This window comes from Nocardia sp. NPDC059195, from assembly GCF_042754695.1.
Classification (GTDB): Bacteria; Actinomycetota; Actinomycetes; order Mycobacteriales; family Mycobacteriaceae; genus Nocardia.
This window is the reverse complement of record NZ_JBHZBG010000012.1, coordinates 57,672-114,323: the sequence shown is the minus strand read 5'-3', so window position 1 is coordinate 114,323 and position 56,652 is coordinate 57,672. Positions and strand designations below refer to the sequence as shown.

The window sequence follows — 56,652 nt, the reverse complement described above, 5'->3', positions numbered from 1 at the left end:
CTGGTCGAGATTCGCGATCAGCCCGCCGATCTCACCACCACGAAGCACCGGGAACTGCGCGAGCTGAGCGCTGACATCGTCGACCTGCCTGACGAGCTCGAGCGCCTGCTGCGCATTCGCCTCGATGACCGTGGCGGCGGGACCGGCGGCGCTGATGAAATCAGCGATCACGGTGCGGTTCGCGGCCAAATCGCTGACCAGCCGATTGGTTTCGGCCAGCGCGAGCCGGATGTCATCGGACCGGGCGGCCAGGGCCGTGACCAGCTGGGTGGACTGATCCAGTAGCCCGCCGAGGTTGTCGCCGCGATCGCCGACCGCGCGCCCGAGACCGTTGACAACGGTGGTCAGATTGCGGATGGCACCGCCGTTGACCAGCAGCGAGGCCGTAGTCAGCAATTCCTCGACGGTCGCCGCCGCCGACGTCTCCGGCAACGCGATGGTGTCTCCGTCGCGCAGGGCGGCGGTCGAGGCGGTGGCGTCGACCGGCGCGTCGAGCGCTACGTAGACGTCGCCGAGCGGGGTCGCGGTGCGCAGCTGTGCCCGAGTGCCGACCGGAAGCTCGACATCGGCCCGGATACGCAGCGACACCTTGGCTTTGTAGTCCGCGACCGACATCTCGGTCACCTCACCGACGTCGGCACCCGCCAGCCGAACCTTCGCCTTCGCAGGCAGATTCAGCGCGTTCGCGAACGTCGCGTCGATCGTGTATCCGGACTCGCCCGATCCGGGTGCCGACAGCGGCAGGTCGTCGAGCCCCACTCCACATCCGGCGGTGGTCGTGAGCACGGCGACCGCCAGCGCCGCGGTCGTCAGCACGGAATTCTTGGCTCTCATCGAGGCAACCTACTCATCGCTTCCAACATGTCGGTGATACCGAAATTCGGCCCGAAATCCTGCAGCGTCCCTGTGCTGCAGCCCAGTTGGCGGAGGCCGAGGATATTGCACACCTCTTTGACCATCTGCCCGTCGAAGGCGACCCGGTCCAAAAGCGCGTGAATGCGCGCACCGCCTGCCTCCTGGTCGACCGCGTTGTAGCCGTTCGCCAGCAACATCGGCGACAGGTCGAGGAATTCGGCCAGCTGGTCGCGATAGTCGGCGAGGGCCTTGGTGACGGTTGCCGTGTCGGCGACCGCGCTGCGCAACGGCTCCCGGTTGGCCATCAGCAGGGCGTCGGCCTCCCGCATCACCGTGGTGATCTGCGCGCCGGTGGCCCCCGATCCGATCTCGAGCTGGGTCAACATGTCACCCAATTGCCCTGCAGCAGCACCGAATTCGCGGATGACCTGGTCACCGTCGGCGGCCGCGGCGACCAGCACCGACAGCTCCTGCATGATCTGGGTGACGGCGTCGCGCGTCCCCGCTCCCGCGTCGTCACCCAGGCGCAGGGCCCGCGACAACTCATCCATCGTCGCGCGCAATTCCTGCCCGTTGCCACTGGTGGCCGACGAGGCGACGGCGAGCATCCGCGCGATCGGTCCCTCACCGGGTTGTTCGCCGCCGAGCTCACCGGACATGTCATCGGCCATCGAGATCAACCGATCCACACCGACCGGCGTCCTGGTGCGTTCCAATCCGAGTGTCGTGCCGTCGCGCAAGGCGTCCCCGCCCCGGTACACGGGGGTGAACTCGACGTGCCGGTCGGTGAGCACCGACGTCGATACCGTCACCGCCGTGGCATCCGCCGGGATCTTCGCCTCGCCGTCCACCCGCATAGTCACCTCGACAAAGGCTCCCCGCGGCACGATCCCGGTGACTTTCCCGACCGGCATGCCGAGGATCGCGACCGTGTTGTCGACATACAGTCCGGCGGCACTGTCGAAATGGGCCACCACGGTGATGTCGTCCGGGCCGCGTTCCAGCGAACCGCTCGCACACCCGACGAACCCGAGGACCGCGAGCACCGTGGCGACCCGCACCAGCTTCAGCACTGTTCTCATCGACAATCTCCGAAATACTGTGGCAACTGGGCCAACTCGGCGTGTCCGCTCAGAGCGCACATCCACGAGTCGACCAGCACACCGCCGGGCGCGTTGAAGTCCACCGAGTTCCCGTTGCCCGAGGCATTGGTCAGGTTGCGGACCGCGACCGGCAAGATCTCCAAGGTGTTGCGCAGCAGGTCGTCGTGGCGGGCGAGGCTGCCGAGTAGACCGTTCAGCCCGGTGAGCAGCTGGTCGATATTCGCCCGGTCATCGACGATGATGCCGCGGACCTGCTCGACCAATCGGGTAGTCGCCGACATCAGCAACTCGATCGCCTGTCGCCGGGAAGCTATGTCGGTCAACAGGTCTCGCCCCACCCCGACGATCACCTCGACATCGGACCGCTGGCTGGTGACCACGGCGGTCAGGTCACGCACCCCGGTCAGCAATGAGCCCAGTTCGTCGCGGCGGCTACCCAGAATGCCCGACAGCGTCCTGATATTGGTCAGCACACCGGGCAGGACCGCGGGCACGCCGTCGAGTTGCGCGGCCAGGGTATCCAGGGAGCGGCTGATCTGCGCGGCGTCGACCTGCTCGAAGGTGGTGGTGGCGTTCTCCAGCGACTGCTGCAAGTCGTAAGGCACGGCGGTGTGCGACAGCATGATCCGTCGATCTCGGAGCTCACCCGCACCGGCCGGGCGCAGTTCCACATAGCGGGCGCCGAGCAGTGTGGTCAGTTTGATCGCCGCCGTGGTCTCGACACCGAGCGGTACGTCGTCGGCGATACGCATCGTCACCACGACGCGGTCATCCACCAACTGCTGGCCGGTCACCGCACCGACCTGGACGCCGGCGACCGTGACGCTGTCACCGACGCGGAGCCCCGCGGCCTGGGCGAATTCGGCGTCGTAGCTGCGCTCGCCGACGCCGAGAGTGTTCCAGCCCAGCGCGGTGATCAGTAGCGCGACCAGCACGGCCAGCGCGACGATCCCCAGCATGCGCGGGTTCTGTTCTTCGATCGGCCGGGAGAGCGAGGAGCTCAGCCGCCGGATCCGGGTCGATAGTGTCATGAATTGCCTCACCTACAGATCGGCGATTGCTGAACGGTTCCGGCCGGGGTGGCCATGCTGACGATCGCCGGGATCAATTCCGAGAGCGCGGGGATCGCCGTGAAGCCGAGATTGCAGAGGTAGACATTGAGGTTCGCGCCTTCCTGGCTGACCCGGGCGATCCCCTTCAACAGCGCGGGCAGGTTGAAGCCCAGATAGGCGAACTGGTCCTTGTTCTGCTCGAAATGCCGGGTGAATCCCGGCTCTCGGCTCAGCAGCCGATCGAGTGCGGGCCGGTCCTGCGCGACCACGGTCGCCATCCGGTTCGCGACCGCCGACACGTCGGTCAGTGTTGTCATGATTTCGTCGCGGTGACGGGCCAGCCCGTCGACGATGGTCCGGGTTCGGCTCAGTAACGTGCCGAGTTCGGTCCGTCGGCCCGCCAGGTTCTGCACGACCTGGTTGAGATTGGTGATGACCGCACCGAGCACCTGGTCCGGACCGGCCAGAGACTGTGCCAGCGTGGACATCTGCTCGATCAATCTCGTCAACGAGCCCGCATCCCCCTGCAGAGCTTGAACGAGCGCGGCGGTGACATTGTCGACCTGCTGCGGATCGAGGCCACTGAACAGCGGTTCGAATCCGTTCAGCAGCGCCGAGAGATCGAAGGAAGGCTCGGTGCGCTCCACCGGGATCTCCCCATTACCAGGGAGTTCGGTGTCGGAACTGATTTCGTCACGGGACAGACCGAGATAGCGCTGTCCGATGACATTCTGATAGGTGATGGCGGCCATGGTGTCGCCGTAGAGGCGCTGGGCATCTTGCACGCGAAAGCGCACCCGGGCGCGCGTGCCGTCGAGTTCTACCGCGTCGACACGTCCGACGCGCACCCCGGCCATCCGCACGTCGTCGCCGACCCGCAAACCGGTGGCGTCGGTGAAGATCGCCGAATACGGCTTCGTCGAGCCGTCGATGCCGCGATTCAAGGTCACGAAGGTCATCGAGATGAGGGCGAACGCGACGACGAGAAAGGCGCTGAGCCCGGCCACCGAGCGATGATGCTGGGTCATCGTGGTGCACCTCCTGTTCCAGGGACTCCGGTGGTGAGTAGTTGGGCCAGAACCTGTTCGGCGCTGTTGGCGCCGCCGCCGAGTACCCGGCCGATGAGGTCTTGCATCTCCGGGGTCAGGACGGGTTTCGGAACGGAGCGCGGGTCCAGCGAGGCGGGCAGCGGCTCAGCCGAGGTCGTGAGCGGCGCCGTCGCGCAGCTCGGCCCGGCGAGGTCGCCGTATCGGGGGCAGTCCGCGCGCGTGTACGGAGTGTCGGGTGTCAGCCTGATCTGGAATTTGCCGGTCCCGTTCTGGGTCTCCTCGTTCCAGAATTCGGCGAACCACACGTCCGACAGATTCTTGATGCTGCCCACGATGGGGCCGAAACTCGAACTGCCCGCGGCGAACACGTCCAGGACCGGCGTCAGCTGATCGGTGATCGTCACCATCTCGTCGACGTGACGGTCCAATCCACCGTCGACGGTCGACAATGTCGCGGTGCCTGCCGTCAGCAGGTCGTGCAGCTCGGCTTCCTGCTCCACAACAGCTCGCATCGGGACTACCGCGGCATGCAGGACATCGAGCAGATCCGGTGCCGCCGAGGCCAAGCCCCGCACCGATTCGGTCAGCGCGGTGATCGTCGACGGCTCACCCGGCGGCGCGATCTGGGCAGCGAGTTCCCTGGTGATGTGGTCGAGCTGAGCACCGGCTCGAACGAGGTCGGCGCCGCGCCGGTCGGTGGCCTTGGCGACCGCGGCGAGCACTCCCACCGTGTCACTCGTGCTGATCCTCGCCGTCGCCGCCACGATCGTTCGCAGCTTGGTCAGGGCGGTTTGCAATTGCACCGTCGACAAACTGGTGTCCTGCTGGATCTGGGCACCTGCCCGCAGCGGTCGCCCCGGACCGTTGTCGACCAACTGCACCGACGACACCGCGAAGATGTTGCTGGGGACCACCCGAGCGGTCACCGAGGCCGGAATGCTCACCAGCAGACGCGGTTCGAGCTCGAGTCTGGCCCGATTGCGGCCGCCGTCGATCGATGGCGTCACTTCGGCGACGGTCCCCACCAGCACACCACGGAACTTCACGTCCGAGTTGGGCGGCAGGCCGTCACCCACCTGCTCGAGCAGGGCGGTGATCTCGGCCTTCTCTTCGAAGGACCCGGTCGATTTCAGGTAGACGACCGTGAGACCACCGACGATCAGCGCGAACGCGACCAGCCCTCGCAAGAGCAGTGACCATTTCGACGGTCCGCGTCCGTCTGTGTCGAACAATATCGACATCTCACCCTCCCAGCCGCGCGCTGGCCCCGATGCCCCAAATGGCAATGGTCAGCATGAGATTGACGACGATCATCACCGAGATCGCCGCACGCATGGCGCGGCCTGCCGCGATGCCGACGCCCTGTGGTCCGCCCGCGGCGTAGTAGCCGTAGTAACACTGGATCGTGGTGGTGATCAGTACGAAGACGATCGCTTTGCCCAGTGAGTAGATGATGTCGGGGCCGTTCAAGACGAGCTGGAAGTAGTGGCGATAGGTCCCGATCGACAGCCCGCCCGACATGCCGACCACCATTTCGACAGCCACGTAGTTGGCCGCCAGGCAGAGTAGATAGAGCGGAACGATCGCGACCACCGACGCCAGCAACTTGGTGCTGACCAGATAGGGAATGGACCGGATCGCCATCGACTCCATCGCGTCGATCTCCTCCGAGATCCCCATCGAGCCCAGTTGTGCGGTGAACCGGCAGCCCGCCTGCGCCGCGAAGGCCAGTGATGCCATGATCGGCGCCAGCTCGCGCGTCGAGGCCGTCGAGGCGACCAGTCCGATGGCGGGCTCCATACCGAGCAGATGCAAGGCGTTATAGCCTTCCAATCCGATAATCGCACCACCGGCCGCGCCCAGGATGATAATGACGCCCGCCGTGCCACCGCCGACGACAATAGATCCGTTTCCCCACGCGATGTCGGACAGGGTCCGCATGAACTCGACTCGATAATTGCGGAGCATCACGGGAATCGATGTGGCGGCGCGCACGAAGAAGGTGAGCATATGCCCGAGTCGCATGAATACAACGCCGAGCTTTTTCGAATACGTCGTCACCAGCCTGGTGCCGAACGGATGATAGCTGGATGCCATTACAAGCCCTGCCTGGGAAACAGCATCATGAACAGCTGGGTGAACAATACATTGACGATCATGAGCAACAGGATCGACGAGACAACGGTTGAATTCACCGAGTTCGCGACACCTGCGGATCCACCCTTGGTCGTCAACCCCTTATGGCAGGCGACCACCGCCACGATCGCGCCGTAGACCACCGCCTTCACCATGGTCAAGACCAGATCCCCGACCGTGGCGAACGAGGCGAACGTCGCCACGAAACTCCCGGGCGCACCGTCCTGAGCGAAGACATTGAAGGCATAGCCCGCCACGAAACCGACGAAGCACACCACCCCGGTCAGCGAGACACCGATGACGATCGCTGCCAGAAACCGGGGAACCACCATCCGCCGGATCACCGAGACGCCCATGATCTCCATGGCGTCCAATTCCTCCCGGATCTTCCGTGATCCCAGGTCGGCGCAGATAGCCGACCCGACCGCGGCGGCCATCAGCAGCGCCGCCACCATCGGGGCGCCTTGCCGGATGACCGCCAGGCCACTGGCGGCCCCCGCCAACGAGGTGGCACCGACCTGCCCGGCCAGCAGCCCGAACTGAATGGAGAGCGTGACCCCGATCGGCAGCGCGACAAAGATTGTCGGCAGCACTGCCGCCGAAGCCATGAAAGCCCCCTGCGCGAGGGTTTCCCGCACGGCCAACTTCCCGGTAAAGAGATCGACAATCAGATATTGCACCGTACGAACACCGAGGACGAACTGGCCACCGACCGTATCGATGGCAACACCGGGATGCCGGCCGAGATAACCGCGAAACCATGCGGCGACTTCTCTGCTCGCCGGCATCGCAGACCGCTCCGAGCCCACCGCTCGCCTTTCGCGGCGCTTGTCAGCTGCCGGATCGTTAACCATCGGTTCGCGCGTCTCCATTCAGGTAACACCGCCTATTTTCCATCCCGAGTGTGCGTGACATCACAGGGTCTAGTCAACAGAATTCTGAAACTATTTTGCGGGCCAATTCAGACCATCGATATAATTGCATGACAATATGCCCGCCCAGAAAATGGGCGAGCTTTTATTACCGCGTCGGCGCGTATTTCCGACCGGCAAATAATGTGCAGGGAATTCAGGTTTTATGGACTGCCCGATAAGTCGGACACCCCTCCGATCGCGGCGCCGCAGGGATATCCGTGTCGTGACCACCGGTGCGCGGACGGGGTCCATCCGCGATATGAACTCAGGCGAACCATCCCACTTCTCCCGACTGCCACGCTACGACCAACATTTGCCCACCGGCTCTCACAGTTGAGGCTCGACATCACCTGCCGCGCCGGCCCCGGACCGACGGGCGGCGTAGGTCGTTCGCAGCCGCCCGATGCGACGTGAGCAAGCATACTGTATTGCTTACAGTTAGTCACGCAAGAGAGTGCGGCAAGCGGTGACCTCGAGCGCCGTCGCAAGGGAGTTCGACACCGCCGTGTGGAGCGGCTCGGTCAGCACGACGGCGACGCCGTGTTTGCGCACCGGAACCCGGCCGAGCGAAGGGCGACAACCGGTCAGCGTCGGCACGTGTTCGGCCGCTGCCCTCCGAGAGGTACGTGCCGCGGCGCCGCAACGATCAATCCGTGACCGCGTTTTCGGCCGTAGCAGGCTGCGCCGCTACAGCTTTCGTGGGCGTTGCCGGCCACCACACCTTGTCGCCGAGCAGTGCGAACAGCGCGGGGACAACCAACGTCCGCACCACGAACGTATCGAGCAGGATGCCGATCCCGACCACGATGCCCAGCTGGGTCAGGGTGATCAACGGCAGCACGCCGAGAACACAGAACACCGCGGCGAGGACGACACCGGCGCTGGTGATGACGGCGCCGGTCGAGGCGACGGCACGCACCATCCCCTGGGTGGTGCCGTGCGTACCCGCCTCCTCGCGCGCCCTGGTGACCAGGAAGATCGTGTAATCCACACCCAGTGCGACCAGGAACAGGAAGCCGAACAACGGCACGTTCGTGTCCAGTGCGGGGAAGCCGAAAACCGTGCCGCTGATCCAGCTGCCCGCACCGAGCGCGGCGAGCGCGCTGAGTACCGTGACGCCGACGAGCAATACGGCGGCAGGCACCGCGCGCAGTAATGCCAGCAGCACCAGCAGCACGACGGCGAGGATCAGCGGAATGACCAGCGCCTGGTCTCGGCGAGCAGCGTCTCGGATGTCGAGCGCTTCGGCGTCGGAACCGCCTACGAGGGCCTCGGCGCCGGGGACCGCGCCGACCGCCGACCTGATCGCCGCGATGGTGGTGAACGCTTCCGGCGAGCCCGGCGCCGCGTCCAGAACGACCGACCACCGTGTCGAACCGTCCTCGGATGTGCCGGTGATGGTCGCGCGCGAAATGCCCTGCACGCCATCGAATGCCGACTGCGTCTGACCTGCGGTCGCGCTCCGCGCGATCACCACGGCCGGATCCGAAGAGCCGGACGGGAAGTGTTCGGCCATCGTCTCCAGCCCGTCGACCGACTCCGCCTCGACCCGGAACTGCGCGGTTTGCGAGAGCCCGATGTCGGTGGCCGCGAGCCCGGTCGCGAAGACGATCAGAACCGCCGAAGCCGCACCGGCGACGATGGCGGGACGTCGCACCACCCGCTTCGCGACGACCGCCCAGATGCCCTGCTCGGCCGCGTCGCGACCGTCCGCGCGGGGCACGAACGGCCAGAAGACCCGCCGCCCGCACAGTGCCAGCGCGGGCGGCAACGCGGCGAGCACGAAGACCAGCGCCACCAGGAGTCCGGCTGCGGCGAACGCGCCGAGGCTGCGGGTGTTGGGCAGCAGGGCGAGCAACAGTGTCAGCAGGGCGAGGACGACGGTGACATTGCTGGCGACGATGGCGGGCGCGGCATGACGCACCGCGGCACGCAACGCCACTCGATGGTCGGTGTGGCGATGCAGTTCGTCGCGGTAGCGCGACACCAGCAGCAGCGCGTAATTCGTGCCCGCCCCGAAGACCAGAACGCTGGTGATGCCCGAAGTCGAACCGTCGAAAGCGAGTCCGGTGAGCTCGGCCAACAGCGTGCCGACGCTGGTGGCGACACGGTCGGCGAGGCCGACCACGGTCAACGGCACCAGCCACAACACCGGCGAGCGATAGGTGACGATGAGCAAGGCCATCACCACGAGCGCGGTGACGATCAGCAACAGCGCGTTCGCGCCGGAGAAGGAGTCGGCGATGTCGGCGCCGAAAGCCGGGCCGCCGGTGATCTGTATGCGCAGCGGATCGGGTAGATCGGTGGTGACCGCGGTGCGCAGTTCGCCGATCCGGTCGGTGAGCGCAAAGCCGTTGAGCTGCGCGGACACCGGAATCTGGGCGAGCGCGGCGCGCCCGTCGGGAGCGAGGATCACCCGGGTGCCGCCGGTCGACGGCACGCCGGCGCGGGTGAGCGCCGCGTCCACCGCCGTGAGATCGCCGGGTGTCAGCGTGTCGTCGTCGATGCGCGTCGCCACCATGATCGCGGCGGCCGTCTCGGCATCGGGAAACCGTGCGGCGAGCTCGGCAGCCGAGGCGGACTCCGCCGAATGCGGCAACGACACCGGCGCCTGACCCGCGCTGTCGTTGCTGCCCGCCAGCGCCATGACGGCCATGGCGGCCGCGACGACAACCAGCAGCACCGCCCACGATCGCCGACCGGTGACCAGCCCGGCGAAGCGGTCCCATCCGCTGTTCACTCGCATCACGCGGAAAACTATTTCAGAAACTTAAGCATTCGGCAATGACGGCGGCTTCGGCAGCTAAGCTCTCCGTCGGGCAAAGAGAGGAGATCGCGCGTGGGTGACGACACCGCCGACACCGAACCAGCCGTCGGCCGGTCGGAGTTGGAGACCGATATAGCTCGGGATCTGCGTGCGTTGACCGCGATCTCCGAACAGATCGGTCATGTCTTCGCGCAATCGAACGACCTGCGCCCGAACGATTTCCGGGCCCTGATGCATGTCGCGACAGCCGACGCCGAGGGCTCGCCGATGAGTTCGGGCCAGTTGAGCAAGTTGATGGGCGTCTCCGCACCGGCCATCACCTACCTGGTCGAGCGCATGATCGAATCCGGGCACCTCGAACGCGTGCCAGACCCTACGGATCGACGGCGGGTCAATCTGAGCTATACCGACCAGGGCATGTCGGTCGCCTCCGGATTCTTCGGACCGCTCAGTTCGCGCACCCGCGCCGCACTGGCCGCCCTGCCCGATGCCGACCTGACAGCCGCCCACCGCGTGCTCGTCGGCGTCACGGCCGCCCTGCGCGAGTTCTACGCCGAGCTACCTGCGTCGGGGCACTCCGTAGGCGTGTCAGGGACCGGCGCCATGATGTCGAGACAGGGTACTGAGCCGGACTCACCCACGGCGGCCATCACCGATGGATGATCTGGCGTCGGCGCGGACACGCTTCGACAACGCCGAGGACACGACACTGGTTCTCCAGGCGATTGGGGGAAATGATCGAACATAACCGGCACTCCCCGGCCATCGGCACAACGTGGAGGTTCGAGCGATGTGGAACGCGATTGTTCAGATCTGTGGATTCTTGATCATCGGCGCGGTGGTCGGCGTGCTCGCCAGAGTGCTGAAGCCGGGCAAGGAGAACATGAGCATGGGCATGACACTCGTGCTAGGCATGGCCGCGGCTCTGATCGCGGGCGTGATCGCCAGCCTGATCGGCGTCGGCTCCATCACCGAACTCAACTTCTGGGGCTTCGTACTCGCGGTCATCGCCGCGGTGGTGCTGCTGTTCGCGGCCGAATCGATGGGCGCCCGTAAACACCCGCCTGTCGCCTGAGCCGAACACTTCAGTGGTCGTTCGTCGACGTTCCGTTCAACCTATCCAACAGGCATAATGCTTGTTCGCAACAAGTCACCCGTGACCACTCCCAGCAGCAGATCGTGATCTTGCTTCCCCACCGGCCTCGTCGACCGACTGACCCCACGTCGGAGGGTCCACGACGGTAGGTGGTGTATCGGTCGGCGGCCATGTCGTCCATGCGGCAGCAGTCGCTTGTTCTGCGACGGATCTTCCCCAGTTCCACATCGTTTCGCTCCTCCCCAGAGCTCATCCGCAGGTCGCACCAGGCTATCCGGCAGCGTTGATAGTGCGCGAACGATTTTTCGGTGCACTGGGGAGAGCACGCCATGCGCGCAGCCCGCTGACCGATAGCGGCCGAATCAGTAGATAGCGCCCCAGTATTCGTTCACCGTCCAGGTCACCGCACGGAATTCGGGGTGTTTCGGATCGTCGGTGACGGTGATCGTCGCGCGCGCCAGGTCGATCTTCATGCCATCGGCCACGAACTGCCATCGGTCTGCGTCGGTCTGGCCGTCGTGGTGGTGGGCGGCGCGGACGTGCGCAGCGAAGCCGCGGCGGTGTTCTCGCCGGAACACGCCACCATCGAACAGATCAACGCGGCCCCCGCCAGCGCCGGGAAGCCCTGCCGTGCTGAAATCATCTACGGAGACTAACAATTCAGACAGAATGCCATTCTGACGCGCTGCCCGCGCGGCAGCGAACACGTGGATTTCCAGATCGACGCCCGGCCCGAGCAACCGGGGCTACCGTGGAGTGCGGTGTCTACGAGAGGACCGTCGCCATGTATCCGCCCGGCCCCCGACTACCCGCGATCGCGCAGACGATTCGGTATCTGCAAGCGCGGGAGCGGTTCATGACCGCCACCGCTCGCCGTTACGGCGACACCTTCACCCTGCGCATGGTGCCGCCGTACGCCCGGCATCTGGTCGTGTTCACCCGCCCCGAACACGTCCGCGAGATCTTCGCCGCCTCCCCCACCGACCTGCATGCCGGCGAGAGCAACGGCATCCTGCGCCCGCTGCTCGGCGATCATTCGGTGCTCATCACCGACGAGGCCGAGCACGCTCGTGCCCGCCGCCTGCTGATGCCCGCCTTCACCGCGCCCGCTCTGACCGGTTATCGCAAGATGATCGAGCAGATCGCCGCCACCCACGTGGAGACCTGGCGGGCTGGGTCGACGGTCCGCAGCCTGGACGCGATGACCGGAATCACCCTCGATGTCATCGGCGAGGTGGTCCTCGGTGTCGCCGATCCGCGCCGCCGCGACCTACTCGGTCCACCCATGCGCCGCGTTACCGACATCGCCCCGCTCACCCTGCTCGGTTCCCGCTACCCGGCCCTACAAAACCGCGGACCCTGGAAGCGGTTCCACCACGACCGGGCCCGTCTGGACGCCCACCTCTACGCCGAGATCGAGCAGCGCCGCACTGGCAGCGACGCCCCGAGCGCTGATGTGCTGTCGCGACTGATGTCAGCGGGCAGCGGCGACGACACCCCGCTCACCGCTGACGAACTCCGCGATCAGTTGGTCACCCTGCTCGCCGCCGGGCACGAGACGACCTCGGCCGCACTGTCGTGGGCGCTACGCGAACTGGCCGCCGACCCCGCCGAGCAGGACCTCGCCCGCCGAGCCGCGCTCGACGGCGACACCGTTTACCTCGAAGCGGTGATGAAGGAAGCACTGCGCTACCACTGGGTCATCGGAGGGGTCGTGCGAAAGCTCACCCGCGACATGATGATCGGTGGCCACGACCTGCCCGCTGAAACCGTCGTCGCGACCTCGATCCTGCTCGCACACAAGCGGCCCGAGGCCTTCCCGGACGCGGTGTTCCGGCCCGGCCGCTTCCTCGACGGCAGCGTGGCGCCGAATACCTGGCTGCCGTTCGGCGGTGGGGTGCGCCGGTGCATCGGAGCGGGATTCGCGCTGATGGAGGGTGCGACGGTGCTCCAAGAGATCCTGCGCCGCCACGTCCTGTCACTGCCCGCGGCCGCGACGACGCGGGGCCGGGTCCGCAATATCACGCATGTGCCGTCCGACGGGGCACCGATTCTGGTCAGCTGACACGCGCACCACCCACAACGAAACGCAAACTGGCTGTGACGACCAGAGGCGCCCCGAGTTCCGGGAGGCCTGCTCGAGCAGCGAGCTTCGGGACAGGCTCGACGCGGCGAGTTCGGCGCACGCCGTCGTCAGGTCCCGTTCGGGTCGTGCACCCGGCCGAGTAACGGCAATTCCCAGGGATCCGCCGGACCGAAGACGCTCGCTTCTACGTCGAACCAGTCGACTACGTGCGGGGGTGTGCCGACCGGTCCGGTGCGGCCGTCGGGTAGCCGGGGCAGTTTGTCCAGCCTCAGGTCGGACGGGGAGTCGACGAGATAGACCGCGCCCCAGATTGCCCGCCGCTCATCGGAGAACCAGGTCTTGAGCCGGACGCCGGGCAGCGCGGCGTAGTCCGCAGCTGCTTTGGTTCGCACCCATTCACGAAGCTCTGCGAAGGTCACCTCGCGGTCCTTCAGCTGACGGAGCTTCCACGCGACTATCGCCACATGCATCGGAACTCCTCGCGTGACTTACGGAAACGGATGGGGGTGCGGGTTGAGGTCGTCATACGTCGATCGGTGACGCGTGTAGCCGAGCTTGTAGGGAACGTCGAGAAGTCGGTCGAGTCCGTCGATGCGGCGATGCGAGTACCCGAACGTCATCGGGATCGCGCCGGGCACCAGGACTTTCACGCAGGCGAGCCCGGCCGCGCGGTGTTCCAGCGTGGTCTGGTCCACGACGATGACTTCCAGTCCGGCCCGCGTGAAACGGTCGAGCACGCACCGCAGATCATCGACGAGATCATCGTGTCGAAAGGCAGGGTCGATCAGCGACGGCACCGCCCGCGTTTCGGTAGCTCCGGTCAGGAAGGCGAATCGCTCCAACGCTGCTGGATGGGCGTAGAGCAACGAATGGTCGTCCATCGTGATGACCATCGTCGGGTCGTCGACCATCCGCGCGGCCCGCTGCTCGTCCGCCGGGGGGCGGGCGAGATGTTGTTCCACGGTCGGACCGAGTTCCCGCAGTGCGTTGAGAACGGCGCGTTGCGGATCCAGGCTCGATCCGGCGGCGCACGTCGCCGCGGGCCACACTCCGGCCGGGTTGAGCGCGAGCGCCCACACACTCGGGATTCCGGTCTCCATGGTCGTATCGAAGGCGGCTACCCGGAATCCGGTCTGTGCCTCGATCGCCGCGGCGGTCAGGCGCACCTCGGTGTCGCGCGCGCTGTCGAGATCGAACCGCGCGACCGGGAGGCGGGCATACCAGGTGAGCAGAAACGCGTCGCGCTCGGCGACCTCGAGTACACCGTGCAGGATCGCCTCCGCCAGGCCGGAGCCGAGCGCACAGCCGTTGGAGATCTCGTAACAGAAGCCGCGGCCGGTGGGCGTTCGCTGGTCCAGACGGTAGTAGACAAGGGTCTCGGGAACCAGAACCGGCGATTCGCGGGTGAGCGAATAGCCCCACACCCAATGGCAGACCTCGCGTTCGGTGAAGCGCCGGAAGAGGAATCCCGCGGTGGCATAACTCGATTCGGGGTGCAGGCCGACGGTGCGCGGATCGAGGGCAGCTTGACCACGCAAATCGGCGAGGCTGGCCCGCACGGTCGTCCGTTTGCCGCCGGGCCGGGCACCGCCGAGCCGCTCGAGCGCTTCCAGGATCGCCACGAGCTCGCTGGCGCGATAGCTGCGGCTGCGTCCGCCGCCGATCTCGACGAGGTTGCCGTCCGGAACCCGGAACGGCGCCGACACCACGATCATTCCGCCCAGGGTGCCACGGTCGATGTGGGGGATGAACCCCGTTTCGGGGTCGATGAAGGTGTCCTCCAACATATCGAGGTCGTCTTCGATCGATCGGATGCGGGCAACATCGGGGGCGAGCTTGCGCTGCGGTGTGAACGCGATCCGGGCCGCCTCGGCGCTGTCGTCCGGCAACTGCCCGCAGGCGGGACACCGTGGGTCGGGCAGATACCGGTGCCTGGAGACGGTGAGGTCGGCGAGGTCGACGAGCAGGATCGCGCCGTCGGTGCGTGGCGGCTCGCCGCGGCCGAGCCTGCGCACTTCGTCGGTCGTGATCGCGCCGACAGTCGCCGCGGCGAGCGCGGTGAGCCAGGCCGAGGGGCGGGCGGCGAGCAGGTCGCGGTTGTTCTCGACTATCTGATCGAACTGCCGCGGTGCCTGCCGTGCGTGCCCTCGGCGCCACCGCACACACTGGGCGCAGCCGGGTATACCGGGCCGTTCGTACGGTCCGATGACAACGCGGCCGAGTTCGGTGTGCACATCGATGCGTGGGCGGACCGGTGGTTCGGCCGGAACCGGCCATGCGTCCGACACCGTGATCTCCAGCTGTGTCGACCGGTCGTCGACGAGCTCCACGGGCACGCGCACCGCGTCGGCCAATCGGCCCGTGCCGGTGACAGCGATCCCAGTGTCGGTCGTGGACGAGGAGGTCATCGGGTCACTCTCACCTGGACGACGGGTAGCACGTCGTGCACCTGCGAATCGTGGTCGAGCATCGCGGCGACCACGGTGTACCCACCGATCATCAAGGCGTCCACCAGATTTCGGCGCTGTAGTGGATCACGATCGGCCATCGGCTCGGCGTCGCCGCGTACTCCCCCAGGCAATTCGGCGACGGTGGCGGGCGCGTACTCGGATTGGCCGGCATGCCGACTCTGCCACGCGGCCAGAGCCGCCAGCATGCCGTCGCGCAGCGCGGCGTCATTGTCCGTGCCGCACCCGTAGGCGACCGTCGCACCGTCGAGCAGGACCGCGTAGGTGGGTACGCCGAGCGAGCCGGTCACGTCGAAGACCTCTACCTGGCAGCCGATGGCGACGAGCATAGTGCGGCAATAGCCGACGACGTCGTCGCGGCTGTCGGCCGGATCGATGCGCGGAAAAGGGTGTGTCGCCGTCCTCGATTCCGTGACTGTTCGCCGTCGGCAGTGGTCGATCAATCCCGCGTCGATCGCGTCGGTCAGGTCCAGTGCGGCGCCGAGACCGGTCGGCGCGCGATACCGGTCCGTGCCGTCCGCGGAGGCGAACGCGAGGGTTGCTCGCAGCAGTGTCGGGCGCTCGGTAACCAGATCGAACGCGCGGACCATCGAACCTCGGACAAGCCTGCGTGAGTCGACCACCAGGCTGCTGTAGCACCGGATCGCTTCCGTAGCGGCTGCGTACCTGGCCTGGGCCGCGTCGATACTGACACCGCAGACTCGTTGCCGTCGCCCGGGCAGCGTGACGGTCGTCTGCGCGACGCGCAGTGGGGACTGCACCAAATCGGCCTCCTCGACCTTGTCGAACACGCCGATGTACCCGTCGGTCAGCACTGCCGCGGCGCGCGAAAACTGTTCGGCGGACCGGGGTTCCGCACCGATCAAGGCCCGGAAGCGCCGGTCGAATTCGCCCTCCGATTCGACCCGCGCGGGCGCGCTGAGCGGGGCGGGCACGCAACGGTGGGTGCTGAAAGCCAGGTCGGGCGCGTCGAAGCGAGTGAGCTGAACGGGGTGCCGATCGGTCCGGTCGTAGTGCAGCAGCAGCTGCGTGACATGGTTGGCCAAGACCGTTTCGGCTGGTTCGGCCGGGTCGACGGCCGGTTGCGATCGCGCCCATATTCTCGGACGCGCCGAGCTGAACGGCAGCGCGGGCGGTGCGATCCACGCGACCGAACCGTCCAGCACAATCTGCAGCAACGGCAGACCCCGGACAGTGCAACCACTTTCGACCAGCTGGAGGGAATCGACGTCGGACGACGCCGCCACCTGCACCACCTGGCCGGTGTTCGGGATCGCCTCGGGTGCGCGCACGACATCGCACATCCCGGCCCGGCCACAGGCAGTGGCGATCGCATCGGCGAGGCGCCGGCGGCCGACGACGGTGGTGCGGCGGCGCCGCCAGGTGTCGACAATGGTTGCGGCGTCGGGCCGGAAGTAGCCGATCAGACTCACCTCGGGTGTGTCGGCAAGTGGGTGCGCGTCGAGCGCCCCGACCAGACCTCGATCGATCAGCTTGCGGAGCAACCGCTCGATGAATTCCCGCGCGTCCTCGGGGGCCGAGGCGAGAAACTCGTTCATCGAATGCTGCCCGTCGAGGTAGGGGGCGAGACGCTCGAGCCATCGGTCCGCACCCGACATCGTCAGGGTGGAGAACCCGCGATGCGTCAACGCGGTGATACCGGTGTCGTCGGCGACCCAATAGGCATCCTCGCGCAGACGCAGAATGGGATCGTTCATGACGATCGGTCGACCGGGGCGGTGGGCGCGTTCGGTCTCGGATACCGGTTGGCCAGTTCGCGGCCGCGCGGTGAGCTGGAGCCGACCACGAAGTCACCCACACTGCATTCCTCCAGGTCATCGGTGCCGGTCGCTTCGGTGAAGGCCACGGAATCCCCCGCCCCGAGGGCGACCGCGCCGAGCCCCATGGCTGTCGCGACGAGATACAGGGTCTGCGTGCAGGTGCCGACGTGTTTCAGGATGAGCGAGTACGGGATCTGCTCGTACCGCCACATCAGCCTGCCGACGCGGGCTGCGATCACGATGAGTACCTGTGGTTCTTGCTCGTCGACCTGGGTGCGTGACGCGGCGAAGAGCAGGCGTTTCACCGCAGGACTGTCGACATCGGCGACCTTGCGCAGGACATGGTCGACCGTGTCGTAGTGGTACATGGCCGATTCCAGCCCGTCCACTCGACGCACCACCGGATAGAACTCGAGCTCGTACATACTCCCGCCGGACGGGTACGGTCGCGATTGGATTTCCCGGCCCTCGGCCTCGATCACCCGCCTGGTGCGCACGCAGCGGTACAGCAGCTCGGCGAGCTGATCGACGGTCATCGGCTTCGCGTCGTCGAAATACCGGCACGAGTAGCGGTCTTCGATGGCGACGGTGAGCGGAATGTCGGTCTCGCGCAGGCAGTCGAGATCGGGCACGAACAGGGCGATGGGTTCGCTGGGATACGGATCGTGCCGGGCCGGCAGCGGCGCGAAAATGCCTTTCGCCCAGTCGGTTCCGGCGTAGCCCTCCCAGGTCCAGCCGCGATCGGTCAGCCGCGTCCGGTGGTGAAACCACAGCTCGTGGGCGCTCCATTGGCGCTCGGCGAGCCGCTCGTTCTCGACCTCCGGACCGGGGATCAGGCATCCGGACCATTGCAGGTCGGCGAGTACGCGCTCGACCACGACCGGGGGATATTCCGTCGAGGACGGCGTCAGCAGCCCGCTCACCATGGCGAGTATCGGATGGGCGTGCACGCGGATGTCGCACCACGACCGCGGATTCTCCAGCACCAGATCACCGTGGTGACGGCGCATTATCGTGAACTTCGACAGCACCGGCGTGTTCGATATCGAGGTCGGTCGCTCCGGCGGCGCGCCGAATGGCGCAATCGTGTACAGCGGCCGCCCTTCCCAATACAGCGTCGTCGACAGCCAGCCGTTTCGGCCCAGTGTTCGCACCAACTCACGCACGTCGTCGTCGGCGCTCAGATCGACCAGGCGGCGCGGCTCTTCGGCGAGCAGGCGCAGCACGTCGCGCTGTGCGGGAGTGAGCGCGCCGAGGTATTCAGTGCGCGGCCACGCCATCAGCACCACGCGTCCGTCGCGGGCGGTCAGGCTGGCGACAGCCGGGCGGACCGTGCAGAATTCCTCGATGGCGGTCGACGGGCTCATCGAGATCCCCCGTTCAGTTGAAGATTTCGCGCGAGGAGTCCCGCGGCCAGATCCGCACCTTCGACGCCATATTTGTCTTCCATCGTTTTCGCCGCCAGATGGCACAGGAAGTACCTGTCGAGCAGGGTGATGCCGACTCTGGACGCGTGCGCGTAGGTGAGGGTGAGAACCACTCGGTAGGTGAGGAACTCCGGGGTGCGGCTGAACGCCGACCATTCGTCATTACCGACCAGAGCGCGATGAAACGGGCTGAGCTCGCGCTCTGACAATCGAAACCGCATGTCCGGCGCCGTCGCCTCGTCGAACCGCGCGCCCGGGAAAGTGAGGAGACCTTGGTCGACGAGCGTCCGTGCGCGCTCGCGGACGGGCCGCATGAGATCTACCCACTCGCGGGCCGAACCCGGTCGGTCGGCATCGATGGCCGCCGCCACCGCGGTTGCCCTGGAGCCGAATTCGTCCTTCTGGCCGGCGTAGCGTTCGTCCCAGCCGCGCAGCCGGCTCACCGGGTCGGGGCCGCGGTGGCGGAAGTAGTCCGCGTGCGAGCGGTAGGACAGCCAACCGTGTTCGATCTCTCCGGCCAGCGCGTGCGCGGTCGCGATCCAGATGTCGAACAGCAGGCCGAGCCTGGTCTGGCCGAGACCGACGCGCTCGACTGTGTCGAACACCAGGCTGTTGGTATCGCAATAGAATTTCTCGCTGAACGCCGCCGCGGATTCGCCCGTGAATCCGATGACCGGGCGCTCATAGAGTGCGTCGTGGATCGTGTTGTCGGCATACCAGGGCACGAGTTGTCCGGTGTCGCCATCGATTTCGGCATAGCGGCGATGCAACGGCAGAAGCTGCTGTGGCGCGAGTTGTTTGCGCGAGGGATACCGTGCCAGGTGCGCGCCGACGACCTCCCGCACACGCGGCGCGATGACGGTGGTGAAGGTGTCGGCGTCGGTGCGGAAATTCAGGCGCAGGTGCGGGCCGCGTCGCCAGTGCCGAACGAAATAGGCCGGGACGCCGATCTCGTCGAACAGCGGTGCGACGACGTCATGGAGGAGGGCGTCCGGGTTGGCCGCATAGTAGGCGACATGCATTGAGCGCCACACAGATTCCGTCATGTCACGACTCCGCCCCGGACATCGGCCCTGGCATCGGCGAGAGCGTGCGCGGCCAGGTAGCGAACGAAGGTCTCTTCGTGCATCGCCAGCCCGAGGCGGTTGCAGAACAGGTGCGCGCACAGGTCCAGCGTGGGCAGCAGCGTCGTTTGCTCGAATTCCGTCGACCCGGGCCGGTCGGCGTACGGCAGGGTGTCGGGTGCCGTTCGACTTATCCGCTCGTAGTCACCGCGCAGACGGGTGATCGAACTCCACCACGGCTCCAGCATCGGCTCGGAGACCGATGAACGGGCCTGCGCCTCGAGCCGACCCGCCAGATCGATGAACTGGGGGCGCTGCTCGGCGTAACGATCGGCGAAATGGGCCTCGGCGTGGGGGACTATCGCCGCGAGCGGACCCAGCCGATCCGGTGCGCGGTCGGTCGCCGCAGGGGCCGACAGCCAGGCCAGGACGACCGCGATGAAGCATGTCGTCAGCCGCTGTGGTTTCGTCGTGCCTGCCCGGATCACATCGACGGCGAGCCCGCTCGAATCACAGAAGTGCCGCTCGACGGCCTCGATGGCGCTGCCACGGCCGTACCGGTGGAACTCGCGCTCGTACGGGATCCATGCCACCGAGTTGTTCGGAGACAAGTGGTCGAAGTGGGACGCCATCCCCTCTTGGCGGGCGAGAAATTCCGCGGTCCGCCGATAGAACGCGTCGGTCCACGAACTGTCCGAGGGGTGTGCGCGCAGATACGATTCGGCGCGCTGCGTCACGGTCGTGCGCAGCAGGTCACCCGCTGCGTTCGATGCGGGCAGCAGGCGCAGCCGGATGTGCGGTCCACCCTCCCAATAGCGCAGGAAGAACCATCCTTCGATGGCGTGCTCGGCGGTCAGATCGTCCACCAGCGGAGCCACGAATTCGGTGAGTAGTCGATCGTGATCGCCGTGGAAGAACACGTGGACGCTGTCCCACGGCGACGATGCGACGGCCGGTGCCGACTGCTCGGGGTCCCTCACGACGCGGACATCCCCGTATTGAGTTCGATGATGTACTCGGCCACCCGCGCATCCGAGTCGGCCGTGCCGACGTCGACGGGATCGGGCAACGCCTCCTCGAACACGATCTCGGCGCCGTCGGGCAGCCGCCGGACGAAATCCGACGTCGCGAAGACGTTGCGCAGGTCGAGAAAGATCGGCTTGCGATTCTTCATCCAGATGTCCAACGCGTTCGGCCCGACCCGGACGAAAGTTCGCTCCGGGATGTCGTTGCCGGCCACCCAGTCGCGCAACCGCAGCAGAAACCCGGCCTCCGTCTCGCCCTTTCCAGGTCGAGGGATCCGGTCCCCATCCACGACCCAGCACGCCCGAAAGACGACCACCGACCCCACCACGACCCGGGAAAACTTGCGCGCGTCACCGACCCGGAGCGGGTGGCCCCGCAACGATTCGGCCGTCGACAGCGCCGACATCCGGATCATGTGGTTACCGCCGAAGACGAAGGTCAGGGTCGCCGCCGAGGGCGGCAGCATGGGTGCCGCCATCATGCCGTTGTGCACTGGCAGGACGCGCCGGTCCAACGCGGTCGAACGTAACTCGACGCGATCGTCGGCTGCGTCGTACACCACGACGAGGTCCGACAGTGGCAACCGGCCCGCGGGGCCGGGCCGCGAACCGGGACAGTGGATCACCACCGGCGCGATCATGGTTCGCCGGTTGAACGCCACCCCGAAAGTGCCGCCGAGTTCGGCGAGAACTTCCTCGTTCTCGTCCATCGTCTCGGTGACCATCTCGGCAGGGGCTCCGCCCGCTCGGGCGATCAAATGATGAATCCGTGAGCGATTGCGTCCGAATCCGGAATGCAGTTCATTGAGGACCAACTCCATCCGATCGCCGTCCTGCCGCGGCTGGACGTAACAGGCGGACGAGCGGGCAGGGCGCACGAGCGTGCTCAACTCGTCGACGAGCCCGGCGATACTCTCGGCTGCTATGCGGACGATTCCGTCGTCGCCCACCGGTGCCCCCAGTACCGCGCAGAAGCGCGCCCTGATCTCTTGCAAGCGCATGAGCCGAGGCTGACGCCATGCGGCCGACTGGCCTGCCCACTCCTGCGGGCTCCCCCGCAACGCCGCCGCGATGCGGGCGAACGCGTCGGAATCCCCGGTCGGACCCATGGCCTGGCTCACCGAGCGATGGAAGTCGAGGAACGGCACCCGGGCGTTCGGCCCGTAGTGCGCGAGAAAGGTCTCGGTGGCCGCGGCCTCCATCATGACTGTCGGGTCCAGCAGCCGAACCAGCTGGCGAATCAGCGCGAGATCGGCCAGTGGCCGCTGCCATTCGGCACCCGACGAAACGACTACCGGCTCGAGCAGAACGCCCGTTTCGTGGAAGGGGAAGTGCGCGCCCCGCGGGTCAACGGCCGGGAGGTCGAGCCGTCGCTCGAGCCGTTCGATGGTGGCCTGCAACTCGGCGTGGCGTGAGCGCTGCTGTGCGATGTCCGGCCGCGCCGCCGGTTCGTCGATCAATGCCGCCAGCTGGGCCAGATCGTCGGTGAGGCCGGGATCGACGGGCTGCCCGATCAGCCAATCGAGCAGTGCCGCCGCCGGATTGGCGGCGGTGTCGGACGCGGGGGAAACAACTGTCAGCAGGCCTGTGCCGATCAGCTTGTCGAGGTATCGGGCCACGGTTTCCCGGTCGTGACCGGTGACGCCGACCATTTCAGTGGTCAGATCTCCGATGGTCATCGCCGTTGCCGAGAGCAATCGCAGGCATGCCCGCACGGCCGGACCGGCCCGCATCGAACGGATCGACTCCGCGAAATCCTTGCGGTCGCAGCAGAGAAAGACCACCTTCGAATCCTCGATGCGTGCGCTGGGATCAGCGGTGACCACGGCGTGTTCGCGAAGCTGCGGCTGGGCCGTCAGTGCGTCGACGAATTGGTCGATGATCCGCTCGTCGAGATCGGTCACGATGCCGACTCGGGACGAATAGTGTGCTCGCGCATCGTCACACCACGCCGCCAGGCCGACCACACCGAGCGAGCTGAACAGGCTCGTCTTCGCCGCGGCGCGATCGACGTATTTGACCAGCCGGGAAATCTTCGCCCGGCGCGGGTGCCGGTCCGGCTCGGCCAGCCAGCGTTCCAGCTCCTCCGACAACGACGGGCTACTCACCGCGACACCCGAGCGGAAATCGAACTCCGCGCACACTTTTCGCAGCGCTTCGGTCTTCTGCTGGAACTCGCGGTCGAGTGTCTCGGACAATTCCCCGAATGCGCGATCGCGGTCGTTCCTGCCTTCGAGCCAGTCCACGACGGCGGCGGCCGAGCCGATCGGCACGAGTGCGCGGATTCGGTCGTTCCACTCGCGAGGACCCGGTATCCGACCATTGTGAATCGCTCGGCGCAGGCCGATCAGGGCGGGCTTGTCCGCATGCCCTTCGCCCAGCGCGCCGACGATTTCGTGCAAATCATCCGTGAGCCGTAGTGCGGTGCGACTCAGCTCATGGTCGAGGCGTCGAACCTCGTCCAGAGCGAGGTATGTGTCGTCGAAATGCAATTCGGCGAGCGCGGCCGCAGGCAGGCCGCCGAGACGCACGACAGGCGGCGATCCGACCCGTCGAAGCAGGAGTTCCGATTCCGCATCCGATGCGCAGCTCACGAATCCACCTCCTGCCTCGGCCCAAGGGTGCACGGGAGCGCGGGCCTCGCCGGTCCGCCTCGCTTTCCCGGGGTCAGCGCGTCGGAGCAATCGCACGCGGCAACCCAATGTACAGAGCATTGATTCCTCCCGATTGGAATCAATGCTCTACATTCGATTGACTGATTTCTCCTACGCCGAGCAGCAACAGCTGCCGAAGAAGAAACTACAGGAGCAGGGGGCGCAGCTGACTGGCGTTCCCTCGCTCATACCGAGACCTGCGGTCAACGACTCGACTTCGAGATCGTCGACATCGAGCTCCCGGATTTCCATCGGCAGGCCGTCAATGTTCAAACTCATTGTTCTCACCTCCTCAGCGCCTCGCAGGTATACCGCCACATAAACCCGCGTGTGCCACATCCCAATGAGTCGCCGAGCAATTCTGTTGGCAAACATGATCAGCGACATTTATTCGATGCGAACGCACGCGATTCCGAACAAGCAGAGCTTCCTCATCCCGCCGTGGACGGAACCCAACTTCTCAGCACCAGCCAAATTCTACTCGGCGCATCCGAACACTGGCAATACTGCAGCTATTACCCCTTCGTGGGGCTGACCTGCAGGTCTTTACGCTAATGCTCGTCCCGCCGCCGGATCAGCTCCACTAGGTTGCAACGCATTTGCCGCAGGAGTGTGGTTGAGGCGAAACAAGGAGCCGACTATCCTGATCGATCACGCAGAACTGCCAGAGACCGAGTCGAGAGACGAATTCGGCATGCTGCGATGAAAGGGCCACCCCATGTCCCGGCTACAACAACCCGAGAGAATCACTCCTGACGGTGCGACGAAGACATGCGACGTCTGCATCGTGGGAGCGGGCGCGGCTGGACTGAACGCGTTGAGCGTTGCCAGCCAGTACCTCGCCGGCGACCAGAAGGCTGTCTTGGTCGACAGCAGGGAACAGGTCGGGGGAATGTGGACACAGACCTATCCCTACGTGCGATTGCACCAGCCTCACCCCATGTTCACCGTAGGCAACATCCCATGGACTACCGGTCGGGATCGTTCCTACCTGGCGGCCAAATCCGAGGTGCTCGACCACTTCAGGCACTGTCTCGACACGATCGAACAGCGCGTGCAGGTCGATGAACTCCTCGGCTGGACCATGATCTCGCACGAAGAAACCGGTGGCCTCGTGCGGATCATCTGCGAGTCCGCCGACGGAAAATCAGTGGCCGTCGAGGCAAAACGACTGATCAAGGCCTACGGGCTCCGAATCGCCCCGAACGACGCGCTCGATATCTCCAGCACGCGCGTCCGATCGGTGTCGCCTGATTTCTGCGATCTGCGCGGCCACGAGATGCGAACCAGCGATGCTCCGGTGTGGGTCATCGGTGGGGGCAAAACCGCCATGGACACCGCCCACGAACTCATCACGTCCTACCCCGGCCGCGAGGTCGATCTTGTCGCCGGATCCGGGACTTTCTTCCACAGCCGCGAGCGGTTCTTCCCCACCGGTCCCCGCAGGTGGTGGGCGGGCGAGCTGCCCAGCGAACTCCTCCGGGAAGTCACCCGCCGATTCGACGGGACCAACGAGACCGACGTGTGGGACTGGCATCGCGCGACGTATGGCACCTGGGTGACCCCGGAAACCAGTAGCTTCCTGTTCGGCTTACTGTCGGAAACGGAGAATTCGGCGATTGCCGCAGGATTGCACGAAATCGTCATGGACTACCTCGTCGATGCTGTCGACGACCACGATGAGACACGCTTGGTGTTCCGCAGCGGTGCTGAGAAAACCATTCCGCGCGGTAGTTGGATAGTGAACTGCACCGGTTACGTGATGCGGCAAGAACACCCCTATGAGCCGTATGTGTCCAGCAGCGGAGCGATCTTATCGATTCAGCCGCGCTCTGCCACGTTGTACCTGACCTCGCTGATCGGCTATTTCCTGACCCACCTACTGTTTCTGGACCGAATCGTCGACACCCCGCTCTATGAACTCGACGTGCCGGACCTATTGCGCAAGTCCAAGGCCGCGCTCCCCTACACGATGTTCACCCTCACTCAATACAACGTCGGCCTCATCTACGACAGCGTTCCGAGCGCAGCGTTTCGCGATTGCGGACTCGACCTCGATCGCTGGTATCCGTTGCCACACCGCATGGTGGCGGCAACGCGGTTCGCGCTCACCCATCGGCGCGAGCGTGCGCACCTGCGTCACACCCTCGATACGGTGCACGAGCGGTTCGATGTTCGGTGTGGCCGCCTGCCACACAGCGTTCGGCCCAGTACGGCTCGCCTCTGACCAGCGGCCGGCCCGTCGCCCGCGTCCGCTGCCGGCCGAAAACCGCGCTGCCGTCAGCCGCAGCCCTCGAGCGTCGCCCGGCCCAGTTCGGCGACCACATCGGCGATCTCGCCTCGTGCGCGCAGTGCCCGCACCTGTCGCCGCGCGCCGTTCCCGCGTGCGTACAGCGCGGCGATCGCGGTGTTGACGAAGGTGTGGTCACCACACTCGCGGAGGGCAGGCTCGACGTGCTCGACAAGGCGCCCCAGCAGCTCGTGTTGCGGCACGACGAGGCCGTCGACCAGGTCGAGACCGTTGCCGTCCAGGCCCGAGTGCGCGGCGTTCCAGTACGCGGCGCGCAGCAACTCCCCCGACACCGCGGGCGCGGCTTCCTGCCGTGCGATAGACCGCAGACCGGTCCCGACGATTCCGCGGATCAGGGCAGCCAGCAGCGCCGATTCCTCGGCGGTGGCGGGAATGTCGCCGACCCGGATCTCGACCGTCGGGAACGACTCCGACGGACGGACATCCCAATACACCATCTTGTTGTCGAGGATGCTGCCGCTGGCCCGCATCATGGCCACGATCGAATCGTAGTCGCCGAGCGAGCCGAAATACGGTGGCGGTCCCGCACTGGGCCAGCGACGCCAGAGAATGCTGCGCCAGCTCGCGTACCCGGTCTCACTGCCGCGGTAGATCGCCGAGTTCGCGGTCATGGCCAGCAGGACCGGCAGCCAGGGCCGCACATGGTTGCTCACCAACACCGCGGTCTCGCGATCGGGGATGCCGACATGCACGTGGCAGCCGCACAGCCCCTGCTCGTGGGCGAGCATCCCGAAGGTGTGCGCGATCCGCTGGTAGCGCGGGGTATCGGTGACCGGATAGCCCTCTGGCACCGTCGGCGGGACGGCCACCGCGAGTAGGCGCGCATCGTGGTCGGCCGCGCATGCCGCGACCCGGCGGCGGGAAGTGAGCAGCTCGGTCAACAGCTCGCCGATATCGCGGTGCACACTGCTGCTGGTCTCCACCTGGCAGCTCGTGAGCTCCAAGTGCAGATCGATGCCGATCTGGCGCGCCGCCGCGGCGACCTGGGTGTTCTTCGGCGCCGGTGCGCCGGTACCTGGATCGGTCAACAGGAATTCCTCTTCGACGCCGACCGTGAGTACGTCGTCGTGACTGCCCACCGCCTGCCTCCTTCACGCGAGCGTGCCGGGGTAATACCCCGGCACGCACCCCGCAATCGACTCGACCACCCGTTGATTACCTGAACCGAGTGCGGGCATTCGGCTGGCAGGTCGACATCGTCAGGTTGTTCCCTCTCGAAAGGATCTCCGATGACCGCTCCCTTACGCGCCATCGCGCTGGTCTGCACGCTCAAGCAGTCACCCGCCGCGTCGAGCAGTGCGCTCATCGCCGATCAGGTGCTGGCCGAGCTGGCCACCCACGACGTCGAGGGCGAGTCGGTGCGGATCGCCGATTTCGACGTCCGCCCCGGTATCAGCACCGACGAGGGCGACGGCGACCAATGGCCCCAGATCCGGCGCCGCGTCCTCGACGCCGACATCGTCCTGCTCGCGACCCCCACCTGGATGGGACATCTGTCCTCGATCGCGCAGCGGGTCCTCGAGCGGCTCGACGCCGAACTGTCCAGCACCGACGACGCGGGCAGACCCGCGATGTTCGGCAAGGTGGGCATCGCCGCGATCGTCGGCAACGAGGACGGTGCGCACAAGATCGCCGCCGACACCTTCCAGGCGCTCGACGACATCGGATTCACCATCCCCGCGCACGGTTGCACCTATTGGAACGGTGAGGCGATGGGCAGCGTCGACTACAACGACCTGCCCGCGACCCCGGACGCCGTGCGCGAAACCACCACAACCATGGCCCGCAATGCCGCCCACCTCGCCGGACTGCTGCGCGCGCAGAACTATCCGACGAGCTGAGCAGTCACTTCGGCACTGGGTTCGCCGGTCAGCCGCGTTTCTGGGCGAGGTGCAGCAGGCTGGGGTCGTGGGCGTTGACGAGCAGGAGGCCGGAATCCGCCTCCTGCCACAGTTCGGAGAGTCGCTGGTGGTTGGCCTGAACCCGTTTCCAATCGTGGGCGATGAAGCGTTCCATTGCGGTGAGAGCAGTGGGTACTTCGCCGGTTCCGTCGAGCTGGCCGGGATGGTAGAAGGCGTCACCGACGTGCAGGACCCAGTGGTCGTCGGCATCGACCGCGACCGCGGCGTGGCCGCGCGAGTGGCCGGGCAGGCTGATCAGGACGATGCCGGGGGAAATGTCGGTGAGCTCCTCGGCCCCGGGGAAACCGCGCCAGGTCTCGCTTCGGGCCGGGGTGTGTTCGACGATGCTCGGGCCGTGCACGCGATGCGACGACAGGTACCGTCCGCGCTCGACAACTCCCCTGGGGTGGACGGCGGCCGCGTTCTCAGCGGCGGTGAGATGCACCGTGGCCCACGGGAAATCCGACAGCCCTCCGGTGTGATCGGCGTCGAAATGGGTGAGCACGACGTGGCGCACATCGTGCGGGTCGAAGCCGAGTCGCGTCATCTGGGTGATGGCCGTTTCCGTCGCGTCGAAAGCCGGCCGGACATAGAACCGGGCCGGGCCGAATCGCGCGGCCGGGTCGGCGACATCGCTGCGGCCGAACCCGGTGTCGACCAGGACGAGGCCGTTGGGGGTTTCGACGAGCAGGACGTGGCAGACCAGTCCGGCAGGGGTTGCCCAGGGCCGCATGGTGCCGCAGTTGAGATGGTGGATCTTCATCCGAGCGCCTCGAGCATCGCGGCCTGTGCGGCGGGGTCCCCGCCGATGAGGGCGGCATCGATCTCCTGGATCGGGTTGCTGCCGTCCCAGTTCGCGGCGGCCAGTTTGATCAGGTCGAAGATGAACTTCTTGGAGCCGCCGAGGTCGGAGATCTCGATGACCGTGCCCGGATGGTGCTCGGTCTGCAGATAGGCGAACCGTCCGTCCGCACCACCGATCTGGCCTTCTTGGCCGACGGTGAAGCCGGCGGCGAGTGCGCGGTCGTAGAGCTGTTGGTAGTTTTCCGACCAGTAGGCGACATGCTGGACGCCCTCGTGCCCGGCATCGAGGAAGTCGCGATACATCGACGGGGCGTCGTTGACCGGGGTGATGAGCTCGATCTGGATGTCTCCGCTGTTGGCGACTGCCACATCCATCGCCATGTCGGCGGGCTCACCGCGATAGCGGAAGTCCGTCGGCTCAACCCCCTTCAAGTAGAACCACGGACCTATTCCGCAGGCGACGAAATGCTGCATCGAGGCTTCGATATCGCGGACGACATAACCGATCTGGGCGATGCTGCCCCACATGTTCGCGGTGCCGCTCGGCGCGGGTGGGGTGCCGGTGTGGACGTCGGCAAAGGACAGGACGACTTTTCCGGTGGCCGCGTTCGCCCGGAGTCGGTCCGCCGCGGTCGTCGCCTCAGCGGCAGCATGGACACTGTCGAGATGCGGGGTGATCCGACCATCCTGGACCGCCGGGAGCACTTCCGGGATGAGTGCCTGAACCACGTCGCCGAGCTCCGTCCTGGTGCGGATGCTGAAGGTGGTGCCGATGAGTTTCTGCCGCCGGAAGGCGATGGTGTCCAGATTCAGCTCGGTCGCCGCGCCGGCGAGACGGCCGATGCTCACGATCCGTCCGCCGATGGCGGTTGCCATCGGCAGCTGGGCGAACAGGTCGCCACCGACATGGTCGAGGGTGATGTCGGCGCCTCGGCCGTCCGTCGCCGCGAGAACGGATTCGACGAGGTTGCCGGTCGCGGTATCGACGGTGACGTCCGCCCCGGCGGCCACCAAAGCGCCGCGCTTGTCCTCGGTGGTGGTCGTGGCGATCACCGTTCCCGCGCCGAGAGCCTTGGCGAGCTGGATTCCGACGAGTCCGATCGAGCTGGTGCCGCCCACGATCAGAACGGAGTCGCCCGGCCTGAATCCGGCCTGGGTGACCAGGGCGTCGTGCTCGGTGATGAGCCCGACCGGCAAGGTCGCGGCCTCCTCGAAGCTGAGGTGCGCAGGGATCGGGACCAGCATCCGCGGATGACACAGGGCGTAGTCGGCGAACGCGCCTGCGGTGATGCCCATGACCCGGGTCCCCACCGGAAGACCGGGGGCGAGCAGGCTGGACCGTTCGACGATGCCGGCAACCTCCATGCCCGCGGTGAAGGTGCCTTCGGTCTGACCGGCAGCGGTGTAGGTGCCATCGAGAGCGTACAGATCCGCCCGATTGAGCCCGGCGGCCATCACCTGAACTCGGACCGCCCCCAATCGGTCCGGACGTTCGATCTCCTCGACAGTCCACTCGGGGCCGTTGCCGCTGATCAGCGCACGCATAGTCATGGTTGTGTTCTCCTCGGGTCGGTCAGTTGTCGAGATCGGGGGCGACGGTGTCGGTCAGCCGCGGATCCGGCTCGGCGCCTGCCATGGCGAGCGCCCCCGCCACCACGCGGGCGAGGGTGAGCAGGTCGGCCGGGTTCTTCTTGTCCAAACCGGCGACGAGTTGTTTGAGAATGGTCAGCTGGTCGAAGTAGATGCGTTCGACGACGAGGCGCTCCTCGGCATCGAAGAGGAAGTACGCGGTCATCCGGGTGCGGTGCCGGGAGCCGGTCGGTGGGATCTTGCCCAGCGGGCCCAGATGTGTTCCCAGCAACCAGAATTCGACGATCACCGCGTCGTGGGCGTGCCGGAAGGCGATGATCTCGTGGTCCTGGTCGGGGAAGGCGACGCGGGTGTCCTGGTAGTACTCACGCACGTCCGCGTCGCCGTCGTGGACGGTCATCTGGGCGATGAGTTCGTAGTGCGGATGCGGAAACGTCGACAGAGTCGCGTCCCAGTCCTGGCGGACCTCATCGTGGAAGTGATCGAGCACGAGCTTCTCGCGTGCGCGCAGAACGTCTTCGGGCGGCAGGGTGAAGCGGGACAAGGCGGAACTCCTTCAGCCGTGGGTGAGTTGGCGGTGCGCGAACGTCGGTGCCGTGCCCGGATTGGTCCAGGAGGCCGTGAGTTCGCTGGAGGGGAAGAACTGCAGGAACCGCGAATCCCGCTGACTGCGGTCGACGAGGGTCTTCTCCAGGACGATCGAGTTGTATTGATCGGCAGTGGTTTCGATGGTGTTGGCATTGAGCACGACCTCGTGCTGCCAGGACCTCGCCCACGACGCCAGCCCGGGAAGCCCGGAATGTTCGGGGGTGAGCGCCTCGGCGGCGATGACGTTCTCGCTGCTCGCCCAGACACCGGTCGAGGTGTTCAGCAGCAGACTCTGATTGCCGAACACATGACCGGGTGTCTTGACCACGGCGACGCCGGGCCCGAGCAGCACCGAACCGTCGATGGGCAGGAACGCTTCCGGTGGGACATCGCGGTAGGTGGCGGGTTGGTACCAGGGCCGCTGCAGCGGATGGAGTTCGGCCATGCCGGCGAGCTCGTCGCGCTGCACGATCACCTTCGCGTTCGGAAAACTCGGCTTCGGGTGCGCGCCCAGGTCGTCCTGGTACGCGGTGGTTCCGACCCAGCGCCGCAGGTCCTGGGTGTGCAGGTGATCGAACATCAGGTAGTCGACGTCGTCGCGCGCGATGCCGAGACGGGCCAGATGGTCTGCGACCGTGCCGTGTGCACGGACCATCTGCCGTTGGACGAGCTTCGGTGTGCGCCGGGTGAGGCTGTCGAAATACGGGGTGTAGCGGCCGAGTTCGTGATCGGACGGCTCGAAGAGCAGCACTCGCGGCGTGCCGTCGGATTCGGTCCACCGGATCACCAACATCCGGTTGGTGATCGAGAGGAACGGTGCCAGTGCCCGCGATGCCCGGAACAACCCGAACCTGGTCGGGTACGGGAGCGTGATCAGGTCGCAGGTCCGCACGCTGTCCGGCATGCCGGTCGAGGGGAATTCGCGCCGGAATGCCGAGCCCTGCTCCCTGAGCAGGCGTAGCCGTGTGCCCGGCCCGCCGTCCGCATCGGTCGGGAGGGTCAACGTATCGATCGGGGTGCCGATGCCCGGCAGATCCACCACGTCGGCCGAACTCCACGGAAATCGCATCGTCAGCTCCTTTATCCACAGTGTGGGTTTATTGCGGATCAGGCTATACCCACGGTGTGGATTTTCGCAATGGGTTCGGGCATGATGAGTCCATGACCGCGCCACGCCGAGGACGTCCGCCCAAGAACGAGCAGCAGCTCTCCCGCGCGGCGATCGTCGAGGCGACGCTGAAGGTGATCGACGCCGAGGGCGTCGCGGCGGTGAGCATGCGCGCAGTCGGGCGGGTGCTCGGAGTCGACGCCAAGAGCCTTTACCATCACGTCGACGGCAAAGACGGGCTACTCGATTCCGTCGCCGAGCATCTGCTGGGATCCATCGCCTTACCGGATGCGACCGGCGACGTGCGAGCCGATCTCTGGGCGATCGCCATGGCGTTTCGCGAACGCGCATTGGATCACCCGCAAGCAGCCTCGCTCGTCCTCACTCGCCAGCTCGCGTCGTTCGAGGGCCTGGCCCCCGTCGAGGCGGTTCTGAGTGTTCTCCACAACGCGGGGTGCACTCCCCGCGAATCCGTCCACCTACTCCGAACGTTCGTCGCCACCCTCATCGGAACCCTGCTCCGAGAGGTCGATGCCGGGCCCACCTACGGCACCACCGATACCACCGCTATCGCCCGACGCCAGGCAACCCTCGAGGTCAGCGAGCTCCCCGCGGTAGCGGCCGCCGCCCAGCACCTCGCCCGATTCGACGGCACCGAAGAGTACGAATTCGCCATGAACCTCGCACTGGACGCACTCCTGTCACGACTGGCCACTCAGCACTGACGACGAGGAGGTCGGAGTGGCCGGATTATCCGGCGATCGCGTTGGGTTGCCATGGCGAGGATAATTGTCAGCGGGGATGACAGGTTCGCCAGAATCACCCACCTGGAGCCAGCGATGATCCACAGCCACCGGATGTTCTCCCACTTGGTTCGCACGATCGGTGAGGAGTCGTTCTACGACGACCAGCTACGGCACGCGGCCTGGGTCGCGCAATGCGTGGGCCGCGGCCCCACCGCTCCCCTGCACCCCGGCGACCTCACCGCACTCGCCGATCGGATCGAGCGCAAATCCTTGCCCGCCGGATCGCTGCTGTTCTCGGCGGGCGCGCCACCGGACGGCGTGTGGATCGTGCGGCACGGGCAGGTCGAACTATCCGTTGGTTCGGGCAGCCGACGCGCGGTCGTCGGCGTGCTCGGCCCGGGCGATGTCGATGGTGACATCGCACTGCTGCTGGAAATGCCGCCGACCTACACCGCGCGCACACTCACCGAGTCGGAATGCCTGTTCCTGGCCGACACCGACTTCGAAGCCCTGCTCGCCGGCCATCCCGTGATCGCGCGTCGCTGGCTTTCCAGTGTGGCGCACCGCGTTTCGCTGAGTCAGGCACGGCTGATCAACGTTCTCGGCCGCCCACTGCCCAACCAGGTGTCCCAGTTGCTGCTCGACGAAGCGGTCGACGGGTCGGTCCGACTGGCCGAACACACCCTCGCCGCCATGCTCGGTGTCCAGCACCAATCGCTGAACAAGATCCTCAAAGAATTCGAACGACACAGCCTGATCAACATCGGCGACGGGGCGATCGACATCGTAAATGCCGATGGGCTGCGCCACCTCTGCCTTCCTGCCGAACCGCGCTGACTGCGCTGCTCAGCGGCCCGGCGAGTAGAATTGCCACCAGATGGCCGCCGTCGGTCAGGTGATCGGACGTGGTCACAGGAGCGGCAGATGAGCGCACGAGACGACTCCGCTTCGGGACGAGTTCCCCGAAGACTCCGACTGATGCTGACGGCCGCCACGGTGTTCTTCGTGTTATTGCTGATCGTGCCGCGCCTGATCGGCGCATACGTCAATTGGTTGTGGTTCGGCGAGGTCGGCTATCGCGGTGTCTGGTTCACCGTGCTCCTCACCAAGCTGGCGATGTTCGCCGTGATCGCGGTGTGCCTCGGTGGCGCGATGTTCCTCGCCATGTGGTTGGCATACCGCTCACGTTCGGTCTTCTTCCCCACCGCACGCACCGACGACCCGCTCAGCGAGTACCGCCGCGTGGTCGGCCGGTGGCCGCTGCGCTTCGGGTTGGGGATCGCCGCCGGATTCGGGCTGATCTGTGGTCTGATCGGGCACTCGAGGTGGGAGACGGTGCAGCTGTTCCTGCACGGCGGGTCGTTCGGCGAGCAGGACCCCGAATTCGGGATCGATATCGGCTTCTTCGTCTTCGATCTGCCGTTCTACCGACTCATCCTGAGCTGGCTGTTCGTCGCCGTGTTCTTCGCGTTTCTGGCTTGTCTGGCAACGCATTACCTGTTCGGCGGACTCCGACCGGCGGGCAGATCGATCGGCCTCAGTCACGCGGCCCGCGTACAGCTCGCGGTGCTCGTCGGGCTGTTCTTCGTGTTCAAGGCCTGCGCGTACTGGCTCGACCGTTATGCGTTGTTGTCGAGCCATCGGCGGGAACCGACATTCGCCGGGGCCGGATACACCGATATCAATGCCGTCTTGCCTGCCCGGTTCATTCTCCTCGCGATTGCCCTGATCTGTGCCGCCGCGGTCTTCTCAGCGGTCGTGATCCGCGATCTCCGGGTCCCGGCGATGGCCGCGGTCCTGCTGTTGCTGTCGTCGATCGTGGCCGGGGGCATCTGGCCGCTGGCGGTGGAACAGTTCTCGGTGCGGCCCAACGCTGCCGACCGGGAGAGCGCCTATATAGAACGCAATATCGCGGCAACGAGACAGGCTTACGGGATCGGCAGCGAGATGGTCGACTACCGGCCCTATCCTGGTGTCGGTTCCAGACCGCCGCCCGAGGTCGCCGCCGACGCGACCACGATCGCCAATCTCCGGCTGCTCGACCCGCATGTTCTCTCCCGGACCTTCACCCAGCAGCAGCAGCTCAAGAACTTCTACAGCTTCCCGGAGAACCTGGACCTCGACCGCTACCGCATCGACGGCCAATTGCGCGACTATGTCGTCGCGGCGCGAGAGTTGACCCCGAGCGCACTCAGCGGCAATCAATCGCATTGGGTCAATCGGCACACCGTATACACCCACGGTGACGGGTTCGTCGCAGCGCCGGCGAACCGGGTCAACGCGGCGGTCCGGGAAGCGTCGGGCGATAGTTCGGCCAGCAACAGCGGGTACCCGATCTACGCGGTCAGCGACATCGCCTCCCAACGAGCCGGCCACCAAGTGATCCCGGTCCAACAACCACGCATCTACTTCGGTGAGGTGATCGCGCAAGCCGATCCCGACTACGCCATCGTCGGCGGCGGCACCGAGCCTCGCGAGTACGACACCGACACGACCCAGTACACCTACACGGGCGCGGGCGGTGTACCGATCGGGAACTGGTTCAACCGACTCGCCTTCGCCGCAACCTACACCGAACGAAACATTCTCTTCGCCACGGCGATCGGGCCCGATTCGAAGATCATCTTCCATCGCGACCCGAGCGAGCGTGTCGAACTGGTCGCACCGTGGCTCACCGCCGACAACAACCCGTATCCGGCGGTCGTCGACGGCCGGATCGTCTGGATCGTCGACGCGTACACCGCGATCGACGGCTACCCCTACGCTGCGCGGAGTTCGCTGGAAGCGCTCGCCCGCGATGACGGCAGGCCGTTGCGCAATCCGGCCGAGATCTCCTACGTGCGGAACTCGGTCAAGGCCACCGTCGACGCCTACGACGGCACCGTGACGCTGTACCAGGTCGACCCCGACGACCCGGTGCTATCGGCCTGGATGCGGGCGTTCCCCGGCACCGTCGAACCCGCGGAGACGATCAGCGACGACCTGCGCGCGCATTTCCGATACCCGGAGGATCTGTTCGTCATCCAGCGCGAGATGCTCGCCCGCTACCACGTGGACGATCCACGGGAGTTCTTCACCAACAACGCCTTCTGGTCGGTTCCCAGCGATCCGACCGTCGACGCCAACCCCCAGCAGCCGCCCTTCTACGTGCTGCTCGGCGACCCGGACACCGCCGCGCCATCGTTCCGGTTGACCAGTGCGATGGTCGGGTTCAAACGGGAGTTCTTGTCCGCGTATATCTCCGTGCACTCCGACCCTGAGAACTACGGCAAATTCAGTATTTTGCAGTTGCCCACCGACACGCTCACCCAGGGACCACAACAGATACAGAACTCGATGATCTCCGACACGCGAGTGGCTTCCGAGCGAACCCTGCTGGAACGCTCCAACCGAATTCAGTACGGCAACCTGCTCACCCTGCCGATCGCCGACGGCGGCGTGCTCTACGTCGAACCACTGTTCACCGAACGGATATCGACGGCCCCGAACGGCTCGACTTTCCCGCAGCTGGCACGCGTATTGGCCAGCTACCGGGAACCCGGCACGGGCGGAGTCAGAGTCGGCTACGCACCGACCCTCGCCGAGGCGCTCGATCAGGTATTCGGCCCCGCCACCGGCAATCTCGCAACCCCACCCGGCGGCAGCGCGGCCGCACCGCCACCCCCGGGCCGGGCGGCGGTGCCACCGGGTGAGCCGCAGTCCTCAACTGCCCCACCACTGATGGACGAGGCCACGATCGCCCGGCTGGAGGCCGAACTAGAGGCGGCCCGTGCGGCGCTCGATCGACTCGAGCAGCAACTCGATGACATTCTTCGCCCGAACAAGTGAGGACATCAACGTCCACGTTCAAACCTGCCGAATTCAGTTCTGGCACACCGGAAAAGCAGCCGCCGGATGACACCGCTGCGGGCACGCCAGGATGTACACCGCGTTGCCTACGAGCAACCCGTCGTCGAAGGCCACCATGTCGACGTCGGCGTTCAGAAACTGGTAGAAGTCGAAATTCTCCGGAACATGACACAGGAACACCATGTCGGTCCCACACGCACACCGATACCACTCAGGCCCCTGAAACCAGAACGGCGCCCCACCTACCTTGAAGTCCTGTAACGGCAACCCCTCGTTGTACTCGCTGGCATCGATGACCTCCGACAGCACCAGCCGCCGCACCTGCAGATACGGATCCACCTCGTCCACCGCTGACCCGTTCCGCTGCAACAGAATCCGCCAGAATCCCTGACCCTTCGGCCGCTGGTCCCAATACCCCGTCGGTAACTGTCGCTCCGCGTCGCTGCAGTCGCTCTCGTCCGGGCACTGGAACACCAGCAGCTGATCGCCTCCGAACACCGGCACCGCGTGGGGCACCGCGACCTGGAAGAACAACGCCATCGTCAACCCGCACTCGCACACCGGCACCGCCTGCCCAGCCTCCAGCACCGGCCACCCACCGATTGTGCTGCGGTCCCCACGTACCCCAGCCTCCTGGCTCACATCAACCACAAACGTGTTCACCACGACTCCCCGTTCCTCCCGTGCGTCAGCGGCGATTCTGCCCGACCGCGCACATTCACCGGCCCGCTGGGTGGCTCGACGAACCGAACTCACAAGCGATGTTCGCTGCGCTCGCTGCCCGACTACATTTTCCGTCTGCCGATGCCGGGAACGAACCTGCCCGTTGCCGCCAGATACGACTGATACCCCGGGCCGTGCACGCGGGCCAGATACGGCTCCTCGACGACCCGGACTTGCAGTTCGATAGTTACCAGAAGCACCACGAACCCCGCGATCGCGACGACGTTCGGGATCAGCAACGTGACACCGGCGGCGAAGACGAGCATTGCCGTGAAAATCGGGTTCCGCACGATCCCGAACACTCCGGTGTGCACCAAAGTTGTTGTCTCGGTGGCGTCGACGCCGATTCGCCAGGACTCGCCCATCTGGTTCTGCGCGTACAGCGTCGCGGCGATCCCGGCGAGCGCGAGCACCGTCCCGGCGGCTTGGATCGCGGCCGAGGACAGCCACGGGATCGGCGCGACGACATCGACCAGCTGGAGCACCGGGGCGGCGAGTCCGACTGCGATCGCGGCGATGAATCCGACACCGGCGAACCATTCCAAGGAGCCGGGTCGTCCGCTGATGCCCCGGAATCCGGTGGAACCGGTGGCGCGGTGCTGTCGCCAGCTGCGCCATCCGAATCCCAAGGCGCCGAACAGCAGATACAGCACTGATGCCAGCCAAGCGGCCATTGTTCTTCCTCGATTTCAGTCGTCGCAGCAGGCGCAGGAATCGGCCTGGACGGTGGGTTTCGCGGCGGCACCGATCGGTGGTGTCGCACAGCACGTATCGCCTTTCCAGGCGTTGAGACCTTCCTTCACCGCGATCACCGCGATCACCAGCGCCGCGATCGGATCGGCCAACGACCAGCCAAGCAGGCTGTTGAGCAGCAATCCGACCAGCAGCACCGCCGAGAGATAGGTGCACAGCAGGGTTTGTTCGGAATCGGCCACGGCAGAGGCGGATCCGAGTTCACGTCCGGCGCGGCGTTGCGCGGCCGAGAGGACCGGCATGATGACCAGACTGGCCGCGGCCAGCGCGATCCCGACCGTGGAGTGCCTGGCCTCGCCGATACCGAACAGGGCGCGCAGCGAGTCGATGGTGACGTAGGCGGCCAGAGCGAAGAAGGAGAACGCGATGATGCGCAGCGCGACCTTCTCCCGCTTCTCGGGGTCGCGTCCGGCGAACTGCCACGCGACCGCGGCGGCGGAGGACACCTCGATCACCGAGTCCAGACCGAACCCGATCAGCGCGGTGGAGGACACCCGAACACCCTCGGTGAGAGCGATGATCGCCTCGATCACGTTGTAGGTGATCGTCGCGGCGACAAACCAGCGAATCCGCTTCGACAACAACGCTTTACGCGCCGGATCAGGCCCTACCCGCACAGCGGATGGCAACGAGAGCATACCGAGTGCGGCCATCAGCAGCACCCATCGGTGTCCGCATCCGGGCAGCACGCCGGATCTACGGCAAGGACCAGTCCGAGCAGGTCATCGAGAGCGGCGCCGATGCGAGCGTCGGCGAGCTCGTAACGACTGCGCCGCCCTTCGGGAACTGCGACGACCAGACCGCATCCACGCAGACAGGCCAGGTGATTGGACAAGATCTGGCGCGTTACCCCGATGCGCTCGGCGAGCTGCGACGGGTACCCCGGCGACTGCCGCAGATTCAGCAGGATCTGGGTGCGAGTCGGGTCCGACAGCGCATGCCCGAATCGGGCAAGCGCGTCGGTGTGCAGCACCGGCAATGTCTCCATAGCCAAACAGTACATCTGAATCTGTATTCAGAAAAGGGTGGATAGTCTCCGTTTCGGGTCGAGGGTGGGGCACCACGGTGACCAGGCAGCCGACTTCTAGGCTCTGCGCATGACTGTGGCGCGCTCGATCCTGCTGTTCGTCCTGGCCGCCATCGCCGAGATCGGCGGGGCCTGGCTGGTCTGGCAGGGCGTGCGCGAGCACCGCGGCTGGGCCTGGATCGGGGCGGGCATCATCGCACTCGGCGTATACGGGTTCGTCGCGACATTGCAGCCCGACGCGAACTTCGGACGCATCCTCGCCGCCTACGGCGGGGTATTCGTCGCCGGATCACTGCTCTGGGGTATGGCGCTCGACGGTTTCCGGCCCGACCGCTGGGACGTCACCGGCGCAGCGATCTGCCTGGTCGGCGTCGCGGTCATCATGTACGCACCACGCGGCTGACCACAGCCCAGACGCTTTCACAGTCACTCTTGACTGTCAATGCTCGATCGGCCATGCTGCACAACACCTGGCGAGCAGTCCGCGCCGGACCAGCGATCGAAAGGACTATCTATGTCGGAGACTCCTCCGCACGCAGGCAACCGCCCCGCGGGCTGGTACGACAACTGGACAGAAGTCCCCGACTCGCCGTGGCAGGATCGCCCCGAGCCCGACTATGACTACGACTACTCGACCCTCACCTACGAGCGCGACGGACGTATTGCCCGCATCACGTTCAACCGCCCAGAGAAGGGCAACTCGATCACCCCGGACACCCCACGCGACCTCGCCCACGCCGTCGAGCGAGCCGACCTGGACCCACGCGTGCACGTGATCCTGGTCAGTGGCCGCGGTAAGGGCTTCTGCGGCGGCTACGACCTGGACATGTTCGCGGAGAAGGGCTTCCGAACCGCCGAAGGCCCCGACGAGATCACCGGCACCGTACTCGACCCGGTAGTGAACGCGGTCAATCACAACCCGTGGGGCACCTGGGATCCGATGATCGACTACGCGATGATGAGCCGCTGCAACAAGGGCTTCGCCAGCCTGCTGCACGCCAACAAGCCCACCGTCGCGAAACTGCACGGCTTCGCCATCGCAGGCGGCACCGACATCGCCCTGTACAGCGACCAGATCATCTGCGCCGACGACACCAAGATCGGCTACCCACCGGCCCGCACCTGGGGCATTCCCGCGGCCGGGATGTGGGCCCACCGTATCGGCGACGCCCGCGCCAAGCGGTTGCTCTTCACCGGCGACAGCATCAGCGGCAAGCAAGCCGAGGAATGGGGGCTGGCGGTGGAATCGTGCCCGGCGGAGGAGCTCGACGAACGCACCGAAGAGCTGGTCGGCCGGATCGCCCGCATGCCGGTCAACCAGCTGATGATGGCCAAACTCGCGCTCAATTCGGCGCTGCTGTCCCAAGGCGTGGCCAACTCCGGCATGATCAGCACCGTCTTCGACGGCATCTCCCGCCACACCAGGGAAGGCTACGCATTCCAATTGCGTGCCGCCACAGTCGGTTTCCGGGAGGCAGTCCGCGAACGCGACGAACCCTACGGCGACTACAAACGGGCCGAGTTCGACCGTCGACTCCCCGACCAGGATTGACATCCACGGCTCGCCAGGTTGTCGACGACCGACGCGCAAGAAGTGGGCACCCGTCTCGCCTTCGCCGATCCTCCGCGACCGCTCGTCGGCGTCGACGAGCTCTATCCGTCGGCCTCGCTGATGTGACCGGGCGCCAACAAGATCCGAATCGCGTCGGCCCACTGCGCGAGGACGACTCGGTTCGCCTGATCCGAGGACTGCAGCGCGCGCGTGCCCGCGAGCCCCCGCAAGACGGCGATGGTCAGATCACGAACGGCCGGGTAGCGCGGATGCGCCACGATCGGCGCCCCGAACAACCCATCGACCACCCGGTGCAGATCGCGCCCCGCCTTGCGCTCGGCCACCCGCAGCGCGGCGGCGAGATCGGGATCGGTGCCTGCCGCGGCCCACAGCGCGAACTCGGCCCGCGCGGGCGGTTGCGTCAACGCCGAGTACAGGGCCGACAGCGCACGCTCTACCGGGTCGACGGCGTCACCCAAGGTCGCCGCCGCCGCCTGCGTCGCCGCTTCGTTGAGCACGACCAGATCGGCGACAAGCGCCTCCGACAGATCGCGCGCGGTCGGGAAATGATGCAGGAGCGCACCGCGACTCAGACCCGCCCGCTGCTGCACGGCCACGGTGGTCAAAGCTGAATAGCCACGTTCGATCAGTAGCTCGGTCGCCACCTCCAAGATGCGCGCGCGTGTCGCGTCTCGCTGTTCAGCACGTGTCACCACCGGTGGTCCTTTCTGCTCCGATGGCAACGTTACAGTCACATCTGACTGCCGAATCGTCAGCTCGATGCGCGGGCGGATCAGGTCCGGACCCAGTTGGGACCCGAACGCGTTGTCCGTCACGCGTCCCCTCGGGACGGTCACCAGGCTGACGCCGCCCGCACCCTGATCGGCACATCACGCGGAATGCTCGACGACTTTCCCGGACGGGAGCAACTGTGAACCACGTCGATCGCGACAGTGCGCCGGGGGGCTGTCGGGGCCGCGCCGATCAGCAAGCCTGTGCGGCGGGCGCAGTCTGTTCCGGGTCGCCCCGGTTGGCCGACTCCTGATCGGCGACACCGATCATGCGGGCCACGAGCGCAGAACGCAGGCGCCAGACCCCGTCCGAGTGCATCGGGTCCAATCCGGTGATCTCGGCGATCTTGTTCAGCCGATAGTCGACGGTGTTGGGATGTATGTGCAGTACATGCGCCGTGCGCACGCGGGTGGAGCGGGTCGCGAGATGGGCCTTCAACGTCTCCAGCAGAACCGGATGCTTGTCGAGCGAGTCCAACGCCGCGGCCAAGTGTCGGCCGGCCGCGCCCGGCCTCGACAGCTGATATTCCAGCGACAGATCCTCGAAACGCTCCAGCCCGTCTCGGCGCAGGCGACGCATGATGTCGAGCACCGCGCGCACGCGCTCGATCTCTTCGGAGATTCCGTCTGCTCTTGCCGACACGAACGTGGCGCGAATCCTCGTCTGCGCCGCGACGGCAAGGTGCTCGACGAGCCGTTCTGCCCCTGCGGGATCGAAGTGGTCTTGCGGAATCAGCAGAGTCGCCGAGTCGGCACCGATCTGCATCAACGCATGGTCAGCCCACTGGTGCGACACCTCGGCTCTGACTCGGCGAATTGTTCGGCGGGAGATGATCTGTCGATCCAGGAGCGGCTGCTCTTCGTTGTGCGCCACGAACGCCACAGCGAAGACGACGTAGCTTTCGGCCAGCCGCACCCCGCGGGCACGGGCCATGGCCGGTGTTGCGTTTCCGGCGATCAGAGCCGCGGCCACAGCGTCGGCGGCATCACTCCCCGCAGCGCGCATCTCACTCGTGTACGCCTGTGAAATCACGGTGGCGAGCCGGCTGGTGAGCTCGACGAACACCTGCGTCACCCGGGCCACGGCCCGGTGATCCGCTGCGGGCTCGGCCTGCGCGGTGAGATGGTCGAACACCATCCGCGTGGCGGTGTGCACTGCCGTATGCATCGAGTCGATGAGCACGCCCTGGTGTGCCCATTCCATGACGCCGAAGCGCACCTCGGCCAGTGGTTTCGCAGCGTCCTCACCAGCGAGGAGCCTGGCGGCCAGCTCGAGGCATGCCTTCACCGTCGCGGTGACATCGCGACGCAAGGTCGCTAGTGGCACTCTGCCGGACAGTGCGCTATCGACGAGGTATCGGCTCATGATCTTGCCCGAAATCGTTGACGCCGCCGGGAGACAGTCGACCAACGGCCGACCTGCCATCGTCACGATCGGGGCCGACAGGGCGCTGTTCGGCATGCGCACATTTCCTCCTTTCGGGTGTTTGCGCTCCATCGTGCGTTCTCACCGTCTCGCGTTCCAATGGCGTTTCGCACCCGAATGAGATTCTCATAGTGCACCATGCACCACCGGAGGCCTTCCAAGTATGTCACCCGTACACCGAAACACGGTACGGACGGTGCTGCGGTTCCGGCGCACGCGGACGCATGACCTTCTCCGCGACCTTCCGCTCAGCTCTCGGCCGCGTCACGTCGAGGCTCGAATGTTGGGCCATTTCAGCTGTACATCGACCTCGGTACGACGAAAGAAGGGGACGGGGCCGGGTCGGCTACGAGGGACCGACGGCCGTCGGCATGCACCGAACATGCCGGTCGAAATTCCAGTGAACGCCTGTGTACTATTTTGGCGTGAACAGCTCGGGCGCGCAGCCGCTACAGGGTTCGGCCAGCGACGCGACTCGGCCAGGGTTTATCCGATGAACACAGTCGTGATCGTCGTGCTCGCGATCGTCGCCGCCGGTGAAGCCGTCGGCCTGATCACCCTGTCGATCCTGCTTGCCCGAAGTCGGCGCAAACGGCCGGCACCGCGTCGGGCCACGACGACGCAGCGGTTGGTGGTCGGCGGTCGCGAGGCGGTGCGAACAGCCTGGCAGACCGCGGACCTGGTGCGTACCAAAGGTTTTCGTGCTGCCGTGCTGACCTCCATCGAAGACCTCGCGGGCTGGGCGCGGGTCGAGCGTCCCGACCTGGCCAGGCTGGCGCCGGACGGCAACGTCGTTATCATGTTCTCCGACATCGAGCAATCGACCGCCCTCAACGAACAACTGGGCGACCATGCTTGGGTCAAGCTACTGGACCGCCACAACCGCCTCGTCACGCGATGTGTGCAGGACCGCGGTGGCCATGTGGTCAAGAACCAGGGCGACGGCTACATGATCGCCTTCGCCGCTCCCGAGCAGGCGGTCGGCTGCGGCCTCGCGATCCAGGCCGCGCTACACAAGGACGCCGGATCATCACGGGCCGCAACCGATTTCAGGGTCCGGATCGGTATCCACATGGGGACCTCCGTCCGCCGGGGTGATGATCTGTTCGGACGCAACGTCGCCATGGCCGCGCGCGTCACCGCGCAGGCCGAGGGCGGGGAAGTGCTGATCAGCGAGCCGGTGCTGGAGGCGATCGGTCGCAGTACGAAACTCACCATCGGGACCGGTCGCGACGCGACCCTCAAGGGCCTGCGAGGCACGCACCGCCTCACCCCGGTCGGCGCTGCGAGGTAAGCCGCTCACGTGGACTGAGGCATGCCCTGCCGCCAGTCCAGCGCATCCAGCGCGACAGCGATGTGCACACTGTTCTCCGCCAGCGGGCGAGGCAGTAACTCGTCGGCGCGGGCCAGCCTGCGCAATATCGTATTCCGGTGGGTGAACAGGCGCGCCGCAGCGCGCGTGGCGTTGCATTGCTCGTTGATGTAGATGAGTACCGATTCCCGCAGTTCGCTGTCGGCATGTTCCAGATCACCGAGGGTGTACTTGATGAAACGGTCTGCCTGAGCACCGTTTTCGGTGATCAGCGAGGTCAATTGCACCTCGCTGACGGTGACCGTGCGCCGGGTGCTGTGCGGGCGGGCGAGGATTCGGTGCGCGGCCTGTGCGTCGAGGTGACTCGTCCGGAAGCCCGCGAGGTTTCGACCGGTCGAGCCGATGGCGATACGCACGCCGGGGATATGGTCCAGCGCTTCGGTCAGTGCCGCGGTGTCGGGCGCCGTGGGGCCGGGCACCCACACCCACAGGGTGGCCGCGCTGGCGAGCAGGCTCAGCGCCGTCGCCGCACCGGCGGCTTGTGCGAGGGCTCTGGTCACCCGATGCGGTTCCTCGAGTTCGGCACCGGGGATGTCACTCCAGGCGATAGCAGCGGTATGGGTGGTGTCGAGCCGGTATCCGAGGCGGGTCGCCGCGCGTTCGATATTGATCGGCTCGCCCTCGAGAATCAGCGAAATCGTTTCCCGGCGTTCGGCATACGAGCCGCGGGCGAGCTCGTCGCGCACCTCACCGATGACCTCGGTGATCGCCTCGACAGTGCCGTCGACGAATCCGGCGATCGATGCGGCGGTGACCTCGAAGACCTCTTGCAGCTCGAACGGGTCGGGCGTCAGGATGAAGACGATGGTCATCCACCGCCGCCATGCGACATCTCGACCGACCCGATAGGCCTAGTTCGTCGAGCCACTCCTCCGGCGCGTTCATCGCGATCTCGGCACCTCGGCGGATCACCTCACGCGCGCGGTCGGACAGGCGCCGATCGAACAGACCATCACCAGAGTGCACCACCTGATTATGCAACCTTCGATCTGCGTCCACTCACGCATGCCGAGTTGCCTGGCCGGCCGTCGTGAGCTTGCTCGCTGCGACCTGCGTACCCGGTACGCATCGGGCACGATGGTGATCATGGACCTCCGCATCTTCACCGAGCCCCAGCAGGGCGCCGACTACGACACCTTGCTGTCGGTGGCGCGCGCCACCGAGGAGCTCGACTTCGACGCGTTCTTCCGTTCCGACCACTACCTCGCCATGGGCGATGCCTCGGGCCTGCCCGGCCCGACCGACGCCTGGATCACCCTGGCCGGGCTGGCCAGGGACACCTCCCGGATCCGGCTGGGCACCCTGGTCACCGCCGCCACCTTCCGGATGCCGGGACCACTGGCCATCCAGGTCGCCCAGGTGGATCAGATGTCGGGCGGGCGGGTCGAACTCGGCCTCGGCAGCGGCTGGTTCGCCGCCGAACACGCGGCGTACGGAATCCCGTTCCCGGACAACCGTTTCGGTCTGCTCGAGGAGCAGCTGGCCATCGTCACCGGGCTGTGGGAGACCAAGCCGGGAGCCACGTTCAGCTTCGACGGCGCCCACTATCAGCTCACCGACTCCCCCGCCCTGCCCAAGCCGGTGCAGGATCCGGTGCCGGTGATCATCGGCGGCAACGGCAAGGTCCGCACCCCGCGCCTGGCGGCCCGCTATGCCACCGAGTTCAACATGCCGTTCGCCTCGGTCGCCGACAGCGCCGCCCAGTTCGACCGGGTGCGCGCCGCGGTGCGCACGGCCGGGCGCACCGATGAACTGGTGTACTCCAACGCCCTGGTCGCCTGCGTCGGGCGCACCGACGCCGAGGTGGCGCGCCGGGCCGCCGCGATCGGCCGCGAGGTCGACGAGCTGAAGACCAACGGCCTGGCCGGTTCACCCGCCGAGGTCGTCGACAAGATCGCCCACTATCGCGAGATCGGTGCCAGCCGGATCTACCTACAGATCCTCGATCTCGCCGACCTCGACCACCTGGAACTCATCGCCGCCGAGGTGCAATCGCAGCTCTGAGATCAAGGGGCCGGGGTGGGTTCGAGCCGGATCGCCACCGCACCAACGGCTTCACTCACCGCCGGCAGATGGCACCGTAAGGCAGAAAGGGTGCCCCGAGGGGTCCAGAAGCACCCGCCACCTATCCGGAGCGGGCTGAAAGGCAGCCTTGACCGCGCCCAGGTCGATCGCCGCCACCTCCGCGCTATCGAGGTCTGTCACAAACAGATCGAGATGCATCTGCTTGGGCACCTGATTCCCCGGCCAGTCCGGCGGTATATGGTCCGCTACCTGCTCGATCGTCAGTGTCACTCCCGCGCCGCGAAGCACCACCAGCTCATCGGATTCGTACCGAATCTCGAAATCGAGCAACGCTCTATAGAACTGCCCGAGATGCCGCGGATCCCGGCTGTCGAGCGAAACCGCCCCGAATCTGGCAATCGCAGGCATACTCCCCCGAACTCACGGCCTCGACCCTGCGCCGAGCGGCCCCAGTTACCCACCACATTTACCACGACCGGTTCCAGTGCGCCTCACGTCCACGGGAAGCCAGCGGCCCTCAGCCAGCGTGCAGGACGAAGAACAGGAAGCAAAGGAACCTCATGCCGGTGCTCTCGTCGAATACGTTCGAGCAGGTGGGCGCCGATCCCCTTGTGGTGTAGGACGCTTCGCACGGCACTGCGTAGACCGCCGGCTCGCAAGGTGGCTCTCTGAGGGCGGCTATGACGTGGTGTCGTGATGGTCGTAGGGAGTCGTCAGGATTCCCTTGCGTTTCGCGGCCGCACGCGAAGTCAGCACATTGAGACGCCAGAAGCGGTCGCCTTTGGCGGCACGCCTTCGCAATCGCGCACTGCGGAACGGAAGTTTGTCGAACAGCCTGTTCACCCGAACGTTGGCGACGACCAGCAGGCCGATGAGCCGTACCCACCCGGCGATCGGGATGTCCCGCGCGGGCGTCGTCGCGACGAGGGCACGCACGGCGGGTTCACCGCCGAAGTAGGCCATCATGGCGAGTAGCGGGCCGGTGACGGCGCGGCCTTTCAGCGTGAGGTTCCCGTCCTCATCGGACAGGCTCGCCGCGGCGGCCTCCGACATCGCGGCGGTCGCCTCGGTGGGGCCGCCGGTGTAGGGCAGGTAGTAGTTCAGCAGTTCGATGCCGTCGGCCGCGGTGGTCGGAATGACTTCCTCGGCGACGCCGAACACGTAGGCGATATGTGCCCAATAGACCATCGCGTCATCGAGATCGGCCTGTGCGTGCTCGCGGCCGTGGGCCAGGTCGACGAGCATCGGCAGGATGCCGAACGAGATGGCGCCCATCAGCATCGCGGTGCACGAGATCGGGCAGCCGTTGCGCTCGAAACTCTCCTCGCCCCAGGTTCGGCGCAGTCCAGCGCGAACCTGCGAGTGCATCAGCCGAACCTTGACGGTGTCGGTGAAGAACGGCGAGTGCCGGTCCATCGCGCTCTCGCGGGTGACATTCCAGAACCAGGTGTAGCTCTCGAACATCCGTCGCTGATAGTCGTTGATGAACCGTCGCGTCGCACCGGTCGCGGTCGAGACGTCATTGCCGACGAAGGTGGCCAGCGCGTCCATCACCGCCATGCCCGCCTTACCGGCGAACGAGGCGTTGATCCAGACCTGACGTCCCCGTTCCCAGCGTTGCGGATCGTGCCAGGCCGGCGGATTGTCGAGGCTCGCGAACAGGCGAACGAGCTCCGCCGGTGCGTCGGGCACCGTCTCGATCCCGTGATCCAACGCGTGCTCGAGCATTCGCCTGCCCTCGGCCATGCCGATCCGGCGAAAAGCGAGCACCACCTCGTCCATGAGTTCGTCGCCCTGCCATTGATGATCGGCGACCACGCCGACCAACGGTCCCGGTGCCGACAGTCGCGCAGGCGCGACCATCGGCTCGACGAAACCGCGCCGCGCGCAATCCCACAGCTCACGATTGCCGGTTGAACGTTGCGGCCACGGCCGTAGTGCCATCCCCGGCCGGTAGTAGTAGTCGAACGCGTGGGACGCGCCGCCGGTGTCACCGGCCGACTTCGACGTTGAAGCTGACATGGCTCGACTCCACTCACCGGCGCTGCGCATCCGCCGACGCAGCAATGCCTTTCGAGGCTATAGCCGAAAATTGCTCCGCTTCAACTCGGTTATTGACATCGACTGCGAGCGGTGATGCACTGCCTACATGGCCAGGTCAGCACGTTATCGTCCAGTTCAGCGGCGCTCTCGAGCCACGATCGACAACATTCTGGACGCGACTGCTCGGCTTTTGGTCCGTCATGGGTACCAAGGATTGACGACGAATCACATCGCAGCGGAAGCCGATATCGGCATCGGTACCGTTTACCGCTACTTCGCCGACTAGAACGAATTGCTGGCCGCGCTCCGCGACCGCGCCAGCGCCGAGATGACCCAGGAATTGATCAAGGCGATCGGTGCCTCGTTGTCGTTCGAACCGGCAGTCGCGGTCCGGCAACTCTTCGTCTGCCTGGTGGATGCGCTCGAACGCGATCGGGCCATCATCAGCGCGCTCGCCAGCGAAGTGCCGATGGGCCTGCAGAGCAACATCCTGCCCGCGGTGGAAGGACAGATCGCCCAGTTCTGCCGACTCTTCATCGCCCATCGCCGCCCCGATCTGCCGGACACCGAGGTGGAGGAATACGTGTATATCGGTATGACACTGGCATTTTCGGCCGCGCTGCGCATCGCGGTGGAACGAGAACCGCAGATGGACCGGCAACGCCTCATCGACCGCGCAGCGGACGTGTTGACGGTGTGGATCGAATCGACGGCCGCGGCTACCGCGTAGGGCGTACTCGGCCAGGTCAGTGCTGGTCGGCCAGCTGGTGCTCGTAGGCGAAGGCGGCGGCCGCGGTTCGCGAGGTCACCTCGATCTTGACGAAGATGTTGGACAGGTGCCGGGCGATCGTCTTCTCGCTGAGGAACAGCGCGGTCGCGATCTCGTGGTTGGTCTTGCCGACGGCGACCAGGCGCAGAACCTCGACTTCCCTGGCACTCAGGCCGCGGGGTAGCGGAGTCGGCGCCAGTGCGGCGATCTCCCGGCACGCGGGGCGAGCACCGAGAGTCGTCAACGTGCGACGCGCTGTGTCCAGTTCGCCTGCGGCCGAGTCATTGTCGCCCAGCACCCGCAACGCACGGCCGATCAGTGCCGCGCAGCGCGCGCCCTCGTACGGCGCGTCGAGGGTGTGCCACAGTCGGGCCGCTCGGCGCAGTTCGGGAATAGCCTCGGCGGGGCGATCACCCACGAGGGCGACGTGGCCCGCGGCGTAATCGGCCATAGCGAGCAGGGCTTCGCAACCGAATGCGGCAGCAAGGGTGGATAATTCGGCGTCGAGCTCGACCGCGCGATCGAAGTTCTCGGCGGCCACCATGATTTCCACGGCCGCGGGCAGCAGCTGGCTGCGGTGCACCGGATCGCGAGGCTCGGCCAGCAGTCGGTCCATGGCGGCGACGGCCGCCGAGGTCCGTCCCCTGGCCAGCCACAGCAGCGCCAGCTCCGGTTGCGGTTCGTACCCGTAGCCGATCGCCGCGTCGTAGGCGGACTGCGCGGCGTCGAAGTCGCCGCGAATGTGGAGCACCTTGCCCCGCTCGGCCGACGCGAAGCCCGCCGCCGACGTGGTTCCCGCGGCGACGTATCGGCGGATGGCTCGGGTGAATTCCTCGATGGCCTCGTCGAACGCGCCGTGCAGTCGCATGATCTGGCCGCGGTGTACCGCGCATTGGCCGGTGAACGGAACCAGTCCGGGTTGGGCATCACACCAGTTCGTCAGCGCGATCGTCCATTCCGCGGCCCGGCCCAAGTCCGAGGCCTCCTGACAGCCCTCGATCATCGTGCAATAGACCTGACCGGCGAAGATCGGCGACACGGCACCGACCGCGATACCGACCATCGCTTCGTCGAACAGTGCGAGCCCCTGCCGGACATCACCGGTGTACAGCGAGATCCGGCCCTGCGCCGCCAGTCCCATCGCGATCAGGTCCGGATCATCGTATCGATGTCCGTAGCCGACGATCTCGACGGCTCGCTGGGACGCCGACGAGAACTCGGCGGCCATCACGTGCCTCATCATCTCGTGGATCAGCAGGTAGCCACGCTCCACCACGTCCTCGGGAATATCGGCGAGCAGGCGTTGGCCCCTGGCCACCCAGCCGCCGCCCACCGCGGTTTCCCCGTTGCTGATGAGAACCAAGGCCAGCCAGAACGAGCACCGAACAGCAGCCGGGGTGTCACCCGCGGTCACGTTCAGCTGAAAGGCCCGCTGCAATGCTTGGATGCAATCGTTGTCGCGGCCGGTCAGGTACGCGGCGGTGGCGAGGCGGGCGAAGTCGTCGGCTTCCAGGGCCGCGTCGTCGAGCTCAGCCGGCGCGAGGCCCGACAGACTCTCGTACGCCGCCACCCATTCACGACGTTCGTAGGCTTTGCGGGCCCGAAGCAAGATGTCGACCACACCCATGCAGATCACCTATCAGTGAGCCTACGCGTCTGCCGGGCGCGGTCATCACATCCGTGCTGTCCACATCGCCCACGCGATCGGCACAAGGGCCATCAGCGCCGCCGCCGACTGCACACCGAATTGCACGACACCGATCGGCACCGATCGCGAGACAGCCAGCACAACGAAAGCGACAACCACGACCGCGGTCAGCCGGGAGCCCAGTACGGCGGTGCGTCTGATCGCCGCCGCGAAACCGAGCATGCCCAGCGCGAACGACAGTCCGCCGGTCATCAGAACGGCGACGAACCAGGGGTTGATCACGGACTGAGCGGCCGAGGGGTCCGCACCGATCTCGTGTGCCGCCAGAGCCGCGAACTCCATCCCCGCCAGCATGGCGTAGGCCGTGCCTGCGACCACGACGAGGCCGAGGCCGGCGGCGCTGAGCCGCTGATCGCCTGCTTCCCGCAGGCGCGCCCGGATCGCCACGAATGCGAGGATGAGCACCGCCGACGCGACGGCGGCAGCCACGTGCGCCAGACCCCATCGCGTCGGATCGTGCGCGACGTGGTCGGCGATCGCGGCGGTGTCGGGCAACCGGCCCGGTATGGGCGGATGCCACAGCAATGCCGCGGTCATCAGCACCGGGGCCGAGCCGACAACTACTGCCAGCGTTCTTTCGGTTTTCATGGCGCCACCGCTTCTTTCGCTCTCGTATTCGTCCGCGCCGCGATCCTGCGTGCCACGTACTGGGCATCTCGGCCGACGCCGGGCCACAGCATGGAGCTGAACGCGTATTGGAAGCTGAGCCCGCAGAAGAACAGGCCGGGCGCCTCGTCGACCACGCCGCGGTACTCCCGCGGCCAGCCGTCCTCACCGATCACCGGAACCTGGATCCAGTCGAAGACCTGCTCGAAGCCGGTGCACCAGACGATGTTGCGCACGTCGAGCACGGTGCCGTCGGCCAGCACCGGCGACCCGTCGACCACCCCGGTGACCCGGGAGGTCTCGCGCCGAACCTGCCGCGCGGCCAGGTCCGCGCGTTTGACCCGGAGCATCGGACCGCCGTGGAAGCGGATCTCGCGCATCGCCTGTCGCCCGATCGGCGTTCGCCGGGTGATCACATGCCTGGCCAGGAAGACCAACACCGGCATGACGAAGCGCGTAGCGCGGGACTCGAGCCGGATCGGCAGCTGGCCGCAGTCACGACCACTGAGGATCGTCGGCTGGACCGCGGCCACCTCGTAGGCGATGTCGGTGCCCGAGTGCGAGGCACCTACCACCAGCACCGTTCCCGATTGCAGCTGACTCGGGCGCCGGTATCGGCTCGAGTGCAGTTGCCGGATACCCGGGTCGAGGTCGGCCGCGAAATCCGGCACGAACGGGGTGCGCCCGAAGGTCCCGGTGGCGACGACGACGTTGTCACAGGTGATGGTGTCGTCGCCGACGCGCGCCGCGTATCCCCCGCCCGTGCGCGCGGTCAATCGATCGACCCGCGTACTCATCCGCACCGGCAGGTCCCACTGCAAGGCGTAGGTTTCGAGATACTCGGCTACCTCGTCCTTGCCCGGATAACTCCACCGGTCCTCGGCGGGAAACGGCAATCCGGGTAGCGAATCGTATTTCGCCGGTGTGTAGAGGCGCAGTGTGTCCCATTGCCGACGCCAGTTGTCGCCGACTCGCTCGTTCCCGTCGACGATCAGAACGGGTCGTCCGCTCCGCCGCAGCTGAAATCCGCAGGAAAGACCGGCCTGACCGGCCCCGATGATCAGCGTTTCGATGTGTTGAGTAGTCATGAACCAACGCTAGGAGGCCCCCGTCCACGCCCGCGTCGGTCGAATCACCCATTTACCTCAACGGTGCGTGGGTAGCCTGGCGTACTCGGCGATCACCTCGGCGGTGGGGCACCGGGCTCGCCGTCCGGCTTCGTGTCGGCAGACCCGATTCTGCGGGGCATCGCCCTCGGCCGGGCACGCCTGGGCGAACCATCCGCACCGGCGCGTTTCCGGCGTGACGCACCGAGGTCGATGACATTGCGTTCATGTTCGGCGTCCCCGTCGGGCTGCGCCGCGGTATGCATCAGCCACGCACCCGTTTCACCCTGCAATTCCGCTCGGGTCACTGGGCGGGTCGGCGCCGGATCGTCGACCTGCTCCGGCAACCAAGGGTTATGCCGAGCTTCGCCTACCTCCTCGCGACCTCGCCGCGGCGGCCTCGGCAGCCGAACGATGTTGGACGCCCCACCCTGCGCCGCACCGGAATCACCCTCGGCGGCCTTTGTCGCTTCCCACTTCCGACGCAGCCGTTCCACCGCGTCGTAATGACCTCCACCAGGCCCCATCCCGGCTTCCTGATCCGACATCGAACTAACCGCGGACAGGGGTCGCGGCACGCATCAGTCCCACAGCAGCCAACACCCCACACTTCGTCTCAGGTCTCTCGCTCACCTTCACATTCTGCATCAAGCCCCCATCAGCCGTCTTCGGCCCCGTCCCCAAGGTCTCGACAGTGCCCCGCTCAGCGGTCGAGTCACGACGATTTCTCCCAGTCGGACATCCAGCTCGAGTTGTCGCGGCGCGCCATTGCAGCCGACCACCGACGCGTGCGGCGATGTCGGCCAGAGCATCACCTGGCCATACCTTTTGGTAGGTTCAACTATACGGCTGAGTATGGCTTTGCCGCCCGCGAGCCCGAGAGGAGACGACCATGACCGAAGAGCCAGGGAGCACCCGGCCGACGGCACCGGTGTCCAAGCGCAAAGCGGCGGCCGCGCGCGGTTCGGCGCGCAGGCTCGGCGTCGAGGACTGGACCGACGCGGCGCTGGGGGTGCTGCTGCGCGAGGGCGTCGCCGCCATCACCATCGCCAAGGTATGCGATGAGCTCGGCGTTACCAAAGGCAGCTTCTACTGGCATTTCGACGGTATCGACCAGCTGCTCGAGACCACCGCGCAGTTCTGGTGCGCCGATCACAACGACGCGGCCCGCGGGTTCCAGGACCTCGACGAACTGCCGGTGCAGGAGCGCTTGGCCCGGATGGGCGCCTTGCTCACCGGGGAGCGGGTCTGGCAGGTCGAGCTCGCGGTCCGCGACTGGGCGCGCACGAATGCCAAGGTGGCCGAGGCGGTGAAGGCACTGGATCAGCGGATCTTCCACACCCTGTCGAAGACTCTGATCGATCGGGGATTCTCCGCGGAGCAGGCGGAGATGCGTGCCGGCCTGATGTGTTTCGCCGGGATCGGCTTCGTGCACGGGAACCAGAATCTGCCCGTGCCGACCGAGGATCAGCGCCGCGAGTTCTTCCGATTCATCACCAGCACCGAGCCGCCCACGTGATCCGCGTACCGACCTGCGGTGCATCGCAGGTCGGTACGCCGAGCGCAGTTCCCCGACCTCAGTGGTCAGGTCAGCGCGACCAGTTCGTGCAGCGTTGTCCCGCTGCGCCGCTCCGTAGCGCCGTCGGTGTGCACGGTCAGGTCGAAGGTCGACTCGAAACGGAAGTAGCCCGGGTGGCCGACCAGCCGGTGCACCAGGGGTTTGACCAGGCGGGAACGCACGACCGGTAGATCGTCGAGCAGGTCGTGGGCGTGGATGACCCGGTCGACGTCCAGGCGCAGTTCGAGTTTGCTCGGCACCTGCAGTTCGATCCATTCGGGGTAGGTCCGGCCCGCGGTGGTGTCGAAGCGCGCGGGCCCCTCGGTGATGACCGTCTCGCCGGTGGACAGCACGATATCGGAGTGGTGAGCGAGCATCAGGGGGCTGATCTCGTGTCCGCCCCGGCGCTGCTGGGTCAGTACCGAGGCGAACAGCAGCGAGTAGTCCTCCACGTACAGCCTGCCCCAGTGCCAGCGCTCGATGATCTTCTTCATGTCGCCGACGCCCCAGTTGTGGTCGTGATACCCACGTCCGGTGACTTCGTGTCGCACCCCGTCGAGCTCGATCGCACCGGTCACCCCGGCACGCGGCGCGGCGACCATCCAGCCGAAGGAATCCTTACTGCCGAAACGGGTTTCGCCCTTGCCTGGCATCCAGCTGGGGACCTCGTTGTGGAACTGCAGGTCGAAGACCAGGCCGTCCTCGGCCATCCGCAGGTGGTGGGTCGGCAGGCCGTCCTCGCGGAACTCGGTGCGCGCGGTGTTGGCACCGACGCGCACATCACAGGCCTCGGTCGAGAACGAGGTCGCCGAGTGCGGATAACGCCGCGACACCTGGCGGCGGGTGCCGTCGGGGGCGTAGACCATCATCTCCACCCAGGGCCGGGCCAACGGCAGGTCCTCCGGTCGACGTTTGGTCAGGAAGCCGATCACCACGTGGCCGGTGTCGAGGTGCGCGTCGAAGTACCAGTGCTCGAAGGCGAGTTTGCTCGGCGAGGGGTGTAATCCGTTGTGGCGCGGCAAGACCGGCGTCAGGTCGCCGTCGCGACGTCCCGGCCCGTTCCATACTTCGACGATGTCTGCGGTAGTCATGGCTGCTTTCGGTGGGTTCATCGGCGCAGGGCACCGCTGGCGTCGAAGGCCGCTTCGCGACCTTGCATCTGGGCGCGATACCAGTTCTCGCGATGCACGAGCATCAGCTTCTCGTGCGCCCGCGCGAACGGCGGGCAGATCCGGCGCACGATCTCCATCGCGGTGATCAGTGGAAAGCGCAGGATCGGAATGAGGATCCACGGGAACGCGGGCGGCATGGTGTAGCGACGGCGGGTGCCGGGGGCCATGTACATCGCGGAGTACACGGAATTGATCCGGTAGTTGTATTTCTCGCGCCACCGGGCCAGGCCACGGTGGCCGTCGCGCGGAGCGAAGGCCGCCGGATAGGACTCGATCAGTTCCGTACCGTGCTGCCCGGCGTCGTAAGACCGCGAGGCGATGGTCATCGCCAGCACCCGCAGTCCGTCGAGGACCGTCTCCGGATACCAGCGCAGCCGCACGCCGAGCAGGTGGCCCATGTACTTCTGAAAGTGCAGCAGCGCACGGATTTCCGATGGCGTCGTCTGATAACCCAGCGCCCAGAGGCCGAGGCCGGGCGTCACGCTGCCTGCCAACAGAGTCAGCATCTGGTAGGTCTGGCTGATCGGCAGCCCCCAGCGTTCGTTGTCCCATTCGGGGTGGCCCGCGACCTTCGCGCGCACCGAGACATGCATGACCCGCACCTTCAGCGCGGTGGCCCGGCCCGCCGAACCGGGGGTGAGCAGCGCGTCACGGGCGGAGACATCGATCCAGAAGCGGGTGGTCTCCAGGAACCGGCGCAGGGCGCTGTCGCCCGCGTAGCCGCCCGCCAGTGACAGCGGCGTCGCGACCGCGGCCTCGGTGTACATCTCGAGCGTTTCGGCGCCGGCGAAGCTGAACAGCATGGTGCCCCAGCGCCGCCAGATGGCCGCGCCCTGCTCGACCAGTTCGGGCACCACCCAGTCGGGCACTGTCTCGAACTCGGCGAACAAGGCGCGCATGGATTCCGGGGCGTCCGGCACCGCATCGATGCCCTGTGCCAGCGCCGTGTCCAGCATCTTGCGCCCGGCTTTCGCCCCGATCTCGCCGTGCATCACCTCGGCGACGAACCGTTCGGCTACCGGGTCACCGGTGAACAGGTCCTCGCACAGCGCTCTCGCCTGCTCGTCGCTGGGAAACAGCCGCTGCCTGGTCACGGTCGCGAAGACGCGCTCGAGCCGGCGCACCAGCGGGGTGTCGCGCGCTTCCCAATAGCGAAAGGCGGTGGGGCACTTCACCGGCGGCCCGGAGCGGATGTGCTCGAGCTGACGTTCGACGGCATCGACCACTGTCGGCCTCCTGATGTGACATCCACTCGCTGACTGCGATCACAGCGACCATACTATTCCGAACAGTGTTCCGTACCCGAAAGTACGGAACTGTCACGGCACGATGCGATATTTCAGCATCATGTCGTGGTCCTCGTGGTCGAGCAGGTGGCAGTGCCATACGTATCCGCGCAGGTCATCGTGCTGATCACCGGCATGGTCGAGCACGCGGTGACCGGTATGGGTTTCCGCGCCCGCGCGTTCGGTCGCGACCCGGCGCGGGAACGGTGCGTCCGGGTCGAAGCCGAGTTCCGCCGCGGTCGGGAACCGCACGATGATGCTGGTGACGGTGCCGCCGTCGACGCGCACGATGTCCTTGTGGCCTGCTTCCCACGCCTGCGGCGGCACCATCGGACCCGCCAGGAATCCCTCGGCCGACGGC

Annotated in this window: 52 protein-coding genes (2 of these 52 running past the window's edge); 15 read left to right on the top strand and 37 right to left on the bottom strand. The window is 66.3% G+C overall.

Annotation, left to right across the window (positions count from 1 at the left end):
* From ACFXKN_RS17640 to ACFXKN_RS17605, 8 genes are all read right to left on the bottom strand, one after another.
* A protein-coding gene (locus ACFXKN_RS17640; RefSeq protein ID WP_378951292.1) for an MlaD family protein crosses the window boundary here: on the bottom strand, window positions 1-834 show its 5' portion. Its footprint begins 276 nt before the window's first position; only the first 834 of its 1,110 coding nucleotides appear in the window; the start codon lies at window positions 832-834; the stop codon falls past the left edge of the window.
* Window positions 831-1,937 (bottom strand): MCE family protein, encoded by a 1,107-nt coding sequence (locus ACFXKN_RS17635; RefSeq protein ID WP_378951295.1) that lies wholly within the window; start codon window positions 1,935-1,937, stop codon window positions 831-833. The genes ACFXKN_RS17640 and ACFXKN_RS17635 overlap by 4 nt, the downstream gene beginning before the upstream one ends.
* On the bottom strand, window positions 1,934-2,989 hold the full coding sequence (locus ACFXKN_RS17630) for an MCE family protein (RefSeq protein WP_379433378.1): 1,056 nt from the start codon (window positions 2,987-2,989) through the stop codon (window positions 1,934-1,936). Before ACFXKN_RS17630 ends, ACFXKN_RS17635 begins: the two co-directional genes overlap by 4 nt.
* 8 nt (window positions 2,990-2,997) lie before the next feature.
* Complete coding sequence (locus ACFXKN_RS17625; RefSeq protein ID WP_378951301.1) at window positions 2,998-4,038, bottom strand: MCE family protein; 1,041 nt, start codon at window positions 4,036-4,038, stop codon at window positions 2,998-3,000.
* Window positions 4,035-5,300 carry an MlaD family protein gene (locus ACFXKN_RS17620; protein WP_378951304.1) on the bottom strand — a complete coding sequence of 422 codons (1,266 nt, stop codon included), beginning with the start codon at window positions 5,298-5,300 and terminating at the stop codon, window positions 4,035-4,037. Before ACFXKN_RS17620 ends, ACFXKN_RS17625 begins: the two co-directional genes overlap by 4 nt.
* Before the next feature lies 1 nt (window position 5,301).
* Window positions 5,302-6,156, bottom strand: a complete 855-nt coding sequence (locus ACFXKN_RS17615; protein ID WP_379433377.1) for an ABC transporter permease — start codon at window positions 6,154-6,156, stop codon at window positions 5,302-5,304.
* Window positions 6,156-6,983 (bottom strand): MlaE family ABC transporter permease, encoded by an 828-nt coding sequence (locus tag ACFXKN_RS17610; RefSeq protein WP_378952032.1) that lies wholly within the window; start codon window positions 6,981-6,983, stop codon window positions 6,156-6,158. Before ACFXKN_RS17610 ends, ACFXKN_RS17615 begins: the two co-directional genes overlap by 1 nt.
* 772 nt (window positions 6,984-7,755) lie before the next feature.
* Window positions 7,756-9,855, bottom strand: coding sequence for an MMPL family transporter (locus ACFXKN_RS17605; RefSeq protein WP_379433422.1), 2,100 nt, complete (start codon window positions 9,853-9,855; stop codon window positions 7,756-7,758).
* A 93-nt stretch (window positions 9,856-9,948) separates the two neighbouring features.
* Here ACFXKN_RS17605 and ACFXKN_RS17600 point away from each other — a divergent pair, with 93 nt between their 5' ends.
* Window positions 9,949-10,539: a MarR family winged helix-turn-helix transcriptional regulator gene (locus tag ACFXKN_RS17600; protein WP_379433376.1), complete on the top strand. Its 591-nt coding sequence runs from the start codon at window positions 9,949-9,951 to the stop codon at window positions 10,537-10,539.
* A gap of 127 nt (window positions 10,540-10,666) precedes the next feature.
* Window positions 10,667-10,951, top strand: coding sequence for a GlsB/YeaQ/YmgE family stress response membrane protein (locus tag ACFXKN_RS17595; protein ID WP_378626799.1), 285 nt, complete (start codon window positions 10,667-10,669; stop codon window positions 10,949-10,951).
* Between the two features lie 383 nt (window positions 10,952-11,334).
* Here the strand turns inward: ACFXKN_RS17595 and ACFXKN_RS17590 are convergent, their stop codons facing one another.
* Window positions 11,335-11,712 carry a hypothetical protein gene (locus ACFXKN_RS17590; protein ID WP_379433375.1) on the bottom strand — a complete coding sequence of 126 codons (378 nt, stop codon included), beginning with the start codon at window positions 11,710-11,712 and terminating at the stop codon, window positions 11,335-11,337.
* Window positions 11,713-11,756: 44 nt separating this feature from the next.
* Between ACFXKN_RS17590 and ACFXKN_RS17585 the strand changes: the two genes are divergently transcribed.
* Complete coding sequence (locus ACFXKN_RS17585) at window positions 11,757-13,037, top strand: cytochrome P450 (RefSeq protein ID WP_379433374.1); 1,281 nt, start codon at window positions 11,757-11,759, stop codon at window positions 13,035-13,037.
* A 128-nt stretch (window positions 13,038-13,165) separates the two neighbouring features.
* On the opposite strand, the gene ACFXKN_RS17580 is transcribed toward ACFXKN_RS17585, so the two are convergent.
* The 8 genes from ACFXKN_RS17580 to ACFXKN_RS17545 form a co-directional block, all read right to left on the bottom strand.
* The gene (locus tag ACFXKN_RS17580) at window positions 13,166-13,528 is read right to left on the bottom strand and encodes a hypothetical protein (protein ID WP_379433373.1); all 363 of its coding nucleotides are present in this window, start codon (window positions 13,526-13,528) and stop codon (window positions 13,166-13,168) included.
* 18 nt (window positions 13,529-13,546) lie between these two features.
* Window positions 13,547-15,466, bottom strand: a complete 1,920-nt coding sequence (locus ACFXKN_RS17575) for a TOMM precursor leader peptide-binding protein (RefSeq protein WP_379433372.1) — start codon at window positions 15,464-15,466, stop codon at window positions 13,547-13,549.
* On the bottom strand, window positions 15,463-17,244 hold the full coding sequence (locus tag ACFXKN_RS17570; protein WP_379433371.1) for a YcaO-like family protein: 1,782 nt from the start codon (window positions 17,242-17,244) through the stop codon (window positions 15,463-15,465). Before ACFXKN_RS17570 ends, ACFXKN_RS17575 begins: the two co-directional genes overlap by 4 nt.
* Window positions 17,241-18,674, bottom strand: coding sequence for a SagB family peptide dehydrogenase (locus tag ACFXKN_RS17565; RefSeq protein WP_379433370.1), 1,434 nt, complete (start codon window positions 18,672-18,674; stop codon window positions 17,241-17,243). The genes ACFXKN_RS17570 and ACFXKN_RS17565 overlap by 4 nt, the downstream gene beginning before the upstream one ends.
* The gene (locus tag ACFXKN_RS17560; RefSeq protein ID WP_378951335.1) at window positions 18,671-19,780 is read right to left on the bottom strand and encodes a thiopeptide maturation pyridine synthase; all 1,110 of its coding nucleotides are present in this window, start codon (window positions 19,778-19,780) and stop codon (window positions 18,671-18,673) included. The genes ACFXKN_RS17565 and ACFXKN_RS17560 overlap by 4 nt, the downstream gene beginning before the upstream one ends.
* Window positions 19,777-20,778: a thiopeptide-type bacteriocin biosynthesis protein gene (locus ACFXKN_RS17555; protein ID WP_378951338.1), complete on the bottom strand. Its 1,002-nt coding sequence runs from the start codon at window positions 20,776-20,778 to the stop codon at window positions 19,777-19,779. Before ACFXKN_RS17555 ends, ACFXKN_RS17560 begins: the two co-directional genes overlap by 4 nt.
* Window positions 20,775-23,417 carry a lantibiotic dehydratase gene (locus ACFXKN_RS17550; protein ID WP_378951343.1) on the bottom strand — a complete coding sequence of 881 codons (2,643 nt, stop codon included), beginning with the start codon at window positions 23,415-23,417 and terminating at the stop codon, window positions 20,775-20,777. The genes ACFXKN_RS17555 and ACFXKN_RS17550 overlap by 4 nt, the downstream gene beginning before the upstream one ends.
* 171 nt (window positions 23,418-23,588) lie before the next feature.
* Complete coding sequence (locus tag ACFXKN_RS17545; RefSeq protein WP_379433369.1) at window positions 23,589-23,756, bottom strand: thiomuracin/GE37468 family thiazolyl RiPP peptide; 168 nt, start codon at window positions 23,754-23,756, stop codon at window positions 23,589-23,591.
* Between the two features lie 439 nt (window positions 23,757-24,195).
* Here ACFXKN_RS17545 and ACFXKN_RS17540 point away from each other — a divergent pair, with 439 nt between their 5' ends.
* A complete protein-coding gene (locus tag ACFXKN_RS17540; protein WP_378951350.1) occupies window positions 24,196-25,704 on the top strand; it encodes an FAD-dependent oxidoreductase in 1,509 nt (502 codons plus the stop codon).
* 53 nt (window positions 25,705-25,757) lie between these two features.
* Here the strand turns inward: ACFXKN_RS17540 and ACFXKN_RS17535 are convergent, their stop codons facing one another.
* Window positions 25,758-26,867: a glutamate--cysteine ligase gene (locus ACFXKN_RS17535; protein WP_378951354.1), complete on the bottom strand. Its 1,110-nt coding sequence runs from the start codon at window positions 26,865-26,867 to the stop codon at window positions 25,758-25,760.
* Window positions 26,868-27,017: 150 nt separating this feature from the next.
* Between ACFXKN_RS17535 and ACFXKN_RS17530 the strand changes: the two genes are divergently transcribed.
* A complete protein-coding gene (locus ACFXKN_RS17530; protein ID WP_378951359.1) occupies window positions 27,018-27,629 on the top strand; it encodes a flavodoxin family protein in 612 nt (203 codons plus the stop codon).
* A 28-nt stretch (window positions 27,630-27,657) separates the two neighbouring features.
* Here ACFXKN_RS17530 and ACFXKN_RS17525 read toward each other — a convergent pair whose 3' ends face one another.
* From ACFXKN_RS17525 to ACFXKN_RS17510, 4 genes are read right to left on the bottom strand one after another with little or no spacing between them, the layout of a single operon-like run.
* Complete coding sequence (locus ACFXKN_RS17525; protein ID WP_378951362.1) at window positions 27,658-28,452, bottom strand: MBL fold metallo-hydrolase; 795 nt, start codon at window positions 28,450-28,452, stop codon at window positions 27,658-27,660.
* Window positions 28,449-30,044: a zinc-binding dehydrogenase gene (locus ACFXKN_RS17520; RefSeq protein WP_378951365.1), complete on the bottom strand. Its 1,596-nt coding sequence runs from the start codon at window positions 30,042-30,044 to the stop codon at window positions 28,449-28,451. Before ACFXKN_RS17520 ends, ACFXKN_RS17525 begins: the two co-directional genes overlap by 4 nt.
* Window positions 30,045-30,066: 22 nt before the next feature.
* A complete protein-coding gene (locus ACFXKN_RS17515) occupies window positions 30,067-30,627 on the bottom strand; it encodes an ester cyclase (protein ID WP_378951368.1) in 561 nt (186 codons plus the stop codon).
* Between the two features lie 12 nt (window positions 30,628-30,639).
* Window positions 30,640-31,740 (bottom strand): hypothetical protein, encoded by a 1,101-nt coding sequence (locus ACFXKN_RS17510; protein WP_378951371.1) that lies wholly within the window; start codon window positions 31,738-31,740, stop codon window positions 30,640-30,642.
* A 92-nt stretch (window positions 31,741-31,832) separates the two neighbouring features.
* Here ACFXKN_RS17510 and ACFXKN_RS17505 point away from each other — a divergent pair, with 92 nt between their 5' ends.
* The 3 genes from ACFXKN_RS17505 to ACFXKN_RS17495 all read left to right on the top strand — a co-directional run bounded on the left by ACFXKN_RS17505 (window position 31,833) and on the right by ACFXKN_RS17495 (window position 36,353).
* On the top strand, window positions 31,833-32,504 hold the full coding sequence (locus ACFXKN_RS17505; RefSeq protein ID WP_378951374.1) for a TetR/AcrR family transcriptional regulator: 672 nt from the start codon (window positions 31,833-31,835) through the stop codon (window positions 32,502-32,504).
* Between the two features lie 114 nt (window positions 32,505-32,618).
* On the top strand, window positions 32,619-33,362 hold the full coding sequence (locus ACFXKN_RS17500) for a Crp/Fnr family transcriptional regulator (RefSeq protein WP_378951377.1): 744 nt from the start codon (window positions 32,619-32,621) through the stop codon (window positions 33,360-33,362).
* Window positions 33,363-33,449: 87 nt separating this feature from the next.
* Complete coding sequence (locus tag ACFXKN_RS17495; RefSeq protein WP_379433368.1) at window positions 33,450-36,353, top strand: UPF0182 family protein; 2,904 nt, start codon at window positions 33,450-33,452, stop codon at window positions 36,351-36,353.
* A gap of 33 nt (window positions 36,354-36,386) precedes the next feature.
* Here ACFXKN_RS17495 and ACFXKN_RS17490 read toward each other — a convergent pair whose 3' ends face one another.
* The 4 genes from ACFXKN_RS17490 to ACFXKN_RS17475 form a co-directional block, all read right to left on the bottom strand.
* The gene (locus tag ACFXKN_RS17490) at window positions 36,387-37,037 is read right to left on the bottom strand and encodes a hypothetical protein (RefSeq protein WP_379433367.1); all 651 of its coding nucleotides are present in this window, start codon (window positions 37,035-37,037) and stop codon (window positions 36,387-36,389) included.
* A gap of 122 nt (window positions 37,038-37,159) precedes the next feature.
* Window positions 37,160-37,771 (bottom strand): methyltransferase family protein, encoded by a 612-nt coding sequence (locus ACFXKN_RS17485; protein WP_379433366.1) that lies wholly within the window; start codon window positions 37,769-37,771, stop codon window positions 37,160-37,162.
* Between the two features lie 15 nt (window positions 37,772-37,786).
* Window positions 37,787-38,503, bottom strand: coding sequence for a cation transporter (locus tag ACFXKN_RS17480; protein WP_378951386.1), 717 nt, complete (start codon window positions 38,501-38,503; stop codon window positions 37,787-37,789).
* Complete coding sequence (locus tag ACFXKN_RS17475) at window positions 38,503-38,838, bottom strand: ArsR/SmtB family transcription factor (protein WP_378951389.1); 336 nt, start codon at window positions 38,836-38,838, stop codon at window positions 38,503-38,505. The genes ACFXKN_RS17480 and ACFXKN_RS17475 overlap by 1 nt, the downstream gene beginning before the upstream one ends.
* A gap of 109 nt (window positions 38,839-38,947) precedes the next feature.
* On the opposite strand from ACFXKN_RS17475, the gene ACFXKN_RS17470 reads away from it, so the two are divergent.
* Window positions 38,948-39,280 carry a YnfA family protein gene (locus tag ACFXKN_RS17470; protein WP_378951392.1) on the top strand — a complete coding sequence of 111 codons (333 nt, stop codon included), beginning with the start codon at window positions 38,948-38,950 and terminating at the stop codon, window positions 39,278-39,280.
* Window positions 39,281-39,391: 111 nt separating this feature from the next.
* On the top strand, window positions 39,392-40,429 hold the full coding sequence (locus tag ACFXKN_RS17465) for a crotonase/enoyl-CoA hydratase family protein (RefSeq protein WP_378951396.1): 1,038 nt from the start codon (window positions 39,392-39,394) through the stop codon (window positions 40,427-40,429).
* Window positions 40,430-40,530: 101 nt separating this feature from the next.
* Here the strand turns inward: ACFXKN_RS17465 and ACFXKN_RS17460 are convergent, their stop codons facing one another.
* Both ACFXKN_RS17460 and ACFXKN_RS17455 read right to left on the bottom strand, forming a co-directional pair.
* On the bottom strand, window positions 40,531-41,145 hold the full coding sequence (locus ACFXKN_RS17460; protein ID WP_378951399.1) for a TetR/AcrR family transcriptional regulator: 615 nt from the start codon (window positions 41,143-41,145) through the stop codon (window positions 40,531-40,533).
* Between the two features lie 268 nt (window positions 41,146-41,413).
* Window positions 41,414-42,682 (bottom strand): PucR family transcriptional regulator, encoded by a 1,269-nt coding sequence (locus ACFXKN_RS17455; protein ID WP_379433365.1) that lies wholly within the window; start codon window positions 42,680-42,682, stop codon window positions 41,414-41,416.
* A gap of 457 nt (window positions 42,683-43,139) precedes the next feature.
* Between ACFXKN_RS17455 and ACFXKN_RS17450 the strand changes: the two genes are divergently transcribed.
* Window positions 43,140-43,940: an adenylate/guanylate cyclase domain-containing protein gene (locus ACFXKN_RS17450; RefSeq protein ID WP_378952038.1), complete on the top strand. Its 801-nt coding sequence runs from the start codon at window positions 43,140-43,142 to the stop codon at window positions 43,938-43,940.
* A gap of 5 nt (window positions 43,941-43,945) precedes the next feature.
* Here ACFXKN_RS17450 and ACFXKN_RS17445 read toward each other — a convergent pair whose 3' ends face one another.
* Complete coding sequence (locus ACFXKN_RS17445; protein ID WP_378951405.1) at window positions 43,946-44,830, bottom strand: PucR family transcriptional regulator; 885 nt, start codon at window positions 44,828-44,830, stop codon at window positions 43,946-43,948.
* 274 nt (window positions 44,831-45,104) lie between these two features.
* Between ACFXKN_RS17445 and ACFXKN_RS17440 the strand changes: the two genes are divergently transcribed.
* A complete protein-coding gene (locus ACFXKN_RS17440) occupies window positions 45,105-46,022 on the top strand; it encodes an LLM class F420-dependent oxidoreductase (RefSeq protein ID WP_378951408.1) in 918 nt (305 codons plus the stop codon).
* A 51-nt stretch (window positions 46,023-46,073) separates the two neighbouring features.
* Here the strand turns inward: ACFXKN_RS17440 and ACFXKN_RS17435 are convergent, their stop codons facing one another.
* Together ACFXKN_RS17435 and ACFXKN_RS17430 are read right to left on the bottom strand one after the other, a co-directional pair.
* On the bottom strand, window positions 46,074-46,451 hold the full coding sequence (locus tag ACFXKN_RS17435) for a VOC family protein (protein WP_378951413.1): 378 nt from the start codon (window positions 46,449-46,451) through the stop codon (window positions 46,074-46,076).
* Between the two features lie 270 nt (window positions 46,452-46,721).
* Complete coding sequence (locus ACFXKN_RS17430; protein WP_379433364.1) at window positions 46,722-48,065, bottom strand: oxygenase MpaB family protein; 1,344 nt, start codon at window positions 48,063-48,065, stop codon at window positions 46,722-46,724.
* Window positions 48,066-48,192: 127 nt separating this feature from the next.
* On the opposite strand from ACFXKN_RS17430, the gene ACFXKN_RS17425 reads away from it, so the two are divergent.
* A complete protein-coding gene (locus ACFXKN_RS17425) occupies window positions 48,193-48,372 on the top strand; it encodes a helix-turn-helix domain-containing protein (RefSeq protein WP_379433363.1) in 180 nt (59 codons plus the stop codon).
* A gap of 6 nt (window positions 48,373-48,378) precedes the next feature.
* A complete protein-coding gene (locus tag ACFXKN_RS17420; RefSeq protein ID WP_379433362.1) occupies window positions 48,379-48,816 on the top strand; it encodes a hypothetical protein in 438 nt (145 codons plus the stop codon).
* Window positions 48,817-48,832: 16 nt separating this feature from the next.
* Here ACFXKN_RS17420 and ACFXKN_RS17415 read toward each other — a convergent pair whose 3' ends face one another.
* Genes ACFXKN_RS17415 through ACFXKN_RS17405 form a run of 3 tightly spaced genes read right to left on the bottom strand, consistent with a single transcriptional unit; the run spans window position 48,833 to window position 52,257 of the window.
* Entirely contained in the window at window positions 48,833-50,482 is a 1,650-nt protein-coding gene (locus ACFXKN_RS17415; RefSeq protein WP_379433361.1) for a LuxR C-terminal-related transcriptional regulator, read from the bottom strand.
* Window positions 50,483-50,527: 45 nt separating this feature from the next.
* On the bottom strand, window positions 50,528-51,151 hold the full coding sequence (locus ACFXKN_RS17410; RefSeq protein ID WP_378951425.1) for a hypothetical protein: 624 nt from the start codon (window positions 51,149-51,151) through the stop codon (window positions 50,528-50,530).
* A complete protein-coding gene (locus tag ACFXKN_RS17405) occupies window positions 51,148-52,257 on the bottom strand; it encodes a flavin-containing monooxygenase (RefSeq protein WP_379433360.1) in 1,110 nt (369 codons plus the stop codon). Before ACFXKN_RS17405 ends, ACFXKN_RS17410 begins: the two co-directional genes overlap by 4 nt.
* Before the next feature lie 910 nt (window positions 52,258-53,167).
* Between ACFXKN_RS17405 and ACFXKN_RS17400 the strand changes: the two genes are divergently transcribed.
* Entirely contained in the window at window positions 53,168-53,794 is a 627-nt protein-coding gene (locus ACFXKN_RS17400; protein ID WP_378951431.1) for a TetR/AcrR family transcriptional regulator, read from the top strand.
* Window positions 53,795-53,859: 65 nt separating this feature from the next.
* On the opposite strand, the gene ACFXKN_RS17395 is transcribed toward ACFXKN_RS17400, so the two are convergent.
* The 3 genes from ACFXKN_RS17395 to ACFXKN_RS17385 all read right to left on the bottom strand — a co-directional run.
* A complete protein-coding gene (locus ACFXKN_RS17395; protein WP_378951434.1) occupies window positions 53,860-54,924 on the bottom strand; it encodes a lipocalin-like domain-containing protein in 1,065 nt (354 codons plus the stop codon).
* A 17-nt stretch (window positions 54,925-54,941) separates the two neighbouring features.
* Window positions 54,942-56,231, bottom strand: coding sequence for an oxygenase MpaB family protein (locus ACFXKN_RS17390; protein WP_379433359.1), 1,290 nt, complete (start codon window positions 56,229-56,231; stop codon window positions 54,942-54,944).
* A 93-nt stretch (window positions 56,232-56,324) separates the two neighbouring features.
* Window positions 56,325-56,652: the final stretch of a multicopper oxidase family protein gene (locus tag ACFXKN_RS17385; protein WP_379433358.1), read on the bottom strand. It continues 1,484 nt past the right edge of the window; 328 of the gene's 1,812 nt are visible here — the last part of the coding sequence; its start codon lies off the right edge, out of view; it ends in the stop codon at window positions 56,325-56,327.

What these genes read in the sequence shown, in the direction of transcription:
- ACFXKN_RS17450 (WP_378952038.1), top strand. Translation starts at nt 43,140, where the DNA reads ATGAACACAGTCGTGATCGTCGTGCTCGCGATCGTCGCCGCCGGTGAA.
- ACFXKN_RS17565 (WP_379433370.1), bottom strand. Translation starts at nt 18,674, where the DNA reads ATGAGCCCGTCGACCGCCATCGAGGAATTCTGCACGGTCCGCCCGGCT.
- ACFXKN_RS17595 (WP_378626799.1), top strand. Translation starts at nt 10,667, where the DNA reads ATGTGGAACGCGATTGTTCAGATCTGTGGATTCTTGATCATCGGCGCG.
- ACFXKN_RS17405 (WP_379433360.1), bottom strand. Translation starts at nt 52,257, where the DNA reads ATGACTACTCAACACATCGAAACGCTGATCATCGGGGCCGGTCAGGCC.
- ACFXKN_RS17500 (WP_378951377.1), top strand. Translation starts at nt 32,619, where the DNA reads ATGATCCACAGCCACCGGATGTTCTCCCACTTGGTTCGCACGATCGGT.
- ACFXKN_RS17395 (WP_378951434.1), bottom strand. Translation starts at nt 54,924, where the DNA reads ATGACTACCGCAGACATCGTCGAAGTATGGAACGGGCCGGGACGTCGC.
- ACFXKN_RS17455 (WP_379433365.1), bottom strand. Translation starts at nt 42,682, where the DNA reads ATGCCGAACAGCGCCCTGTCGGCCCCGATCGTGACGATGGCAGGTCGG.
- ACFXKN_RS17415 (WP_379433361.1), bottom strand. Translation starts at nt 50,482, where the DNA reads ATGGGTGTGGTCGACATCTTGCTTCGGGCCCGCAAAGCCTACGAACGT.
- ACFXKN_RS17530 (WP_378951359.1), top strand. Translation starts at nt 27,018, where the DNA reads ATGACCGCTCCCTTACGCGCCATCGCGCTGGTCTGCACGCTCAAGCAG.
- ACFXKN_RS17430 (WP_379433364.1), bottom strand. Translation starts at nt 48,065, where the DNA reads ATGTCAGCTTCAACGTCGAAGTCGGCCGGTGACACCGGCGGCGCGTCC.
- ACFXKN_RS17470 (WP_378951392.1), top strand. Translation starts at nt 38,948, where the DNA reads ATGACTGTGGCGCGCTCGATCCTGCTGTTCGTCCTGGCCGCCATCGCC.
- ACFXKN_RS17635 (WP_378951295.1), bottom strand. Translation starts at nt 1,937, where the DNA reads ATGAGAACAGTGCTGAAGCTGGTGCGGGTCGCCACGGTGCTCGCGGTC.
- ACFXKN_RS17425 (WP_379433363.1), top strand. Translation starts at nt 48,193, where the DNA reads ATGGCCAGGTCAGCACGTTATCGTCCAGTTCAGCGGCGCTCTCGAGCC.
- ACFXKN_RS17510 (WP_378951371.1), bottom strand. Translation starts at nt 31,740, where the DNA reads ATGCGATTTCCGTGGAGTTCGGCCGACGTGGTGGATCTGCCGGGCATC.
- ACFXKN_RS17575 (WP_379433372.1), bottom strand. Translation starts at nt 15,466, where the DNA reads ATGACCTCCTCGTCCACGACCGACACTGGGATCGCTGTCACCGGCACG.
- ACFXKN_RS17400 (WP_378951431.1), top strand. Translation starts at nt 53,168, where the DNA reads ATGACCGAAGAGCCAGGGAGCACCCGGCCGACGGCACCGGTGTCCAAG.
- ACFXKN_RS17585 (WP_379433374.1), top strand. Translation starts at nt 11,757, where the DNA reads ATGTATCCGCCCGGCCCCCGACTACCCGCGATCGCGCAGACGATTCGG.
- ACFXKN_RS17475 (WP_378951389.1), bottom strand. Translation starts at nt 38,838, where the DNA reads ATGGAGACATTGCCGGTGCTGCACACCGACGCGCTTGCCCGATTCGGG.
- ACFXKN_RS17620 (WP_378951304.1), bottom strand. Translation starts at nt 5,300, where the DNA reads ATGTCGATATTGTTCGACACAGACGGACGCGGACCGTCGAAATGGTCA.
- ACFXKN_RS17605 (WP_379433422.1), bottom strand. Translation starts at nt 9,855, where the DNA reads ATGCGAGTGAACAGCGGATGGGACCGCTTCGCCGGGCTGGTCACCGGT.
- ACFXKN_RS17435 (WP_378951413.1), bottom strand. Translation starts at nt 46,451, where the DNA reads ATGCCTGCGATTGCCAGATTCGGGGCGGTTTCGCTCGACAGCCGGGAT.
- ACFXKN_RS17580 (WP_379433373.1), bottom strand. Translation starts at nt 13,528, where the DNA reads ATGCATGTGGCGATAGTCGCGTGGAAGCTCCGTCAGCTGAAGGACCGC.
- ACFXKN_RS17625 (WP_378951301.1), bottom strand. Translation starts at nt 4,038, where the DNA reads ATGACCCAGCATCATCGCTCGGTGGCCGGGCTCAGCGCCTTTCTCGTC.
- ACFXKN_RS17540 (WP_378951350.1), top strand. Translation starts at nt 24,196, where the DNA reads ATGTCCCGGCTACAACAACCCGAGAGAATCACTCCTGACGGTGCGACG.
- ACFXKN_RS17615 (WP_379433377.1), bottom strand. Translation starts at nt 6,156, where the DNA reads ATGGCATCCAGCTATCATCCGTTCGGCACCAGGCTGGTGACGACGTAT.
- ACFXKN_RS17440 (WP_378951408.1), top strand. Translation starts at nt 45,105, where the DNA reads ATGGACCTCCGCATCTTCACCGAGCCCCAGCAGGGCGCCGACTACGAC.
- ACFXKN_RS17465 (WP_378951396.1), top strand. Translation starts at nt 39,392, where the DNA reads ATGTCGGAGACTCCTCCGCACGCAGGCAACCGCCCCGCGGGCTGGTAC.
- ACFXKN_RS17485 (WP_379433366.1), bottom strand. Translation starts at nt 37,771, where the DNA reads ATGGCCGCTTGGCTGGCATCAGTGCTGTATCTGCTGTTCGGCGCCTTG.
- ACFXKN_RS17630 (WP_379433378.1), bottom strand. Translation starts at nt 2,989, where the DNA reads ATGACACTATCGACCCGGATCCGGCGGCTGAGCTCCTCGCTCTCCCGG.
- ACFXKN_RS17505 (WP_378951374.1), top strand. Translation starts at nt 31,833, where the DNA reads ATGACCGCGCCACGCCGAGGACGTCCGCCCAAGAACGAGCAGCAGCTC.
- ACFXKN_RS17545 (WP_379433369.1), bottom strand. Translation starts at nt 23,756, where the DNA reads ATGAGTTTGAACATTGACGGCCTGCCGATGGAAATCCGGGAGCTCGAT.
- ACFXKN_RS17445 (WP_378951405.1), bottom strand. Translation starts at nt 44,830, where the DNA reads ATGACCATCGTCTTCATCCTGACGCCCGACCCGTTCGAGCTGCAAGAG.
- ACFXKN_RS17495 (WP_379433368.1), top strand. Translation starts at nt 33,450, where the DNA reads ATGAGCGCACGAGACGACTCCGCTTCGGGACGAGTTCCCCGAAGACTC.
- ACFXKN_RS17520 (WP_378951365.1), bottom strand. Translation starts at nt 30,044, where the DNA reads ATGACTATGCGTGCGCTGATCAGCGGCAACGGCCCCGAGTGGACTGTC.
- ACFXKN_RS17610 (WP_378952032.1), bottom strand. Translation starts at nt 6,983, where the DNA reads ATGCCGGCGAGCAGAGAAGTCGCCGCATGGTTTCGCGGTTATCTCGGC.
- ACFXKN_RS17410 (WP_378951425.1), bottom strand. Translation starts at nt 51,151, where the DNA reads ATGAAAACCGAAAGAACGCTGGCAGTAGTTGTCGGCTCGGCCCCGGTG.
- ACFXKN_RS17570 (WP_379433371.1), bottom strand. Translation starts at nt 17,244, where the DNA reads ATGAACGATCCCATTCTGCGTCTGCGCGAGGATGCCTATTGGGTCGCC.
- ACFXKN_RS17525 (WP_378951362.1), bottom strand. Translation starts at nt 28,452, where the DNA reads ATGAAGATCCACCATCTCAACTGCGGCACCATGCGGCCCTGGGCAACC.
- ACFXKN_RS17560 (WP_378951335.1), bottom strand. Translation starts at nt 19,780, where the DNA reads ATGACGGAATCTGTGTGGCGCTCAATGCATGTCGCCTACTATGCGGCC.
- ACFXKN_RS17480 (WP_378951386.1), bottom strand. Translation starts at nt 38,503, where the DNA reads ATGGCCGCACTCGGTATGCTCTCGTTGCCATCCGCTGTGCGGGTAGGG.